The sequence below is a fragment of the Streptomyces sp. NPDC029152 genome (genome assembly GCF_055564355.1).
The window spans coordinates 1-57104 of sequence record NZ_JBVHWR010000016.1; the positions used below are offsets into that span (position 1 = coordinate 1).

General features: G+C 72.8%; 45 protein-coding genes and 1 pseudogene (1 of these 46 running past the window's edge). 15 read left to right on the plus strand and 31 right to left on the minus strand.

What is annotated here, in order from left to right:
• The 4 genes from ACZ4V6_RS28090 to ACZ4V6_RS28105 all read right to left on the minus strand — a co-directional run.
• Positions 1 to 203 (minus strand): flavodoxin-dependent (E)-4-hydroxy-3-methylbut-2-enyl-diphosphate synthase (locus ACZ4V6_RS28090; protein ID WP_467832851.1); only part of this gene is annotated, 203 nt, incomplete at its 3' end.
• 207 nt (positions 204 to 410) lie between these two features.
• A complete protein-coding gene (locus ACZ4V6_RS28095) occupies positions 411 to 1703 on the minus strand; it encodes a M50 family metallopeptidase (protein ID WP_467833135.1) in 1293 nt (430 codons plus the stop codon).
• An 8-nt stretch (positions 1704 to 1711) separates the two neighbouring features.
• Positions 1712 to 2968, minus strand: coding sequence for a 1-deoxy-D-xylulose-5-phosphate reductoisomerase (dxr, locus tag ACZ4V6_RS28100; protein ID WP_467832856.1), 1257 nt, complete (start codon positions 2966 to 2968; stop codon positions 1712 to 1714).
• A gap of 135 nt (positions 2969 to 3103) precedes the next feature.
• Positions 3104 to 5050: an acyl-CoA dehydrogenase family protein gene (locus ACZ4V6_RS28105; protein ID WP_467832859.1), complete on the minus strand. Its 1947-nt coding sequence runs from the start codon at positions 5048 to 5050 to the stop codon at positions 3104 to 3106.
• Positions 5051 to 5387: 337 nt separating this feature from the next.
• Here ACZ4V6_RS28105 and ACZ4V6_RS28110 point away from each other — a divergent pair, with 337 nt between their 5' ends.
• A complete protein-coding gene (locus ACZ4V6_RS28110) occupies positions 5388 to 6401 on the plus strand; it encodes a LacI family DNA-binding transcriptional regulator (RefSeq protein ID WP_467832861.1) in 1014 nt (337 codons plus the stop codon).
• Between the two features lie 209 nt (positions 6402 to 6610).
• Here the strand turns inward: ACZ4V6_RS28110 and ACZ4V6_RS28115 are convergent, their stop codons facing one another.
• The 7 genes from ACZ4V6_RS28115 to ACZ4V6_RS28145 all read right to left on the minus strand — a co-directional run bounded on the left by ACZ4V6_RS28115 (position 6611) and on the right by ACZ4V6_RS28145 (position 15681).
• Entirely contained in the window at positions 6611 to 7318 is a 708-nt protein-coding gene (locus ACZ4V6_RS28115) for a glycoside hydrolase family 12 protein (protein WP_467832864.1), read from the minus strand.
• A gap of 39 nt (positions 7319 to 7357) precedes the next feature.
• Positions 7358 to 9631, minus strand: a complete 2274-nt coding sequence (locus tag ACZ4V6_RS28120) for a glycosyl hydrolase family 95 catalytic domain-containing protein (RefSeq protein WP_467832867.1) — start codon at positions 9629 to 9631, stop codon at positions 7358 to 7360.
• Positions 9628 to 11604, minus strand: coding sequence for a beta-galactosidase (locus ACZ4V6_RS28125; protein WP_467832869.1), 1977 nt, complete (start codon positions 11602 to 11604; stop codon positions 9628 to 9630). The genes ACZ4V6_RS28120 and ACZ4V6_RS28125 overlap by 4 nt, the downstream gene beginning before the upstream one ends.
• Positions 11604 to 11840, minus strand: coding sequence for a hypothetical protein (locus tag ACZ4V6_RS28130; RefSeq protein WP_467833165.1), 237 nt, complete (start codon positions 11838 to 11840; stop codon positions 11604 to 11606). Before ACZ4V6_RS28130 ends, ACZ4V6_RS28125 begins: the two co-directional genes overlap by 1 nt.
• 138 nt (positions 11841 to 11978) lie before the next feature.
• Entirely contained in the window at positions 11979 to 12905 is a 927-nt protein-coding gene (locus tag ACZ4V6_RS28135; RefSeq protein WP_467833139.1) for a carbohydrate ABC transporter permease, read from the minus strand.
• A gap of 23 nt (positions 12906 to 12928) precedes the next feature.
• Positions 12929 to 13966 carry an ABC transporter permease gene (locus tag ACZ4V6_RS28140; protein WP_467832871.1) on the minus strand — a complete coding sequence of 346 codons (1038 nt, stop codon included), beginning with the start codon at positions 13964 to 13966 and terminating at the stop codon, positions 12929 to 12931.
• A gap of 26 nt (positions 13967 to 13992) precedes the next feature.
• Positions 13993 to 15681 (minus strand): extracellular solute-binding protein, encoded by a 1689-nt coding sequence (locus ACZ4V6_RS28145; protein ID WP_467832873.1) that lies wholly within the window; start codon positions 15679 to 15681, stop codon positions 13993 to 13995.
• 392 nt (positions 15682 to 16073) lie between these two features.
• Here ACZ4V6_RS28145 and ACZ4V6_RS28150 point away from each other — a divergent pair, with 392 nt between their 5' ends.
• The gene (locus ACZ4V6_RS28150) at positions 16074 to 18908 is read left to right on the plus strand and encodes a glycoside hydrolase family 3 C-terminal domain-containing protein (RefSeq protein WP_467832876.1); all 2835 of its coding nucleotides are present in this window, start codon (positions 16074 to 16076) and stop codon (positions 18906 to 18908) included.
• 280 nt (positions 18909 to 19188) lie between these two features.
• Here the strand turns inward: ACZ4V6_RS28150 and ACZ4V6_RS28155 are convergent.
• A pseudogene (locus tag ACZ4V6_RS28155) lies at positions 19189 to 20031 on the minus strand (class I SAM-dependent methyltransferase); the annotation flags it as partial.
• Between the two features lie 137 nt (positions 20032 to 20168).
• Here ACZ4V6_RS28155 and ACZ4V6_RS28160 point away from each other — a divergent pair.
• Positions 20169 to 20753, plus strand: coding sequence for a TetR/AcrR family transcriptional regulator (locus tag ACZ4V6_RS28160; protein ID WP_467832879.1), 585 nt, complete (start codon positions 20169 to 20171; stop codon positions 20751 to 20753).
• Positions 20754 to 20892: 139 nt separating this feature from the next.
• Here ACZ4V6_RS28160 and ACZ4V6_RS28165 read toward each other — a convergent pair whose 3' ends face one another.
• The 3 genes from ACZ4V6_RS28165 to ACZ4V6_RS28175 form a co-directional block, all read right to left on the minus strand.
• Positions 20893 to 22338: an aldehyde dehydrogenase family protein gene (locus ACZ4V6_RS28165; RefSeq protein ID WP_467832882.1), complete on the minus strand. Its 1446-nt coding sequence runs from the start codon at positions 22336 to 22338 to the stop codon at positions 20893 to 20895.
• A gap of 256 nt (positions 22339 to 22594) precedes the next feature.
• The gene (locus tag ACZ4V6_RS28170; RefSeq protein ID WP_467832887.1) at positions 22595 to 24274 is read right to left on the minus strand and encodes a PucR family transcriptional regulator; all 1680 of its coding nucleotides are present in this window, start codon (positions 24272 to 24274) and stop codon (positions 22595 to 22597) included.
• A gap of 157 nt (positions 24275 to 24431) precedes the next feature.
• Positions 24432 to 26825 carry a type IV secretory system conjugative DNA transfer family protein gene (locus ACZ4V6_RS28175; protein ID WP_467832889.1) on the minus strand — a complete coding sequence of 798 codons (2394 nt, stop codon included), beginning with the start codon at positions 26823 to 26825 and terminating at the stop codon, positions 24432 to 24434.
• A gap of 251 nt (positions 26826 to 27076) precedes the next feature.
• Between ACZ4V6_RS28175 and gabT the strand changes: the two genes are divergently transcribed.
• Entirely contained in the window at positions 27077 to 28411 is a 1335-nt protein-coding gene (gene gabT / locus ACZ4V6_RS28180) for a 4-aminobutyrate--2-oxoglutarate transaminase (protein ID WP_467832892.1), read from the plus strand.
• 445 nt (positions 28412 to 28856) lie between these two features.
• Here gabT and ACZ4V6_RS28185 read toward each other — a convergent pair whose 3' ends face one another.
• Positions 28857 to 29654 carry a tetratricopeptide repeat protein gene (locus ACZ4V6_RS28185; protein WP_467832894.1) on the minus strand — a complete coding sequence of 266 codons (798 nt, stop codon included), beginning with the start codon at positions 29652 to 29654 and terminating at the stop codon, positions 28857 to 28859.
• Positions 29655 to 29698: 44 nt separating this feature from the next.
• On the opposite strand from ACZ4V6_RS28185, the gene ACZ4V6_RS28190 reads away from it, so the two are divergent.
• Positions 29699 to 30373, plus strand: coding sequence for a phosphatase PAP2 family protein (locus ACZ4V6_RS28190; protein WP_467832897.1), 675 nt, complete (start codon positions 29699 to 29701; stop codon positions 30371 to 30373).
• Here the strand turns inward: ACZ4V6_RS28190 and ACZ4V6_RS28195 are convergent.
• From ACZ4V6_RS28195 to ACZ4V6_RS28230, 8 genes are all read right to left on the minus strand, one after another.
• A complete protein-coding gene (locus ACZ4V6_RS28195) occupies positions 30312 to 32138 on the minus strand; it encodes a chitinase (RefSeq protein WP_467832899.1) in 1827 nt (608 codons plus the stop codon). The two genes, ACZ4V6_RS28190 and ACZ4V6_RS28195, sit on opposite strands and share 62 nt — an antisense overlap.
• Positions 32139 to 32225: 87 nt before the next feature.
• Positions 32226 to 32684 carry a hypothetical protein gene (locus ACZ4V6_RS28200; RefSeq protein WP_467832902.1) on the minus strand — a complete coding sequence of 153 codons (459 nt, stop codon included), beginning with the start codon at positions 32682 to 32684 and terminating at the stop codon, positions 32226 to 32228.
• Between the two features lie 128 nt (positions 32685 to 32812).
• Positions 32813 to 34240 carry an NAD(P)/FAD-dependent oxidoreductase gene (locus ACZ4V6_RS28205; protein ID WP_467832904.1) on the minus strand — a complete coding sequence of 476 codons (1428 nt, stop codon included), beginning with the start codon at positions 34238 to 34240 and terminating at the stop codon, positions 32813 to 32815.
• A gap of 35 nt (positions 34241 to 34275) precedes the next feature.
• Positions 34276 to 35076: an ABC transporter permease gene (locus ACZ4V6_RS28210; protein WP_467832908.1), complete on the minus strand. Its 801-nt coding sequence runs from the start codon at positions 35074 to 35076 to the stop codon at positions 34276 to 34278.
• Positions 35077 to 36006: an ABC transporter permease gene (locus ACZ4V6_RS28215; protein ID WP_467832911.1), complete on the minus strand. Its 930-nt coding sequence runs from the start codon at positions 36004 to 36006 to the stop codon at positions 35077 to 35079. It lies immediately after the preceding gene.
• Positions 36006 to 37166, minus strand: a complete 1161-nt coding sequence (locus ACZ4V6_RS28220) for an ABC transporter ATP-binding protein (protein WP_467832913.1) — start codon at positions 37164 to 37166, stop codon at positions 36006 to 36008. Before ACZ4V6_RS28220 ends, ACZ4V6_RS28215 begins: the two co-directional genes overlap by 1 nt.
• A 5-nt stretch (positions 37167 to 37171) precedes the next feature.
• Positions 37172 to 38419: a polyamine ABC transporter substrate-binding protein gene (locus ACZ4V6_RS28225; protein ID WP_467832916.1), complete on the minus strand. Its 1248-nt coding sequence runs from the start codon at positions 38417 to 38419 to the stop codon at positions 37172 to 37174.
• Positions 38420 to 38474: 55 nt separating this feature from the next.
• Positions 38475 to 40010 carry a gamma-aminobutyraldehyde dehydrogenase gene (locus tag ACZ4V6_RS28230; RefSeq protein ID WP_467832919.1) on the minus strand — a complete coding sequence of 512 codons (1536 nt, stop codon included), beginning with the start codon at positions 40008 to 40010 and terminating at the stop codon, positions 38475 to 38477.
• Positions 40011 to 40223: 213 nt separating this feature from the next.
• Between ACZ4V6_RS28230 and ACZ4V6_RS28235 the strand changes: the two genes are divergently transcribed.
• Positions 40224 to 40829, plus strand: coding sequence for an NADAR family protein (locus tag ACZ4V6_RS28235; protein ID WP_467832922.1), 606 nt, complete (start codon positions 40224 to 40226; stop codon positions 40827 to 40829).
• Between the two features lie 139 nt (positions 40830 to 40968).
• Here ACZ4V6_RS28235 and ACZ4V6_RS28240 read toward each other — a convergent pair whose 3' ends face one another.
• Complete coding sequence (locus ACZ4V6_RS28240; RefSeq protein WP_467832925.1) at positions 40969 to 41949, minus strand: DUF4190 domain-containing protein; 981 nt, start codon at positions 41947 to 41949, stop codon at positions 40969 to 40971.
• Positions 41950 to 42113: 164 nt separating this feature from the next.
• Between ACZ4V6_RS28240 and ACZ4V6_RS28245 the strand changes: the two genes are divergently transcribed.
• Both ACZ4V6_RS28245 and ACZ4V6_RS28250 read left to right on the plus strand, forming a co-directional pair.
• Positions 42114 to 43175 (plus strand): adenosine deaminase, encoded by a 1062-nt coding sequence (locus ACZ4V6_RS28245; protein ID WP_467832927.1) that lies wholly within the window; start codon positions 42114 to 42116, stop codon positions 43173 to 43175.
• Entirely contained in the window at positions 43175 to 43891 is a 717-nt protein-coding gene (locus tag ACZ4V6_RS28250; protein WP_467833142.1) for a glycerophosphodiester phosphodiesterase, read from the plus strand. The genes ACZ4V6_RS28245 and ACZ4V6_RS28250 overlap by 1 nt, the downstream gene beginning before the upstream one ends.
• Before the next feature lie 129 nt (positions 43892 to 44020).
• On the opposite strand, the gene ACZ4V6_RS28255 is transcribed toward ACZ4V6_RS28250, so the two are convergent.
• The 3 genes from ACZ4V6_RS28255 to ACZ4V6_RS28265 all read right to left on the minus strand — a co-directional run bounded on the left by ACZ4V6_RS28255 (position 44021) and on the right by ACZ4V6_RS28265 (position 47370).
• Positions 44021 to 44563: an HXXEE domain-containing protein gene (locus ACZ4V6_RS28255; RefSeq protein WP_467832930.1), complete on the minus strand. Its 543-nt coding sequence runs from the start codon at positions 44561 to 44563 to the stop codon at positions 44021 to 44023.
• Positions 44564 to 44576: 13 nt separating this feature from the next.
• Positions 44577 to 45767 carry a polyamine ABC transporter substrate-binding protein gene (locus ACZ4V6_RS28260; protein WP_467832934.1) on the minus strand — a complete coding sequence of 397 codons (1191 nt, stop codon included), beginning with the start codon at positions 45765 to 45767 and terminating at the stop codon, positions 44577 to 44579.
• Between the two features lie 163 nt (positions 45768 to 45930).
• Positions 45931 to 47370 (minus strand): gamma-aminobutyraldehyde dehydrogenase, encoded by a 1440-nt coding sequence (locus ACZ4V6_RS28265; RefSeq protein ID WP_467832937.1) that lies wholly within the window; start codon positions 47368 to 47370, stop codon positions 45931 to 45933.
• A 185-nt stretch (positions 47371 to 47555) separates the two neighbouring features.
• Between ACZ4V6_RS28265 and ACZ4V6_RS28270 the strand changes: the two genes are divergently transcribed.
• The 7 genes from ACZ4V6_RS28270 to ACZ4V6_RS28300 all read left to right on the plus strand — a co-directional run bounded on the left by ACZ4V6_RS28270 (position 47556) and on the right by ACZ4V6_RS28300 (position 54485).
• Positions 47556 to 48071 carry an Lrp/AsnC family transcriptional regulator gene (locus ACZ4V6_RS28270; RefSeq protein ID WP_107481940.1) on the plus strand — a complete coding sequence of 172 codons (516 nt, stop codon included), beginning with the start codon at positions 47556 to 47558 and terminating at the stop codon, positions 48069 to 48071.
• 2 nt (positions 48072 to 48073) lie between these two features.
• Complete coding sequence (locus ACZ4V6_RS28275; RefSeq protein ID WP_467832941.1) at positions 48074 to 49447, plus strand: aspartate aminotransferase family protein; 1374 nt, start codon at positions 48074 to 48076, stop codon at positions 49445 to 49447.
• 236 nt (positions 49448 to 49683) lie between these two features.
• A complete protein-coding gene (locus ACZ4V6_RS28280; RefSeq protein WP_467832944.1) occupies positions 49684 to 50451 on the plus strand; it encodes an ABC transporter ATP-binding protein in 768 nt (255 codons plus the stop codon).
• Positions 50433 to 51908 carry a hypothetical protein gene (locus ACZ4V6_RS28285; RefSeq protein ID WP_467832947.1) on the plus strand — a complete coding sequence of 492 codons (1476 nt, stop codon included), beginning with the start codon at positions 50433 to 50435 and terminating at the stop codon, positions 51906 to 51908. Before ACZ4V6_RS28280 ends, ACZ4V6_RS28285 begins: the two co-directional genes overlap by 19 nt.
• 108 nt (positions 51909 to 52016) lie before the next feature.
• Positions 52017 to 52424, plus strand: coding sequence for a VOC family protein (locus tag ACZ4V6_RS28290; RefSeq protein WP_467832949.1), 408 nt, complete (start codon positions 52017 to 52019; stop codon positions 52422 to 52424).
• Positions 52425 to 52450: 26 nt separating this feature from the next.
• Positions 52451 to 53605, plus strand: coding sequence for an LOG family protein (locus tag ACZ4V6_RS28295; RefSeq protein WP_467832952.1), 1155 nt, complete (start codon positions 52451 to 52453; stop codon positions 53603 to 53605).
• Positions 53606 to 53774: 169 nt separating this feature from the next.
• Entirely contained in the window at positions 53775 to 54485 is a 711-nt protein-coding gene (locus ACZ4V6_RS28300; RefSeq protein WP_467832954.1) for an LAETG motif-containing sortase-dependent surface protein, read from the plus strand.
• A gap of 61 nt (positions 54486 to 54546) precedes the next feature.
• Here ACZ4V6_RS28300 and ACZ4V6_RS28305 read toward each other — a convergent pair whose 3' ends face one another.
• The 3 genes in view from ACZ4V6_RS28305 to ACZ4V6_RS28315 are tightly spaced (at most 25 nt apart) and all read right to left on the minus strand, a layout consistent with a single transcriptional unit that may run on beyond the window.
• Positions 54547 to 55344 carry a maleylpyruvate isomerase family mycothiol-dependent enzyme gene (locus tag ACZ4V6_RS28305; protein ID WP_467832956.1) on the minus strand — a complete coding sequence of 266 codons (798 nt, stop codon included), beginning with the start codon at positions 55342 to 55344 and terminating at the stop codon, positions 54547 to 54549.
• Between the two features lie 25 nt (positions 55345 to 55369).
• Positions 55370 to 56389, minus strand: a complete 1020-nt coding sequence (locus ACZ4V6_RS28310; RefSeq protein WP_467832959.1) for an ABC transporter ATP-binding protein — start codon at positions 56387 to 56389, stop codon at positions 55370 to 55372.
• A 2-nt stretch (positions 56390 to 56391) separates the two neighbouring features.
• Positions 56392 to 57104, minus strand: partial view of an ABC transporter permease gene (locus tag ACZ4V6_RS28315; RefSeq protein WP_467833147.1) — the 3' end only. 889 nt of this gene lie beyond the right edge of the window; only the last 713 of its 1602 coding nucleotides appear in the window; its start codon lies off the right edge, out of view — the gene reads right to left on this strand; the stop codon is at positions 56392 to 56394.

Genomic DNA, 57104 nt, shown 5'->3' on the forward strand with positions numbered 1-57104 from the left:
ACGATCTGGCAGCCCGAGGCCGTCAGCTCGGCGATCTGCTGGAGGGTCGCGCCGATGTCGGACGTACGGGTCGTCGTCATCGACTGCACCGACACGGGAGCGTCACCGCCGACCGCCACGGAGCCGACCTGGATCTGCCGGCTCTTCCGGCGCACGGCGAGCGTGGTCGGAACGGACGGCATGCCGAGAGAAATCGCAGTCATCTGCTGTGCAACCCCAAGTCTTGGATCAAGATCCGGCCCCGGTCAGCGACGGGCTCCGACCCTCGAGATTACGACACGGTCCCGAGCCCCGGCACACGGCGTGGGGCGAAACCACCCGATGGCTCCGATCCTGCCCGTCACGTGCGTGAAGCCCGGTCCGGAAGGACATGCTCTCCGGATCGGGCTTCACGCCGGGCCGTGGGGACGTCAGCTGATCCGTACCGGATTGACGACGTCCGCCACCAGGACGAGCAGGGTGAAGCAGACGAACACGCCCGCCACCACGTACGCCACCGGCATCAGCTTCGCCACGTCGAACGGGCCGGGGTCGGGCCGGCGCAGCACCTTGGCCGTGCTCCGGCGCAGCGACTCCCACAGCGCGCCCGCGATGTGTCCGCCGTCGAGCGGCAGCAGCGGGAGCATGTTGAACAGGAACAGGGAGAGGTTGAAGCCGGCGACCAGCATGACGAACATGGCCAGCTGCTGGGTGGGCGGTATGTCCAGCGTGGCGATCTCGCCGCCGACCCGGGCGGCGCCGACGACGCCCATCGGGGAGTCGGCCTCGCGGGGCCCGTCGCCGAAGGCGGCGTCCCAGAGGGCGGGGATCTTGCCGGGCAGGGCGGCGAGGGAGTCGACGGCGTCGCCGATGCGGTCGCCCATCCAGGTCACCGACTGTCCGAAGTCCTGTTTCACCACGCCGGTGGCGGCGCTGAAGCCGAGGAAGCCGGCGGTGACGTACTCGCCCTGGACGATCTGTCCGTGGGAGTCCTTCTTGGCGACCTTGTTGGTGGCGATGTGGGCGTGGAGCGTGACCTCCCGGCCGCCGCGCTCGACGACGACCGGCACGTCCTCGCCGGGGTTGGCGCGGATCAGGTCGGACAGCTCGTCCCAGTCGTCGGTGCGCACGCCGTCGAAGGAGACGATCTTGTCGCCCGGCTTCAGGCCCGCCGCCGCGGCCGGTGAGGCCGGGTCGGACCTGGTGCAGTCGTCGCGGTTCTCGCTCTGGGAGATCACGCACTGGGAGACGGAGCCGACGGTGGTGGTCTGCTGCGAGATGCCGAATCCCATCAGGACCGTGAGGAACAGCACCACCGCGAGGATCAGGTTCATGAACGGGCCGGCGAACATGACGATGACCCGTTTCCACGGCTTGCGCGTGTAGAACAGGCGCTTCTCGTCGCCGGGCTGGAGTTCCTCGAAGGCCGCCGAGCGGGCGTCCTCGATCATGCCGCGCCAGGGCGAGGTGGAGCGGGCCTCCATCCGGCCGTCGGGACCGGGCGGGAACATGCCGATCATGCGGATGTAGCCGCCGAACGGGATGGCCTTGACGCCGTACTCGGTGTCGCCCTTCTTCTTCGAGAAGAGCGTCGGTCCGAAGCCCACCATGTACTGCGGCACGCGGATGCCGAACATCTTGGCCGTGGAGAGGTGGCCCAGCTCGTGCCAGGCGATGGAGAACAGCAGGCCGACCGCGAAGAGGACTATGCCGAGGATGAACATCAGGGTCGTCATGCACGGGCCTCCGCCGTCTGTGCCGCCAGTTCCCGGGCCCGGGCGCGGGCCCAGGTCTCCGCTTCGAGGACGTCCGCGACGGTGAGCGAGGTTCCCGTACGGGGGGTGCCGTGCTCCTCGACCACCCGCGTGACGGTCTCCATGATCCCGAGATACGGCAGCCCGCCGCGGCGGAACGCCTCGACGCACTCCTCGTTGGCGGCATTGAACACCGCCGGGGCCGTGCCCGCGAGCTGTCCGACGTGCCGGGCCAGGTCCACCGAGGGGAAGGCCTCGTTGTCGAGGGGGAAGAACTCCCAGGTCGAGGCCTTGCTCCAGTCGAAGGCGGGGGCGGCGTCGGGGACGCGTTCGGGCCAGCCGAGGCCGATGGCGATGGGCCCGCGCATGTCGGGGGGCGTCGCCTGCGCCAGGGTCGATCCGTCCGTGAATTCCACCATCGAGTGAACGTACGACTGGGGATGTACGACGACCTCGATGCGGTCGAAGGGAATGTCGTAGAGCAGGTGCGCCTCGATGACCTCCAGGCCCTTGTTGACGAGGGTCGCGGAGTTGATCGTGATCACCGGGCCCATGGCCCAGGTGGGGTGGGCGAGGGCGTCCTCGACGGTGACGCCCGCCAGCTGCTCCTTGGTGCGGCCGCGGAAGGGGCCGCCGGAGGCGGTGACGACCAGTTTGCGCACGTCGGCGCGGGTGCCGGCGGCGAGCGCCTGGAAGAGGGCGGCGTGCTCGGAGTCGACCGGGACGATCTGCCCGGGCTTGGCGAGGGCCTTGACCAGCGGGCCGCCGACGATGAGCGACTCCTTGTTGGCGAGCGCGAGGGTGCGGCCCGCCTCCAGGGCGGCCAAGGTCGGGGCGAGGCCGATGGAGCCGGTGATGCCGTTGAGGACGGTGTGGCAGTCGGAGGCGGCGAGCCGCGTGGCCGCGTCCGGTCCGGCGAGGATCTCGGGAAGCGGCTCCTCGGTGCCGTACTGCGCGCGGAGCGCCTCGCGCAGCGCCGGTACGACGTCCTCGCGGGCCACGGCGACGGTCCGTGCCTTCAGGCGGTACGCCTGCTCGGCGAGGAGGGCGACCCGGCCGCCGTTGGCGGACAGGGCGGTGACCCGGAAGCGGTCCGGATTGCGCAGCACGAGGTCGATGGCCTGGGTCCCGATCGACCCGGTGGACCCGAGGATCACCACGTCCTTCGGGCCGTCGCCCGCCACCGGGTCGTGGACGAGGTGCGGGTCGGCGAGGGGGGCTGGACTGTCGCTCATTCCCCCATTGTGGCCGCAACCGCCCTCCGGGAGGACAGCGCGTCCCCCGGGCGGATGTCGTGCGGGGCCGCCGCGGCCGGGCCCCGCCGTCGCCGCGCGGGAGGCGGCGGCGGGGCCCGGGTGCCGGCGGATGTGTCAGGGGATGGGGCGGTGGACGTTCTGCCGGGTGCTCGGCCCCGGCGTCGCATCCGCGATCCAGGGGCCCTGGCCCGACGGGTCGACGACGCCCTCCTCCAGCCATGCGTAGGCGCCGCCCAGGACGCCCTTGACGACCTTGCGGTCGAGGTCGTCGGTGTTGGTCCACAGGCGGCCGAAGAGTTCCTCGACGCGGATGCGGGCCTGGCGGCAGAAGGCGTCGGCGAGCTGGTAGGCCTCGCGGCCGTGGTCGCCCCGCGCGCGCAGGTGCTCGGCGCGGACGCAGGCGGCGCTCATGGCGAACAGCTCGGCGCCGATGTCGACGACGCGGCCCAGGAAGCCCTGCTTGGTCTCCATCCGGCCCTGCCAGCGGGACATGGCGTAGAAGGTGGAGCGGGCGAGCTTGCGGGCGGTGCGTTCGACGTACCGCAGGTGTCCGGAGAGGTCGACGTGGCCGGTGGGGTGGAAGTCGGCGTAGGAGCGCGGGAGCTGCCCCGGTCCGGCGACCAGTTTCGGCAGCCACTTGGCGTAGAAGACGCCCGCCTGGGCGCCCGCCCTCGCCTTGTCGGACAGGGACTTGTCCGGGTCGATCAGGTCGCCGGCGACCGAGAGGTGGGCGTCGACGGCCTCGCGGGCGATCAGCAGGTGCATGATCTCGGTGGAGCCCTCGAAGATGCGGTTGATCCGCAGGTCGCGCAGGAGCTGCTCGGCGGGTACCGCGCGCTCGCCGCGGGCTTCGAGGGAGGCCGCGGTCTCGAAGCCCCGTCCGCCGCGGATCTGGACCAGCTCGTCGGCCATCAACCAGGCCATCTCGGAGCCGTAGAGCTTGGCGAGGGCGGCCTCGATGCGGATGTCGTTGCGGTCCTCGTCGGCCATCTGGGAGGAGAGGTCGAGGACGGCCTCCAGGGCGAAGGTGGTGGCCGCGATGAAGGAGATCTTGGCGCCGACCGCCTCGTGCAGCGCGACCGGCTTGCCCCACTGCTCGCGCGCCGCCGACCACTCGCGGGCGATCTTCAGGCACCACTTGCCGGCGCCGACGCACATGGCGGGCAGCGAGAGGCGGCCGGTGTTGAGGGTGGTCAGGGCGATCTTGAGGCCGGAGCCCTCGGGGCCGATGCGGTTCGCGGCGGGGACGCGGACCCGGTGGAAGCGGGTGACGCCGTTCTCCAGGCCGCGCAGGCCCATGAAGGCGTTGCGGTTCTCGACGGTGACGCCCTCGGAGGCGGCCTCCACGACGAAGGCGGTGATGCCGCCCTTGTGGCCCTCGGACTTCGGCACGCGGGCCATGACGACGAGCAGGTCGGCGACGACGCCGTTGGTCGTCCAGAGCTTCACGCCGTCGAGCACGTAGTCGTCGCCGTCCGGTACCGCCGCGGTCGCGAGGCGGGCCGGGTCGGAGCCCACGTCCGGCTCGGTCAGCAGGAACGCCGAGATGTCCGTGCGGGCGCAGCGCGGCAGGAACGTGTCCTTCTGCTCCTGGGTGCCGAACATCTTCAGCGGCTGCGGCACGCCGATCGACTGGTGGGCGGAGAGCAGCGCGCCGATCGCCGGACTCGCGGATCCGACCAGCGCGAGGGCCTTGTTGTAGTAGACCTGGGTGAGGCCGAGGCCGCCGTACTTGGTGTCGATCTTCATGCCGAAGGCGCCCAGCTCCTTCAGCCCCGTGATCACCTCGTCGGGGATCCGCGCGTCGCGTTCGATGACGGACCCGTCGATCTTCGTCTCGCAGAAGTCGCGGAGCTTGGCGAGGAACTCCTCGCCGCGCTGGACCTCCTCGTCGGCCGGGACCGGGTGGGGATGGAGGAGGTCGAGGCGGAAGCGGCCGAGGAACAGCTCCTTGGCGAAGCTGGGCTTGCGCCAGTCCTGTTCCCGGGCAGCCTCCGCCACCTGGCGGGCCTCACGTTCGGAGACGGTGGGTCGGGAGGGAGGGGTGGGTGGAGCGGACATGAGGCTCACCTCGCCGCGAATCGGCATCGAAGGGAGGTACGACCGTGAAGTCCCCGATCGGCGAACTCGCGGGCGTACGGTACTAGTCGGTGCTACCCGATCGTGTCTACCCGTTCCGGGGCGGGCCCACCACCCTTCGTGCGGCCGTTCGGCCGATGACCGCGGACGCGAGAGGATGGGCGGGAGGCCGGGGAGACACTGGGGAGGAAAGACACTGTCGAAGCGCTTCGACAGCCTATGGACACCCACTCCTGCTGGAGCTACTGTCGAACCACCCTCACCCACCTATGCCCACCCTGTGCGCTGTCGAAGCGCTTCACAAAACTTGGAGAGCTGGATGGTCACCCTCGCCGAGGTCGCCCAGCACGCCGGAGTCTCGGCGAGCACGGTGAGCTATGTCCTCAGCGGCAAGCGGTCCATCTCCACCACCACCCGGCAGCGGGTCGAGGAGAGCATCCGGACGCTCGGCTACCACCCGAACGCCGGCGCCCGCGCCCTGGCCAGCAGCAGGTCGAACATCATCGCGCTGATGATCCCGCTGCGCACCGACATGTACGTGCCGGTGATGATGGAGATCGCCGTCGCGGTCGCGACCAGCGCACGCGCCCACGGGTACGACATCCTGCTGCTCACGGGCGAGGAGGGACCCGACGCGGTGCGCCGCGTCACCGGCAGCGGCCTCGCCGACGCGATGATCCTCATGGACGTCGAACTGGACGACGAGCGGCTGCCGTTGCTGCGCGGCACCGACCAGCCCTCCGTGCTGATCGGCCTGCCCGCCGACACCACCGGTCTGACCTGCGTCGACCTCGACTTCCGGGCGACCGGTGCGCTGTGCGTGGAGCACCTGGCGTCACTGGGGCACCGTGACATCGCCGTCATCGGCGAGGCGCCCGCCGTCTACGAGCGGCACACCGGCTTCGCCGAGCGCACCCTCGACGGGCTGCGCACCCGCGCGCGCGAGCTGGGGCTGCGGCTGCTGCACCGCCCGTGCGAGGGCGGCTACGACGCGATGTCCGCGACCCTCGCCCGCGTCTTCGACGAGCGCCCGGGGACCACCGGGTTCGTCGTCCAGAACGAGTCGGCGGTCGAGCCGCTGCTCGCGCTGCTGCGTCAGCAGGGCCGGGCCGTGCCCGAGGACGTGTCGGTGGTCGCGGTCTGCCCCGAGCAGGTCGCCGTCCAGGCCTCGGTGCGGCTGACCTCGGTCGCCGTGCCGGCGCAGGAGATGGGCCGGCACGCCGTGGAGCAGCTCGTCGCCAAGCTCGAGGGGCGCGGCAGCGAGGAGGTCGTGCTGCTCGCGCCGGAACTGACGGTGCGGGCGAGCTCGGGGCCGGCGCCGGTCCGGCCGTAGGGGCGACTGCCGGACGTGGTGCGCGAGGCCACCGGCGGGGACTGCCGGTGCCGCGGCCGCTGTTCCTGGAGGTCCCGGCGCCCCGGCCGCGTGGGGCGTGGACGACGCCTGCCTCTCCGGCCGGGACCCGCCGGTCGCGCGGGGAACGCGGGGAACGCGGGGAGGGGCCGGTCCCCGGCGGGACCGGCCCCCGGCCGTGGCGCGGTGGGTCAGCCACCGCTGACCGTGAGGGTGTCGGTGCGGAAGTCGAGGCCGCCGGCGGACGAGGTGATCTCGTAGCCGAACTGCACGTCACCGATGGTCTCGTTGCCCATCCAGCCCTTGGTGTCCTTGATCCACCTCAGGATGGGCAGGATGTCGACCGTGCCGGCGCTGGAGTCCGAGGTGCGCAGGAACGAGAACACCTCGTTGGCGCCGTTGTTCCCCTTGTAGACGTTCCAGGAGTGGCCGCCGAGGGTCACCGAGCCCTGCGAGGTGCCGAGCGGGCCCACGGCGCCGTTGTGGTTGACCCAGAGCATGATCTCGTAGTCGTGGTCCGTGTCCCAGATGTCGTACGACGTGTTGTACGCGCCGGTCGACGGGACCGTGACCCTGTAGCTGCTGGTGAGCGAGGAGAGGGAGGCGATCGGTTTGCCGATCGTCTTCTTGGCGTTCGGGTACGACTTGATGCCGCCGGTGTTCGGGTGGTCGGCCCAGACGCCCCAGTCGGTGCCGGAGTTGGCCCAGACGCACTGGCTGCCGGCGCCGGAGCCCCAGATGTTGTTGTAGAGGGTGTAGCCGTTCAGGCTCGTGTTGCCCCACCGGTCGCAGGAGTTCCAGACGGCGGCCTGGGCGGGGGCGGAGGCGAGGCCGACGGTGGCGCCGAGCGCGAGGGCCGGGGCCAGGAGAGCGGTCAGGGTGCGCGTGCGTGGTGCCATGGCTTTTCCTTCCGTGGGTGGGGGGGAGGTGCGCCGGTGCTACCGCGCCTTGACGCTGAGGACGCGGTCCTCCCCGGCGACGAGGTCGAGCGGCTCGGCGCCGGTGGGGGTCCTGAGGTCGACGCGCCGGGTGCGGCCCGGGCGCACCACGGCCGTCGCGGTGCCGTCGGCCGACCAGGTGAGGTCGAGTGCCGCCCCGAACCGGGTGCGTACACCCTCGAGCCGGCCCTCGGGGCAGATCGCCGGGAGTGCCGGGAACAGGACGAGCCGGCCGGGGGTGGACTGCACGAGCATCTCGATGAGCACGGCCGGGAGGGCGTGCGCGGCGTCGGCGTTGTAGACGTCGCGGCGGGGGTAGTGCGCGCTCATCAGGGACGCGTGGAAGTAGTCGCCGTCGAGCACCCGGCCCAGCGCGTGGGCGACCCGGGCGCCGTCCCCGAGCCGGGCGGCGACCAGGGCGTGGTGGAGGTGGCCGTGGGCCGAGTCGTTCTCGGCGCCCCGCAGGGCGAGGGCGCGGTGGGCGGCCTCGGCGAGGCCGGGGGTGTCGTGAGGGGTGATCTCTTCCAGCGGCCAGACGCCGTAGAGGTGGCTGAGGTGGCGGTGGTCGTAGGTGTCCTCCAGACCGGGCCGGGCCCACTCGGCGAGGGCTCCGTCGGCGTTGATCCGGTGCGGCGGGAGCCGGTCGGCTAGGGCGCGCCAGCGGTCGGCGTGCTCGGGGTGGTGGTCGGCGGCGGTGCGCAGGGCGTGCCGGGCGGCGGAGAGGTCCATGGCCGCGTTCACCGTCCCCCAGCTCGCGTTCGCGGGGCGGTTCTCGGGCGAGTAGGAGGGGACGACGGCGAGCCGGCCGTCGCCGTCGGTGCGGGTGAGGAAGTCCTCGTAGAACAGGGCGGCTTCGGCGAGCGCGGCGACGGTGCGCGGGTCGCGGGTGCCGTGGGTCTCGTCGTGGTCGACGAGGGGCTTGAGCAGCCAGTCGGCGCCGGCCGTCCACAGGTGCAGGGGGTACTCGCGGCTGAAGTGGTACGTGTGCCCGGACTCGCCGTCGGTGTGGGAGGGCGCGACGATGCCGCGGGTGCCGAAGACCTCGCGGGCGTTGTCCCGCCAGTCGGGCAGCTGGCGGTGGACCAGGGCCGCGTGCGCCTCGGTGACCTCGGGCAGGGCGGCCGCGGCGGCGGAGGCGGTCTGGAGGTTGAGGTTGGCGTTGGTGGTGAACGCCCCGGACCAGGCGGTGTTCCAGTCGCCGGTCCACAGGCCGGTCAGGCGGGGCGGGAGCAGGCCGCTGGCCGACAGGAGGTGGTAGCGGCCGGCGGCGAAGAGGCGCTCCAGGAGGGCCGCGCTGCGGGGCCGCTCCAGCAGGGCCGAGCCCGGCAGGGCGCGTTCGGCGGGGTCGGCGGCGAGGTCGAGGGTGACGCGGTCGTAGGCGGTGCGGTGCGCGGCGAGGTGGCGGAGCAGGAGGGCGTCGTACGGCGTGCCGGCCGGTGCGTCGTGGGACGTGCGCTCCGGTGCGCCGTCCGAGGGCCCGTCCGGTCCCCCGGGGAAGCCCCCGTCCGCCAGGTCGCGCAGGGCGCGGCCCTCGGCGGTCACGTCCAGTTCCCCGGTGTGCCGGCGTACCCGGGTGAGGAGCAGCACCTCCGTGGCGTCCTCGACGAGCACGCCCGGCGGGACCAGTTTCGTGGTGCCGCCGGTGACGGTGACCAGGGTGACGCCGGTGTACGCCAGGTCGCTGCCGGGGTAGCGGGCACGCAGGCTGAGCAGGGCGCCCTCGAAGGTGAGGACGACGCCGTGGCCGACGCCCAGACCGGCGGGGGCGCCGGGGAGGCGGGGGTCGAGGGAGATGTCGAGGGTGAGGTGCGGGGCGGTGACGCGCTGGACGATCACGTCGTCGGCGCGGGAGACGAAGAGCCTGCTGGTCCAGGCGGAGCGGGTGGCGGTCGTCTCGCCGGTGGTGAAGTCGACGGAGCGGCGGTAGGGGTGGCCGGTGGCGTCGGAGGGCCTTTTCAGCCGGATCTGGAACGCCGGGTGGAAGGGGCGCACCCATTGCAGCGGACGGCCGTCCGTGAACTCCTCGGCGGCGGTCGTGTCGCCCGCCAGCAGGCGGTCCTGGAGCGCGGGGAGCTCGGCGGCGAGCCGGGGCGGCCGGCGGTGTTCGTCGTCGCCGTCCGGACGGACGAGGGTGTGGTGGGTGACGACGACGCGGTCGGCCCGCGGATCGCCGAACACCAGGGCGCCGTGGTGCCCGTTGCCGCTGAGGAAGGCGTCCTCCCAGCGGGCGGCGGGCTCGGGCTCCCAGGTGCCGTGCACGGGCCCGCCGGTCATGAGGCCTGCCCGGCCAGGACCGCCACGCCGTGGCGGCCGAGGGTGACGCGGTCGGTGACGGCCGCCTCGGTCAGCAGGTCGCGGTGGGTGCCGGGGACGCCGACGGTGACCGGCTCGCGGCCGTGGTTGAGGAGGAACAGCAGGCCGCCGCGGCGTACCGCCTCGACCCCGGCCGGGAGGCCGTCGAGCACCGGGCGGGCGCCCGCGTCGGCGGCGGCGCGGGCGAGCAGGCCGCGCAGCGCCTCCGGTTCCGGGAGGGTCGAGACGTACCAGGCGCGGCCCTTGCGCAGGACGGCCGGCAGCCCGTCCAGCTCGCCGCCCTTGTACGCGAGCGTCTCGTCGGCGGTGCCGTCGGGCTCGATCTCCTCCGACCACAGTGAGCCCCGAAAGCCGTCGCAGGCCGCCGTCCCGTCCGTCTCCAGGGGCCACCACTCGTGCAGGGTGCGGATGCCGAACAGGTCGCGCAGCCGGGCGTCCATGCCGCCGTCCCTGATCCGGTCGTCCTGGTCGGCGACGCCGGTGAGGAAGCCGCAGACGAGGGTGCCGCCGCGGTGGACGTGGGCGAGGAGGTTGTCGACCGCCGCGTCGGTGAGGGCGTAGAGCTGGGGCACGACGACCACCCGGTAGGGGGTGAGGTCGTGCTCGGGGTGGGCGAAGTCGGTGGTGAGGTGGGCCTCCCACAGGGCCCGGTGCCAGGCCTGCAGGACGTCCGGGTAGCCGAAGCGGGTGGAGGGGCGCCCTTCCTGGTCGCCGGCCCACCAGGAGTGCCAGTCGTGCAGGACGGCGACGTCGGCGGTGATCCGGGTGCCCGCCACGTGCGGGCCGAGCTTCGCGAGGTCGGCGCCGAGCCGTCTGACCTCCTGGTACGTACGGCCCTGCTCCCCCGCGTGGCCGATCATGCCGGAGTGGAACTTCTCCGCGCCCTGCCTCGACTGGCGCCACTGGAAGTAGCAGACGGCGTCCGCGCCGCGCGCCACGGCCTGGAGGGACCACAGGCGGTTCAGGCCACGCGGTTTGGGGTGGTTCGCGCCGCGCCAGTTGACCGGTCCGGCCGCCTGCTCCATGAGCATCCACGGGCCGCGCGCCTGCGAGCGGGTCATGTCCTGGACCAGGGCGCCGTGCTGGGCGCCTTGGGGGTCGCGCGGATCGGGGTAGAGGTCGACGGAGACGACGTCCTCCTCCTCGGCCCAGCGCCAGGCGTCCTGACCGTGCCACAGCGGCATGAAGTTGGTGGTGACCGGGATGTGCGGGGTGTGGCGGCGGACGATGTCCCGTTCGGCGGTGAAGCACTCCAGGAGCATGTCGGAGGTGAAGCGGCGGAAGTCCAGGACCTGGGCGGGGTTCTTCAGGTAGTGGGTGCGGCGGGCCGGGAGGATCTCCTCCCAGTCGCCGTAGCCCTGGCTCCAGAAGGCGGTGCCCCAGGCGGTGTTGAGGGCGTCGAGGGTTTTGTACCTGTGCCGGAGCCAGCGGCGGAAGCGGGCGGCGGCCTCCTCGCCGTGGTCGAAGGTGCAGTACTCGTTGTTGATGTGCCACATCGTGAGGGCCGGGTGGCCGGCGTAGCGGGCGGCCAGGGCCTCGGTGACGGCGGCGGCGTGGCGGCGGTAGGTGGCGCTGGAGTGCGAGAAGTGCTGCCGGCCGCCCCACCACTCGGTGCGGCCGTCCTCGTCGCGGGGCAGGGTGTCCGGGTGGAGGCGTCCGAGCCAGGGCGGGGGCGAGGAGGTGGGGGTGGCGAGGACGACGCCGATGCCGTGCGCGTGCATCAGGTCCATGAGGCGGTCCAGCCAGGCGAAGTCGCGCGCGCCGGGCCGGGGTTCGAGCCTCGACCAGGAGAAGACGCCGAGGGTGACGGTGTTGACGCCGGCGTCCTTCATCAGGCGGACGTCCTCGTGCCAGGTCTCCTCGGGCCACTGCTCGGGGTTGTAGTCGCCCCCGAAGAGGATGCGGTGACGGGTGGTGTCCGCGAGGCTCGGCATCACGCGGGCTCCCCGTACCGGATGCCGCGCCCGTCGGTGGCGAGGTGGACGCGGCCGTGGACGCGCGGGTCGCCGGTGACGGTCTCGCCGGTCCCTCCCCCCTGGTGCCGGTCGTCGTCGATCCGCGGCCGGGTCCGCGCCTCGTCGTCGGGGCGGTGGACGGCGGTGACGGCCGGCGCGGCGCCGGCCGCGGCGCCGCCCAGGACCGCACGTCCGCCCAAGTGGGATGCGCACATGACATACCTCGTTCTGCAAGGGACGGGAAGTGGGGGACGCAAGGGGCGCGGGGCCGTTCCGGTGCGCGGCTCCGCCGCGGGGGCGCGGTCAGCCACGTCGGCGCGCCGGCCGGGGGACCGCACAGGCCTTGTGGGACCTCACCCCTTCACCGCCCCCGTCAGCATTCCCTTCTTGAAGTGGCGCTGGACGAACGGCGACAGCACCGCGACGGGCAGCAGGGCCATGACCATGACGGCCATCTGGACGGCCAGGCCGGACAGTTCGCCGGTCTTGATCGCCTGGCCGAGACCGACCGGCGCCTCCTGCTTCTGCACGAGCTGGATCATGACGTTCTGCAGGGGCAGCATGTCCTGGTCGTTGAGGTACAGGGAGGCGTTGAACCAGGCGCTCCAGTAGCCGACGGCGTAGAAGAGGGTGATCACCGCGACGACCGCGCGGGACAGGGGCAGGACGATCTGCCACAGGATGCGCAGGTCTCCGGCGCCGTCGATGCGGGCGCTGTCGACCAGTTCCTGCGAGATGCCCATGAAGAAGCCGCGCAGCACCAGGATGTTGAAGACGCTGATCGCGCTGGGAAGGATCAGCGCGAGGTAGCTGTCCGTCAGGCCGAGGGACTGCACCAGCAGGTAGGTGGGGATGAGTCCCGCGCTGAAGAACATCGTGGCCAGCAGCAGCATGAGGATCCAGCGGTGGCCCAGCGAGCCGCTGCGGGACAGCCCGTAGGCGCACAGCACCGACACCGCCATCGAGAACAGGGTGCCGACCAGGGTGATGCCGATGCTCACGAGTGCGGCCCGGGTGACCTGGCCGCCGCTGAGGAGTTCCTGGTAGGCGACGAAGGTGATGTCCTTCGGGATCATCACCAGCCCGCCGGCCTCGTCGATGGCCCTGCGCGAGGAGAGGCTGGTGACGACGACGATCCACAGCGGGAACAGGATGCCCAGGCAGGCCAGGAGCAGGACGAGGCCCTTGCCGGCGAGCCCGGCCCGGCTGGGCTCCTCCTCCCACACCGGCCGGGGCGGGGCCGCCCACCGGCCCGGTGTGCGCGCGGGTTCGTCGATCACCGTGGTCGTTCCGTGAACGGTGGTCACTTCTTGTACACCCCCTGCTCGCCCATGAGGTGGGCCACCTTGTTCGCCATGAGGACCAGACCGAGGCTGATGACGCCCTTGACGAGTCCGGCGGCGGCCGCGTAGCCGAAGTCCTGGTTGCGGACGCCGTTCCACCACACGAAGGTGTCGAGGACCTCCGAGGCCCCCGGTCCGACGGCGTCGCGTTGCAGCAGGATCTGTTCGAAGCCGACCGTCAGGGCGTCGCCGACGCGCAGCACCAGCAGCAGGGCGATCACCGGACGCAGCGCGGGCAGCGTGACGTGCCACATGCGGCGCCAGCGGTTCGCGCCGTCCATCGCGGCGGCCTCGTACAGGTCGGGGCTGACCGAGGCGAGTGCGGCGAGGAAGACGATGATCCCCCAGCCGGCGTCCTTCCAGACGCTCTGCGCGGTGACCAGGAACTTGAAGGTGTCCGGGTCGGTCATGAGGCTGAGCCCGTCGTACCCGTGGTCGCGCAGCAGCTGGGAGAGGAGCCCGGCACCGCCGAGCAGCTGCTGGAAGACGGCGATGACCAGCACCCAGGAGAAGAAGTGCGGCAGGTAGAGGACGGCCTGCGCGACCGCCCGCACCCGGGGCCGGACCACGCTGTTGATGAGCAGCGCGAGCAGGACGGGGACCGGGAAGTACAGCACGAGCTGGAGCAGGAACAGCACCAGCGTGTTCCGCACCGCGTTCCAGAAGGCGGAGTCCTCGAGGATCCGCTGGAAGTTCTCCAGGCCCACCCAGGGGCTGTGCAGGATGGAGACGATGCCGTTGTCGCTGATGTAGGGGTCGTACTCCTGGAAGGCGACGATGTTGCCGAGGATCGGTACGTAGTTGAAGAGCAGTACCAGCAGGACGGCCGGCAGTGTCATCAGCAGCAGTACGCGGTCGCGCCGGAATCTCAGCCGCAGGCTGGGACTCCCCGTGTTCGGCTTCCCCTTCCGGGAGCCGGCGGCGTCGCCGGACGCCACCGGGGTCTTCTTCGTCGCATCGGCCTCGGCCCTGGTCCGGGGCACCGTGCTGTGGGACACGGCCGTTCTCCTCGCCTCGGTACCGGTCAGCTCGCCGCCGCGCCGTTCTCGTCGAGCAGCTTCTTGTACCAGTCGCGCAGTTCGTCGCCGCCCTTGCTCCGCCAGTCGGAGACGGCCCGCTGCATGTCGCCGATCTTCTTGCGGCCGCGGACGACGTCGTCCTCGAGCTGCTCGAAGTCGTTGGCGAGGTTGGTCCAGCGGGCGGGCTCGACGATCTGCATGCCGTAGAACGTGGACTTCTTGGTGAAGGCGCCCATCCGCTGCTGCCACTCCACCTGCCCCCTGGCGACGTCGGGGAAGTCGGGGTGGGCGATGGTCGCGGCGGGGCTCGCCACCATCACGTAGGCGTTCATCACGTCGATGTTGCCCTGGTCGGTCTTGGTGGGCACGCCGTCCTCGACGGTGTAGTGGGTGCCCTCCACGCCGTAGTTGGTGGCCATGTACTCCTTGGTGCCGTACGGCGCGGCGGTGACGTTGGCGACGGCCAGCACGTCGCGGATCACGGACTTGGACGCCTTCTTGTTGACGAAGGCGAAGATGCCCGCCGGGTTCTGCGCCCACAGCGTGGGGGCGCCGCCGTCGTGGCCGAAGACGTCCATGCCCCAGATCTTGAACTCGGGGTTCTGGGTGGCCTGTTCAGCGGTACGGCTCCACCACTGGGACATGTCCTGGTTGTAGATGAGGAACTCGCCGGCGGCGAACTTGGGGCCGGGGTCGGTGGCGTTGCTCTTGCCGAGCTCGGCGTCGGGGTGCACGACTCCGGCGGCGAACAGCTTGCGCGTCCACTCCAGGGCCTCGAGGTACTCGTCGGTCTCGGCGCGGTGGATCATCTTGCCGTCGACCTGGTTCCAGCCGAGCGACTTCTCGTTGCCGGAGAGCACGCCGAAGGCGTTGAAGGCGGTCCACTTCATGTCCAGGCAGGCCCAGCGCTTGGCCCTCGCGTTGGTGGCGTCCTTGGCCAGCGCCATGAACTCGTCGCAGGAACGGGGGACTTCGTACCCCTCCTTCTCGAAGACGTCCTGCCGGTACAGCGGCACGATGCCGGTCACGTACGAGGAGGGCATCGGCAGGCCGCGCAGCTTGCCGCCGAAGATGGACCGCTGCCAGGCGTCGGTGGGGATCGCCGCGAGGTTGGGGTACTCCTTGACGGCGTCGCCGGAGAGGTACGGGCCGAGGTCGGCGAACTTGCCGATGATGGCGCTGGGGATCTTGCCGGTCATGTTCCAGCCGGGCACGACCACCACGTCGGGCACCTCGCTGGAGGCGAGGACCGCGCCGAGCTTCTGGTCGTAGGTGTTGCCGTCCTGGTTCTGCCAGACCACGTCGACGCCGATGAGGTCGTTCATCGCCCTGTAGTAGGCGTTGTCCGCCTTCGGCGGGGATCCCCAGAACGGCGACATGACGGTGACCCGGCCGCCCTTGCCGAGCTTCTCGGGCACCGAGGTCTTCAGACCCGCGAGGTCCAGCTTGCCGGTGAAGCCGACCGCGGAGCCGTTCTTGCTGGGGATGTCGGGGGTGACCACGTTGCCGGCCACGTACGCCGGCAGCAGCTCCTTGGCGTCCTTGCCCGACGTGGTGCCGTCCCGCGAGCCCCCGTCCGACCCTCCGCCGCAGGCGGAGAGCAGCGGCATCCCTCCCGCCACCGCTGCGGTGACGGCCGCGGTGGAGGCGAGGAACTTTCTCCGGCTGGGACCGGAGGCGGCGTTCGGCGTCATTGCGTCAACCCTTCATGGCGCACCGGGACAACCGGCGGTGGCCGTCGGCTGCGGTGTCTTCAGTGGAACCGGCTGAGCTGAAGCGGCCGTCGAAGGGATGCGCGGTTCCGGATGCACTCACGGGTGCGTCCGCGATTCACCGCCTCACCAGTCGAAGCGCTTCGATGTTGCAGTGAGGTTAAGTGAACCCCCGGGGGCGCACAAGGGTCGCTCCCAAGATTCCTCCGCGAGCCCCCGGGTGGGGGAACGATGAGCCGCATCCATACCGCACTTGGACCGTGGCGAGAAGGAGAAGCCGTTATGCGGATACGGCTTGACACCCACCCCGGAGCCGACTGAGCATCGAAGCGCTTCGAAAGCGTCTCGCCGCTCCATCGCAAGGGGAACTCCACGTGACCGCACCCACGCCGCCTTTCCGCGATCCGCATCTGCCGTTCGGGAAGCGCGTCGACGACCTGTTGTCGCGGCTGACGCTCGACGAGAAGACCGCGTTCCTGCACCAGTTCGCCCCGGCCGTCGAGCGGCTCGGCATCGCCGCGTTCCGCACCGGCCAGGAGGCGCTGCACGGGGTGGCCTGGATGGGTCCGGCGACCGTGTTCCCGCAGGCGGTGGGCCTCGGCGCCACCTGGAACGAGGATCTGGTGCGCCGGGTCGGCGAGGCGGTGTCCGAGGAGGCCAGGGCGATGCGCGCCCGCGACGAGCGCGTCGGCCTCAACGTGTGGTCCCCGACCGTCAACCTGCTGCGCCACCCCCTGTGGGGCCGCAACGAGGAGGGCTACTCCGAGGACCCGAGGCTCACCTCGGCCATCGCCACCGCCTACACCCGCGGACTGCGCGGCGGCCATCCGGTGTACTGGCGCACCGCGCCCGTGCTCAAGCACTGGCTCGCCCACAACAACGAGACCGACCGGGACACCTCCTCGTCGTCCGTCCGCCCGCGCGTCCTGCACGAGTACGACCTGCGCGCCTTCCGCGAGACGGTCGAGGCGGGCGCGGTGGCCGGGGTGATGCCGGCGTACAACCTGGTCAACGGCCGCCCGAACCACGTCTCCCCGTACCTCGCCGAGCACCTGCGCACCTGGACGGAGGAGGAACTGCTGGTCTGCTCGGACGCGGGCGCCCCCTCCAACCTGGTCGACTCCGAGCACTACTTCGCCACCCACGAGGAGGCGACCGCGGCCGCGCTGCGCGCCGGGGTGGACAGCTTCACCGACCACGGGACGGACTCCTCGAAGATCATCGCGCGCGTCCGGGGCGCCCTCGACCGGGGGCTGCTCACCGAGGCCGACATCGACACAGCCGTGCGCCGCCAGCTCTCGGTCCGCTTCCGCCTCGGCGAGTTCGACCCGGAGCGGGACCCGTACGCCGCCACCGCCGGCTTCGACACCCCGGAGCACCGCGCCCTGGCCCTGGAGGCCGCCGAGCAGGCGGTCGTCCTGCTCAGGAACGACGGCGTGCTGCCGCTGGCCCCGGACACCCGCGTGGCCGTCGTCGGACTGCTCGCCGACGAGTGCAAGCTCGACTGGTACAGCGGCGCGCTCCTCCACCGCTCCACCCCGCTGGAGGGCCTGTACGAGCGGTTCGGCACCGACCGCGTGGACTTCGCGGAGGGCGTGGACCGGGTCCGGCTGAGGACCGCCGCCGGCACGTTCCTGCACGTGCTCCCGGCAGAAGGCTCCCCCGACGAGGCGCCCGGCTCCGGGGGCGCCCTCGACCCGGCGCTGATCGCCGGCCGCACCGACCTGCCGCCGCTCACCACCGACGCCGCGGGCAGCGAACTCGCGCTCGTCGACTGGGGCGGGGGCGTGCTCACCCTGCGCGCGCCCGACGGCCACTACCTGTCCGTCGCCGAGGACGGCTACGTGCGCGCCTCCGCCGACCGGCCCGGCGGCTGGGTCGTGCAGGAGACCTTCCGGCTGGAACCCCACGGCAACGGTCACCTCCTGCGGCACACGGGGACGGGTCGTCCCGTCCGTGTCGCCGCCGACGGCGTGAAGGTTGCCGCGGACGACACGGAGGCCGAGGTCTTCGAGCTGGTCGTCACCGAGCGCGGCGAGGAGGCGGTGACGCGGGCCGCGGCCGGGGCGGACGTGGTCGTGGTGGTGGCGGGCAACGACCCGCACATCAACGGCCGGGAGACCGAGGACCGTACGACCCTGCGGCTGCCGGACCACCAGGACCGGCTGCTGCGCGCGGCCCGCGCCGCCAACCCGCGCACGGTGCTGGCTCTGGTCTGCGCCTACCCGTACGCGGTCGACGCGGAGAGTCTCCCTGCGGTGCTGTGGACCGCGCACGGCGGCCAGGCGGCCGGCACCGCGCTGGCCCGCGTCCTGGCCGGCGACGTCTCCCCCGCCGGGCGGCTCCCGCAGACCTGGTACGCCGACGACGCCGACCTGCCCGGCCTGCTCGACTACGACGTGATCGGCGGCCGCCAGACCTACCTGTACTTCGAGGGCACCCCGCTGTTCCCGTTCGGGCACGGCCTGTCGTACGCGTCCTTCGCGTACGCGGACCTCTCGGCCCGGGTCGCGGACGGCTCGGTGTCCGTGTCCTTCACCGTCACCAACACGGGGGACGTCGCCGCCGACGAGGTGGCCCAGCTCTACGCCCGCGCCGAGACCCCCTCGGTCCCGCGTCCGCGCCGGGAGCTGCTGGCCCACCGGCGGCTCACCCTGGCCCCGGGCGAGCGGGCCGAGGTGTCCTTCCGGGTGCCCCTGTCCGCCTTCGCGTTCTGGGACGTCGCGCACGGCCGGTGGCGGCTGGAGCCGGGCCCGTACGCCCTGCTGGCCGGCGCCTCGAGCGAGGACGTGCGCCTGGAGGCGACGGTCGTGCTCGACGGGGAGCCCGCCGCACCGCGCCCGGTGCGCGAACGGGGCCTGGAGGCGGCCGACTTCGACGAGCAGAGCGGCACGGAGATCGTGGACCGCACGAGGACGGCGGGCGACGCGGTGACGCCGGCCGCGGGCGGGTCCGGTGAACTCCTCTACCGCTCCTGCGACTTCGGGGACGGTGTCACGCGGGTGACCGTCGCGGTGGCGGGCTCCGGCACCGTGGAGCTCGCCCTCGACGGCGGTCCGACGGCGGCGGTGCTGTCCCCCGGGGCGCCGGTGCCGGACCCGTACGACTACGTGGAGCTCGGCGCCGCACTGGCCGCCGGGGGCGTGCACGATCTGACCGTCAGGCTGCGCGGCTCACTGCGGCTCGCGCACGTCGGCTTCTCCGGCTGAGGGTCCGGAGGCGGCCGGCGGGAGGAAGGGGCCCGGCACCGGTGCGGCCGGTGCCGGGCCCCGGCCGTGGGCGACGGTCACCGCGCGGGCCCGGCCCCTCGGCTCCGGTTCGGTGGTCCCGGGCGGGAGCAGCGCGTCACCGTCCGGCCCGTGCCCCGTGCGGCGGTTCGGAGAAGGGGGTGTCCTCGGGCGGGAAGCCGCCCGCCCCGGCGGCGGACGTGCCGTGCCCCGGCCCGCCCGCTCCCCGCGCGGACCGATCGTCCCCCTGAGCGCCCACCGCCGGGCGGTCCGCCGTGACCAGCCAGAACGTGCTGCGCAGCCGGACGGTGCCGTCCGCCGCCTCGTGCTCGCGCAGGTGGTCCGTCAGCAGGCGGCGGGCGCGGACCCGTGCGGCCGCGTCGGCCTGCTCCAGCACGTGCCGGCCCGGCCCCGTGTCCAGCAGGAACTCCGCCGCGTCCTCGGCCCCGTGCCCCCACGCCCCGTGCGCCTCAGCCCGGTCGACGGCCACACCGGAGAAGCCCGCCGCGGTGAGGACCGAGCGGATCCGGTCCGGGGACGCCAGGGAGAACATGCCCGGCCGCCCCGGCGCGCCGAAGTCGCCGAGCGGCAGGACGTCGCGCAGTGACGCCATGGCCGTCACCCAGCCGTTGAGGGACGGCTCGGCGGGACAGACGAACGCCAGGCGCCCGCCGGGCCGCAGCGCGCGGCCGATGTTGCGGAAGGCCGCTCGCGGGTCGGAGAAGAACATCACCCCGTAACGGCTGATCGCCGCGTCGAACGCGCCCGCCGCGAAGGGGTGCGTCTGCGCGTCGCCCTGCGCGAACGTGACGTTGGCGATCCCCTCGCGCGCCGCCCGGGAGCGCGCCTCGGCGAGCATGGGGCCGGACAGGTCGAGGCCGTGGGCACCGCCTCGTGGTGCCCGGAGGGCGGCGAGGCGCGTGGTCTGCCCGGTACCGCAGCCGAGGTCGAGGATCCGGTGGTGCTCGGTGAGTCCGGCGGCGTCGAGCAGCGGCTCGTCGAAGCCTTCGTTCACGGCGTTCCACCGGTCCTGGTTGCGCGCCCAGTGGGCACCCTCGGGACCGTTCCACGCCTGCGCCTGCTCGGTGTTGACGATCTCCGGCACGGGTGCCTCCTGATGCGGGTACGGGGAATGGGCGTGTGCCCAAACAGTATGGGCGTGCGCCCATACTGGCAATCCCCTTACGATCCGAGGAGGTCGCGCCGCCCCGGGCGCCGGAGGCAGGTAAGGAAGGGAGGCCCATGTCACCGCGCGGAGTGGCGACGCCGGACGTGCGCGAGCGGCTGTTCGCGGCCGCCGAACGGATCGTGGAGAGGGACGGGCCGGGTGCGCTCACGAGCCGTTCCGTCACCACCGAGGCGGGCTGCGCCAAGGGTCTGCTGCACACGCACTTCGCGGGGCTCGACGCGTTCGTGGCCGAACTCTGTCTCGACCGCTTCGCCCGGACGGCGGCGAAGGCACGGGCCCTGACGGGACGGGCCGGGCGGGGCACGGTGGCCGGGAACGTCGAGGCCGTCGCCCTCTCGCTCCTCGACCGCGGCGGCCCGGCCCTGTCGGGTCTGGCCATGACGCGTCCGGCCGCGGCGGCCCGCGTCCGCGAGGCCATGGAGGAAGGAGGCCCCGGCTTCGCCTCGATCCAGGAGGCGATAGCCGGCTACCTGGAGGCCGAACGGGACCTCGGACGGCTGCCGGACACCGTCGACCCGCACACCGCGGCCCTCGCCGTCGTCGGCACCGCCCACCACCTGCTGATGACCGCCTGGCCCGGCGCCCCCGACCCGCGGCCGGCCATGAACCGGCTGGTGGCGGCGCTGGTGGGCGGCTAGGGCCTGCCCGGCGATCCCCGCCGGGCAGGCATCGCCGGGCAGACGTCGCCGGGCAGGCGGAAATCGCCGGACGGGCCCGGGACACCGACGGCCCGAGCCCCCGCACAGTGGGCTCGGACCGTCGGCCTTCTCGGGTGGGTCAGAGGGCGAGGCCCGTCAGGACCAGCACGCGCTCGTAGGTGTAGTCGTCCATCGCGAACCTGACGCCCTCGCGGCCCACGCCGGACTGCTTGGCGCCGCCGTACGGCATCTGGTCGGCGCGGTAGGAGGGCACGTCGCCGATGACGACGCCGCCGACCTCCAGGGCGCGGTGGGCGCGGAAGGCGGCCTGCAGGTCGTGCGTGAACACGCCTGCCTGGAGGCCGTACTTGGAGTCGTTGACGGCGGCGAACGCCTCGTCCTCGCCGTTCACCTTCTGCACGCTGAGGACGGGTCCGAAGACCTCCTCACAGGCGAGGGTGACATCGGCCGGCAGGTCGGTCAGGACGGTCGGCGCGTACGTGGCGCCGTCGCGCTTGCCGCCGGTGAGGAGCTTCGCGCCCGCGGCGACGGCCTCGTCGACCCAGGACTCCACGCGCTCGGCGGCGGCCTCGCTGACCAGCGGGCCGACGTCGGTGGCGTCGTCGTTCGGGTCACCGGTGACCTGGGCCTCGACGGCGGCGACGATGCGCGGCAGCAGGCGGTCGTACACGGCGGCGTCGGCGATCACGCGCTGCACCGAGATGCAGGACTGGCCGCCCTGGTAGTTGGAGAAGGTCGCGATGCGGGTCGCGGCCCAGTCGAGGTCCTGGTCGCTCGCCCAGTCGCCGAGGACGACGGCCGCGCCGTTGCCGCCCAGCTCCAGGGTGCAGTGCTTGCGCGGCACCGAGTCCATGATCGCGTAGCCGACCGTCTCGGAGCCGGTGAAGGAGATGACCGGCAGCCGCTCGTCCTGGACGAGGGCGGGCATGCGGTCGTTGGAGACCGGCAGGATGCTCCAGGAGCCGGCGGGCAGCTCGGTCTCGGCGAGCAGGTCACCGAGGATCAGGCCGGACAGCGGGGTGGCGGGGGCCGGCTTGAGGATGATCGGCGCACCGGCCGCGATGGCCGGGGCGACCTTGTGGGCGCACAGGTTCAGCGGGAAGTTGAACGGCGCGATGCCGAGGACGACGCCCTTGGGGAAGCGGCGGGTGAGGGCGAGCCGGCCCTGGCCGCCGGCGTCGGTGTCCAGGCGCTGCGCCTCGCCGCCGTTGAAGCGGCGGGCCTCCTCGGCCGCGAAGCGGAAGACGGACACCGCGCGGCCGACCTCGCCGCGGGCCCACTTGATCGGCTTGCCGTTCTCGGCGGAGATGAGCTGCGCGAGTTCCTCGGTGCGCTCGGCCAGGCGGCGGCTGACGTGGTCCAGGGCGGCGGCGCGGACGTGGGCGGGGGTGGCGGCGAACTCGTCCCGTACGGCGTACGCGGCGGCCACGGCCTCCTCGACCTGGGCGTCGGTCGGCAGGCTCACCGTGGCGACGGTGCGGCCGTCCCAGGGGGACGTGACGTCGAAGGTGTCCTCACCGGTGGCCTGGCGGCCGGCGAGCCAGAAGGCGTGGGTGGAAGTCATAGTGGAGTCCCGGCCCTTCCGCGTTGGGGGTGTGTGTACGGGGTTGCGGAGTCCACGGTAGGGCGGGGGGCGGCGGGTGGGGTTTGTCCGAGTCGTAGTGGTGGGGGGTGGGGGTTCGACGGATTGGCGGGGTCCGGGGCCCGGCGCGGTGCGTTCCCCGCACCCGCCGCCTCTTCCCGTTCCCGCCCCTGAAGGCTCCGCCCCCGGCCCCCTTCGGCCTGGACGGCCTCGTCCTCGAACGCCGGACGGGCTCGCGTCACTCCGGTGACGTCGCCTTCAGGGCCAGCCACAGCTCCATCCGTACGTCCGGGTCGTCCAGGGAGCGGCCGAGGATCTCCTCCACGCGGCGCATCCGGTAGCGCAGGGTGTGGCGGTGCACGCCGAGGTCGGCCGCCGCCGCGTCCCACTGGCCGTGCCGGGAGAGCCAGGCGCGCAGGGAGGCCACCAGGTCGCCCCGGCCGGTGGCGTCGTGGTCGCGCAGCGCCCGCAGCAGTCCGTCGGCGAAGGCGCGCACCGCGTCGTCGGCGAGCAGCGGCAGCACCGAGCCGGCCGCCAGGTGTTCGTGCTCCACGCAGACGCGGCCACGCCGGCGGGCCACCGACAGCGCCTGCTCGGCCTGCTTGTAGGCGGCGGACGCGGCGATGGGCCCGGACGGCGCGGACAGGCCGACGACCAGCCCTTCCTCGTCGCCGCCCGCGAGCGGCTCCGGCGTCGGCCGGGACGTCTCCCGTGCCGCCGCGTACGTGGTGCAGGCGGCGACGGCCGCGCCTCCGTCGGTGGCCAGGACGACCAGCCGCTCCCCCTCGGGCACCACCAGCACCGCCTCGCCGGCCCGGGCCGCCGCCGACTCGACGACCTCGGCGAGGGCGCCGAGCGGGTCGCCGCCGGTGTCCGCCGCCGCCTGCGCGGCGGCGGAGGGTGTGGCGACGGGCACGCGTGGCTGCGGTCCGGCGTGCGCCCGGGCGGCCGAGGCCGACGCCTGCTCGGCGACGATCATCCGGAAGGGCGCGTCGAGCAGGTCGCCGTACAGGTCCCCGGCGACCGCGCGGGCGTGGTCCGGTTCACCGGCGAGCAGCATGCGCAGCACGGCCGCGCCGAGGCGCTGTTCGGCCGCGTGCAGGGAGCGGGAGCGTTCCGTGGTGAGCGTCAGCAGGGCGATGGCGGAGTGGACGGCGTACCGCTCGGCGGTGCCGAGGGGCGCGGCCGTGCCGACCGCGAGCGCCGCGCGGGCCCTGCGGGAGGTGCCCAGGGAGTGCAGCTCGACCCGGTCCGCGTTCTCGGAGTGTCCGCAGTCACCGGCCGCGCCGACCACCGAGGAGGCCGGCGCGGGCCGCTCGCGCAGCCGCTGCACGTCCGCCGTGAGCCGCGCCGCCCTGCGGCCCGCCCACTCGGGCGCCGCGGCGACGACGGCGCCCGCGGTGTCGTACAGCGCCGCCCAGCCGTCGATCTGCGCGGCCAGCGCGGCCAGCAGCCCTTCCGGCCCGTCGGTCAGCGCCCGCTTGGTCAGCTCGCGCTGCGCCGCGAAGCCCGCCGTGACCGCCCGGTACTGGTCGGCGGCGATGGCGGCGGACACGGCCTTGCTGATGGCGAGGAAGGGCGTGCGGCGCGGCACCTCCAGCAGCGGCAGGCCCTCCCTGCGCGCGGCCTCGACCAGCGCCTCGGGGATGTCCTCGTAGTGGACCCCGACGGCGAACCCGAGCCCGACCACCCCGGCCCCGGCCAGCCGCTTCACGTACTGGCGCATCGCCTCCGGGTCCTCCGCGTCCAGCTTGAGCGCGGTGATCAGCAGGAGTTCCCCGCCCTCCATGTAGGGCACGGGGTCGGCGAGTTCGCTGGAGTGGGCCCAGCGGACGGGCACGTCGAGGCGGTCCTCGCCCGCGCGCACGGTCAGCTTGAGCGCGGAGTGGTGGACGAGCGAGGCGAGGGTCGGGGGCATGGGGCCTTCAGATCGGCGTCAGGTGTGCGGGGACGGTGCGGAATCTCTGTGATCTTTTGGCCGTCGCGTATGAACGGCCTGTGTCGATTCTGCCTCACCGTACGGTCTCCGCGAGGGCGTCCCCGGCCGGAGTCCCGGGCTCGGCCCGTCCCCGGTTTCAGCCGCGCAGGTCCACCAGCAGCGGCGGCGCGTGCTCCCCGCCCACGGTGGTCAGCGACAGCACCGCGTGCCCCGCCGGCACCGCGTGCGCCAGCTCGGACGCCGACCAGCGCTCGCGCTCGACCTGCCGCACGGTGACCGCGTCCGTCGTCACGGCCTTGCCGGTCACCAGCTTGCGCAGGGCATGGATGGCCCGCGTCATCGGCTGGTCGGCGAAGACCGTGTGCTTGGCGACCTCCGTCGTCTCGACCCACTCGGTGCCCCACGCCTCCGCGAGCGCACGCCCGTCCCACGTGGTGACACCGGAGCAGGCCGCCCGGCAGCCCACGGCGCTCAGCAACGGCCCGTGCAACGCCTCCGGTACGTCGCCCAGTGTGCGCAGCCCGAGCACGACACCGGCGTTGTGCGAACGCAGCCGCTGAACGGCCCGGACGGTGCCCCGGGTCAGGGCGCCGGAGGCGTCGTCCAGGACGAGGCAGACGAAGTGCGTCCGGTCCCCGTCGGCGCGGGCCACGGCAAGGAACTGGGCCAGCACGAGCCGGGCCAGGAGCCGCGCCGCCTCTTCGTGTCCCTGCTCGGGCAGGTCGATACGGACCCGCAACGGATGGTGGCCGACGGCGCTCAAGGAGAACGGACGTGCCGCGTGGGTCTGCTCCGTCCCGTCTCCTCCGGTCTGGGGACCCGCGCCGAAGAACCCCTTGAACACCGGGCGGTCCAGCAGCGCGAGCCGGTCGGCGAGGGGCGGACCGCACTCGGCCGCTGTACCGGTCTGCCGCAGCCACGGCTCCAGCTCCCGGCGCATGGTGGCGGCCTCCGGCGGAAGCGCTTCCAGCAGCTCGGCCAGGGTCTGCGGGCGTCCTTCGAGGAGTTCACGAAGGACCGGAACGGCGGGGAAGCGGCCGTACGCGGCCCGGTAGGGGCCGATCAGCTGAGCCAATGCCGTGGCCGCCCGTCCGGCGCCGAACGCCTCGAGGTCACCGGCCAGGCCCTCGGCCAGGACCGCGGCGGCTTCGTCCGGGTCGGTGGCCTCGGCGTACAGGTGCAGGTCGTACGCGGAAGCCGGGTCACCGGGCCGGATCACCACGTCGAACGCCTCATCGGGGCCCAGCGGTGACCCCACCGTGCCCACGGCGACCACGGCACAGGCGCCGGTGAGCGCACCGAGGGCGAGGGATTCCACCACGGGAACGGACAGCCGTTCCGTCCTGCCCGAGCCCGGTGGCCCGACGGCGAGCAGGGAGGTGCCGAGCGTCGCCGGGTCGAGCGCCACTCCGGCGTCCCGGTAGGCGGGAGGCGTCCGCTCGTCGTCGCCGCAACGGCCGACACGGACCTGGCCGACGAGCAGGTCGTGCGTCGTCGTACGCCGCGGAAGGTCGCGGGCGCCCGAAGGGTGCGTCCATGCGGCGGCACCGTGTCGCAGCACGGTCTCGGTGAACGAGGCGAGGCGTCCCTGTGCGTGGAGGAGGTCCCAGGCGCGGCCGACCCGGGCGCAGTCCACGTCGTTCATCCGCCCGGTCAGCACTTCGGCCGACAGCAGGTCGGCCGCCTGCGTCTGCCCGGCCACCCGCAGGAGCGGCCACTTCGACCGGGGCGCGACGGCCACGGGGTCACCGTGGGGCCGGGGCCCCGCCCGACGGACGGCGCTCCAGCGCCGGAGCAACGGCCACCAGTCGCCCCAACGGGCGGACACCCACAGGACCGCGAGCGTGATGGATGTGTCGACCAGGAAGACGGTCACGGGTGCGCCCGCGGTGTCCCAGCCGCCCGTGAGCAGGGCGATGAGGTAGACGATCGTGGTGTAGACGGGCACCGGGTCGCTGTCCAGGACGGGGAACACCAGCACCAGGGCGACCGCCGCCCCCACGACCGTGATGGCCGCCCGGAGCGGCTGCGGCCGGTTGCCGAGCCAGAAGCGGATCAGGGTGGGCCAGCTTCCCAGGTAGCCCGCGGCACACAGGAGGAGGACGAAGAAAATGTCGTCGTAGACCGCCAGGGCGACCTGCCCCTGCCACATGTCCTCATGCGGCCAGACGGTCCCGGGGTACCACCAGTCGTTCGGGGTGAAGAGGCGCAGCAGGCTGCCCTTGTAGGGGAAGGTGTCGTTGAGCCACAGGGACCACAGCAGGATCCCGATACCCAGGGGCACCAGGGCGCCGAGGAGGGAGGCCGGGGCCAGTTTCCGCTTCCCGGTCTCCTTCGGCGGGACGTGTCCGAACCGCCAGATGCCGGCCTTGGCGTCCGCCCGCGGCACGTCGAGCCACGTCGCCACCTGGGAGGACTGCGGGACCTGCGGCTGGCCGGGCGGCGCGGGCGGCATCGGAGGTGGACCGCTTGCCGGACGCGGTACCGCTCGCCGTGTACCCCGCGTGTCCCGCAGGCCGTCGCCGTCCATCGCCCTTGCCCCCTGACCAGCCGCTCCGTCCACCGTCAGCGAGCCAATCTAACGCCCTGGCAGGACGAGTTCACCGCTTACGCGGCCGGGCCCGCGTCGACGTGTCCACATGTCGCCGTATCGGCCACCTGTCCACCGCGGACAACCGGCGGCGCGGACAACGCCCACATGGAGCATGCCCACCCCCCGCTCCCGGTCCTAGCCTGCGAGAAAAGAAGGCAAGCGTCCGAAAAGATCCACAGGAGCCCCCCATGACCGCACTTCCGCAGGAGCGCCGCGTCGTCACCGCCATTCCCGGCCCGAAGTCGCAGGAGCTGCAGGCCCGCCGGACCGCCGCGGTCGCGCAGGGCGTGGGCTCCACGCTGCCCGTCTTCGTCACGCGCGCCGGCGGCGGCGTCATCGAGGACGTCGACGGCAACAGCCTCATCGACTTCGGCTCCGGCATCGCCGTGACCTCCGTAGGCGCCTCCGCCGAGGCCGTCGTGCGCAAGGCGTCCGCGCAGCTCGCCGACTTCACCCACACCTGTTTCATGGTCACGCCGTACGAGGGCTACGTCGCCGTCGCCGAGGCGCTGGCCGAGCTGACCCCGGGCGACCACGCCAAGAAGTCGGCCCTGTTCAACAGTGGCGCCGAGGCCGTCGAGAACGCCGTCAAGATCGCGCGTGCGTACACCAAGCGCCCGGCGGTCGTCGTCTTCGACCACGGCTACCACGGCCGCACCAACCTGACGATGGCGCTGACGGCGAAGAACATGCCGTACAAGCACGGCTTCGGCCCGTTCGCGCCCGAGGTGTACCGCGTGCCGGTCGCCTACGGCTACCGCTGGCCGACCGGCCCGGAGAACGCCGGCCCCGAGGCCGCCGCCCAGGCCATCGACCAGATCACCAAGCAGGTCGGCGCCGAGAACGTGGCCGCGATCATCATCGAGCCGGTCCTCGGCGAGGGCGGCTTCATCGAGCCGGCCAAGGGCTTCCTGCCGGCGATCGTGAAGTTCGCCAACGACAACGGCATCGTCTTCGTCGCCGACGAGATCCAGTCCGGCTTCTGCCGCACCGGCCAGTGGTTCGCCTGCGAGGACGAGGGCATCGTCCCGGACCTGATCACGACGGCGAAGGGCATCGCGGGCGGTCTGCCGCTGGCCGCCGTCACCGGCCGCGCCGAGATCATGGACTCCGCCCACGCCGGCGGCCTCGGCGGCACCTACGGCGGCAACCCGGTCGCCTGCGCGGGTGCGCTCGGCGCGATCGAGACGATGAAGGAGCTCGACCTCAACGCGAAGGCGAAGCGGATCGAGGAGGTCATGAAGGGCCGCCTGACCGCCATGGCCGAGAAGTTCGACATCATCGGCGACGTCCGGGGCCGCGGCGCGATGATCGCCGTGGAGCTGGTCAAGGACCGCGCCACCAAGGAGCCGAACCCCGAGGCGACCGCCGCGCTCGCCAAGGCCTGCCACGCCGAGGGCCTGCTGGTCCTGACCTGTGGCACCTACGGCAACGTGCTGCGCTTCCTGCCGCCGCTGGTCATCGGCGAGGACCTGCTGAACGAGGGCCTCGACATCATCGAGCAGGGCTTCGCCCGCATCTGAGCGGAGCACCCGCGCGGCCCCGGACGCTCGCGCACGTGCGCGAGCGTCCGAGCTGTGGTTCGCACGCCTGGAGCGGCGACCCGCAGAGCGTGTGAAGAACGTGTGCGGGGTGGATGTCAGGACGTCGGTGCCCCTGTCCTGGACCCACCCCCTGTCGTAGGTTCTACGCAGATGAGAGATACACCCCGTCCACGGGGAACCGTGGGCGGAAGCCCGGGCCGGGGCCTCCCCAGCTTCGACCTGGTCGTGCCTCGCGCACAACACCGGAATCCGAGGGTTCCGGGTCTCCTCACCGATCGGACGGTCGCTCGCCCCAAACCCCCCGGGGCGCGCGACGTTCCGGTCAGGACGCCGCCTCGGCACCCGGGACGGCGGTTCACCGAAGGGCCGGCACACTCCCCCCCTTGTGCCGGCCCTTCGGTGCGTCCACGCGCGCGTGCCCCCCTCACCCCTCCCCGGTGATGCGGCCGAGCAGGGCGCGGGCCTCCCGGATGCGGGGGTGGGCCGGATGCAGGTTCCGCTCGCAGTCGGCCAGCGCCTGCCGGGCGGTGGCCTCCGCCTCGTCGCGGCGGCCGAGTCCGTGCAGCGCCTCGGCCGTGGCCAGGGCCGACCGTCCGCTGTCCCCGCGTGAGGGGGGCGGGGTGAACCGCCGCGCCTCGGCGAGCGCCTCCTCGTGGCGGCCCTGGCCGGTGAGGCTGCGCACCAGGACGGCGTGCAGGGCGGAGAGGACGGACCCTCGGGCGTGGGGCAGGTTCCCGCGGGCGACGGCCTCCGCCTCCTCGTGGCGGCCCTGGCCGCACAGGGCGGTGGCCAGGTGGGACAGTGCGACCGGTTCGACGGTGCCGACCGGGGCGAGCCGGGTCGTCCCGCGCAGCACGTCGAGGGCCTCGGCCTCCGCCTCCCGATGGCGCTCCTCCCCGATCAGGACCAGGGTGCGGTGGTTGCGGACGATCAGCCGCAGCAGCTCGGTCTCGACGTCGACCGGTTCCAGTTCCGCGATCAGCGCCTCCAGCTCGGGCAGCACCTCCGTGCCCCGGCCGTGCGCGACGGCCACGCCGGTGGCCAGGGAGAGCGCCTGCCACCGGAGCAGGGACCGCCTTCCGCGCCGGCGGCCCGGCGGGGTCGCGGCGAGCGCGCGGGCCGCGGCCTCGGCCTCCTCGTAGGCGCCGGCCCGGAACTCGTCGAGCAGACGGGCGAAGGTCTTCTCGCGCGCACGCTCGCGTGGCGTTCGTATGCTCTTCACGGGCGGGGAGCGTACGCGAGCGGGGGGCCTGTCAGGCTGGGGGCATGCCGGTCTCCTCGCCCCGCCCGTCCCGCGGCCCGCTCGGGCTGCTCGCCGTCCCCACGCTGCTCTTCGCCCTGATCACCTGGCAGGTCGTCGCCGACGGACCGCTGGTGGGACTGGACGAGCGGGTGAGCCGGGCGCTCGTCCACCCGGACCGGTTCTCCGAGCTGCTGGCCGACCTCGGCAACGTGCAGGTGGCGGTGCCCGTCCTCGCCCTCGCGCTGGCCGGTACCGGGTGGCTCGGGCGCGTCAGGGGCGCGGACCGCTGGTGGCTGCCGCCCCTCGCCGGGGCCGCGGCGATGGTCCTGGTGCCCGCGCTGGTCGCCCCGCTGAAGGAGTGGACCGACCGCCCCGGCACGCCGGCGGTGCCGCCGGCCGTCGGCTACTACCCCTCCGGTCACACCGCCACCGCGCTCGTCGCGTACGGCGCGGCGACGCTGCTGCTCCTTCGGCTGCTGCGCGCGCCGGCCGTCCGCCGCCTGCTCGTCGTGCTCTGCGCCGTCCTCGTCCTCGGCGTCTCCTACGGGCTGGTCCGCCGGGGCTACCACTGGCCGCTGGACGTGGTGGCCAGTTGGTGCCTGGGGGCGGTCCTGCTGACGGGTGTGTCGCTGCTGCTCAGCCGAAGTACGCGTCGAAGTTCTTCTGGAACTCCCAGTTCGCGTACCGGTCCCAGTTGATCGACCAGGTCATCAGCCCGCGCAGTCCGGGCCAGGTGCCGTGGGTGGTGTACGAGCCGCAGTCGGTCCTCCGGGTGAGGCAGTTCAGGGCCTTGGTGACCTCGGCCGGGGAGACGTGGCCGTTGCCCGCGTTGGTGGAGGCGGGCATGCCGATGGCCACCTGGTCGGGGCGCAGCGGCGGGAAGACGTTGTCCGGGTCGCCCGCGACCGGGAAGCCGGTGAGCAGCATGTCGGTCATGGCGATGTGGAAGTCGGCACCGCCCATGGAGTGGTACTGGTTGTCGAGGCCCATGATCGGTCCCGAGTTGTAGTCCTGGACGTGCAGCAGGGTCAGGTCGTCGCGCAGGGCGTGGATGACCGGGAGGTAGGCGCCGCAGCGCGGGTCCTGGCCGCCCCACTTGCCGGTGCCGTAGAACTGGTAGCCGTTCTGCACGAAGAAGGTCTCCGGGGCCATGGTCAGCACGAAGCCGGCGCCGTACCTGGCCTTCAGGGTCTTCAGGGCCGAGATCAGGTTGACGATCACCGGGGTCTTCGGGTTCCTGAAGTCCGTGTCGCCGGCGTTCAGCGACAGGGAGTGGCCCTCGAAGTCGATGTCGAGACCGTCGAGGCCGTACTCGTCGATGATCTTCGAGACGGAGGAGACGAACATGTCCCGGGCGGCGGTCGTCGCGAGCTGCACCTGGCCGTTCTGGCCGCCGATGGAGATCAGCACCTTCTTGCCGGCCGCCTGCTTGGCCTTGATCGCCGCCTTGAACTCGGCGTCGCTCTCCACGTTCGGGCATTCGGTGACCGGGCAGCGCGTGAAGCGGATGTCTCCGGAGGTGACCGAGGTGGGCTCGCCGAAGGCCAGGTCGATGACGTCCCAGCTGTCGGGCACGTCGGCCATGCGGGTGTAGCCGGAGCCGTTGGCGAAGCTCGCGTGGAGGTAGCCGACCAGGGCGTGGGCCGGAAGGCCGGACCCGCCGCCGTCCGGGTCCCGGGCGGTGGTGGCGGTGACCGTCGCGGACCGCGCGGACTCACCGGCGTCGTTGACCGCCGCGACCTGGAAGGCGTACGCCGTCGACGGGGCCAGGCCGGTCACGGTGGTGGAGGTGCCGGTGACCGTGCGGACCTTGGCGCCGTCGCGGTAGACGGCGTAGCCCGTCGCGCCCGGGACGGGCGACCAGGACAGGGCGACGCTGGAGGAGGTGACGGAACCCGCCGTCAGACCCGCGGGGACCGCCGGAGGCTGACCCGCCTCGCCGCCGGGCCCGGTCAGGGAGATGTCGTCGGCGTGGTAGGCGCCGGTGCCGTACCAGCCGTGGGTGTAGATCGTGACCTTCGTGGTGGACGGGCCGGTGCGGAAGGTCGTCGTCAGGCGCTGCCAGTCGGGGGCGGACTGGGCCCAGGCGGAGACGTCGGTGGTGCCGGTGCCGCTCGCGCCGAGGTACACGTACGTGCCGCGGACGTGGCCCGACAGCGTGTACGCGGAGTCGGGCTTCACCGTCACCGTCTGCGCGCAGCGGGCGTTGTCGGCGCCGGCCGGGGTGGCCTTCAGGGCGGCGGTGCCGCCGTGCACGGGTGAGGTCACGGTCGTGCCCGCCGTGCAGGTCCAGCCGTCGAGACCGGACTCGAAGCCGCCGTTGCGCGCGAGGTCCGCGTCGGCCGCACGGGCGGCCGACGAGAGCGCGGTCATGCCGGACACGGCGAGAGCCGTGGCGGTGAGCAGCGCGACGAGGGGCCGCCGGGCGAGCGGTCCGGGGTGTTCCACGCGTACGCGTTCCACAAGTGCCTCCGGGCATGGGGGAGATGGGGAGGGTGGAGCGCGCCCAACTTGGTCCAGACCAATTCGCTTGTCAACCCCTCGCGCGGCTCACCGCCCCTCCTCCCCCGCCGCGAGACCCGCCGCCGCCTCGTGCATCGCCAGTTCGAGGAGGGCGGGATCGGTGAGGGTGCCGGATCCGTCGGGCGGGACCAGCCAGCGGACGCCGCAGGCCGGCGGCCGCCCCGGGTGCGGCACCACGATCCAGGTGCCGCACCCGGCCGTCCGGATGCCGGTGCCCAGCCAGCGGGCGGCGGTGCCGGGCGGCACGAGGAAGCCCGTGCGCGTGTCGGCGGAGTCGACGAGCACCGGGCCGGGCCGGTCCAGGACGCGGGACAGCACGTCGAGGGTCGGACGCCCGAGCCGGCTCGGCAGGAAGAGCACGTCCCAGGCCTTGCCGGCGGGCAGCAGCACGATCCCCCGGGGGTCGCGCTCCCACTCCCGCCGGCAGGACCCGGGATCCGGCGCGACGGATACCAGCCACGCGACCGCCGTCTTCGCACCAGGCATGGGAAGGCCTCCCTCTCTCTCGTGGACGCGGGGTGCGTCACGAGGGAGAGGGAGGCTTCGGGGCGGGCATTACGCGGGTTGCCGCGACTCCTTGGGGTGAACCGGGTCACACCCCGCGTCCGGCCGGATCAGCTGTCGAAACCCAGGCCCAGCCTGTCCATCGTCCGCAGCCACAGGTTGCGCCGGCCGTCGTGCGCGTCCGCGCGGGCCAGCGACCACTTGGTGAGCGCGATGCCGGTCCAGGCGAAGGGCTCGGGCGGGAACGGCAGCGGCTTGGTGCGGACCATCTCCAGTTCGGTGCGCTCGGTGCGCTCCCCCGCCAGCAGGTCGAGCATCACCTCGGCACCGAACCGGGTCGCGCCCACGCCGAGACCGGTGTACCCGGCCGCGTAGGCGACCCTGCCCCGGTGCGCGGTGCCGAAGAACGCCGAGAAGCGCGAACAGGTGTCGATGGCGCCGCCCCAGGCGTGCGTGAAGCGGACGCCCTCCAGCTGCGGGAAGCAGGTGAAGAAGTGCCCGGCGAGCTTGGCGTACGTCTCCGGGCGGTCGTCGTACTCGGCGCGGACCCGGCCGCCGTACGGATAGACCGCGTCGTAACCGCCCCACAGGATCCGGTTGTCGGAGGACAGCCGGAAGTAGTGGAACTGGTTGGCGCTGTCCCCGAGGCCCTGCCGGTTCTTCCAGCCGATCGAGGCGAGCCGGGCGTCGGTGAGCGGCTCCGTCATCAGGGCGTAGTCGTAGACCGGGACGGTGTAGGAGCGCACCCGCCTGACCAGGCTGGGGAAGACGTTGGTGCCGAGCGCGACCGCGCGGGCGCGGACACCGCCGTACGGGGTGCGTACGGCCATGCCGGCGCCGTACGGCCGCAGGGTGAGCGCCGGGGTGTGCTCGTGGACGCGGACGCCGAGGTCGAGGCAGGCCCGCTTGAGGCCTCGGGCGAGCTTGGCGGGGTCGACCATGGCCACGCCCCGGCGGTCGTACAGGCCCGCCCGGAAGGTGGGCGAGTCGACCTGCTCCCGTACGGCCTCGGCGTCCAGGTACTCGATGCCGTCGGCGAGGCCCTTCGACCGGATCTCCTCGTACCACTCCGACAGTTCGCGGGCCTGGTACTCCTCGGTCGCGACGTCGATCTCGCCGGTGCGTTCGAAGTCGCAGTCGAGGGAGTACCGGGCCACCGCGGCCTCGATCGCGTCGAGGTTGCGGGCGCCCAGCTCCTCCAGCCTGTGGATCTCGCCGGGCCAGCGGGTGAGGCCGTTGGACAGCCCGTGCGTGAGGGAGGCCGCGCAGAAGCCGCCGTTGCGGCCGGAGGCGGCCCAGCCCACCTCGCGGCCCTCCAGCAGCACCACGTCCCGCTGCGGGTCGCGCTCCTTGGCGAGCAGCGCGGTCCACAGCCCGCTGTAGCCGCCGCCGACGACCAGCAGGTCGCAGGTGGTGGGGCCGGTGAGGGCGGGCTCGGGGCGGGGGCGGCCGGGGTCGTCCAGCCAGTACGAAACCGGCCGGGCGTCGGAAAGGGATTTCGTCCACTCGTTACTGCGGCTCATGGCGCTCGGGGCCATGATTTCAACTCCCTACGGGTGCATTGCGCGGCGCGTTACGCCTTGCGGCGGTTCCGGCGGTTGCCGATGACCATGGAGGCCAGGACGAACAGTACGGCGACGACGAACATGGCCGTACCGATGACGTTGATCTGCACGGGCGTTCCGCGCTGGGCCGATCCCCAGACGAACATGGGGAAGGTGACGGTGGAACCCGCGTTGAAATTGGTGATGATGAAGTCGTCGAAGGAGAGCGCGAAGGCGAGCAGCGCGCCGGCGGCGATTCCGGGGGCCGCGATGGGCAGCGTGACCCGGACGAAGGTCTGGAGGGGCCCGGCGTACAGGTCCTGCGCGGCCTGCTCCAGTCGCGGGTCCATCGACATCACGCGCGCCTTGACGGCCGTGACGACGAAGCTGAGGCAGAACATGACGTGGGCGATGAGGATCGTCCAGAAACCCAGCCGAGCCCCCATGTTGAGGAACAGGGTGAGCAGGGACGCGGCCATCACGACCTCGGGCATCGCCATCGGCAGGAAGATCAGCGAGTTGATCGCGCCGCGCGCCCGGAAGCGGTAGCGGACCAGCGCGAAGGCGATCGCCGTGCCGAGGGCGGTGGCGCCGAGCGTCGCCCAGAAGGCGATCTGGAGACTGAGCGACAGCGAGCCGCACAGTCCCGCGACCCCGCACGGGTCCTTCCAGGCGTCCGCGGAGAACTGCTGCCATTCGTAGTTGAAGCGCCCGTTCGGTTTGTTGAACGAGAACACCGTGACGACGACGTTGGGCAGCAGGAGGTAAGCGAGCGTCAGCAATCCGGCGATCACGACCAGATTGCGCTTGAACCAGTTGACGAAGGTCATTTAAACCAGATCCTCCGTGCCGGACTTGCGAATGTAGACGGTGACCATGGCGAGAATCGCGGCCATGAGGATGAAGGACAGCGCCGCGGCCGTCGGATAGTCCAGCACCCGCAGGAACTGCGACTGGATCACGTTGCCGATCATTCCGGTGTCGGCCGAGCCCAGCAGGGAGGCGTTGACGTAGTCGCCGGTCGCCGGGATGAAGGTCAGCAGCGTGCCGGAGACCACGCCCGGCATCGACAGCGGGAAGGTGACCCTGCGGAAGACCGTGGAGGGCTTCGCGTACAGGTCGCCCGCCGCCTCGTGCAGCCGGCCGTCGATCCGTTCGAGGGACGTGTACAGCGGAAGGATCATGAACGGCAGGAAGTTGTACGTCAGACCGCACACCACCGCGAGCGGGGTGGCCAGCACGCGGTCGCCGGCGGTCCAGCCGAGCCAGCCGGTGACGTCCAGGACGTGCAGGGTGTTCAGGGCACCGACGACGGGTCCGCCGTCCGCGAGGATCGTCTTCCAGGCCAGGGTGCGGATCAGGAAGCTGGTGAAGAACGGGGCGATCACCAGGATCATGATCAGGTTGCGCCAGCGGCCCGCCCGGAACGCGATCAGGTAGGCGAGCGGGTAGCCGAGCAGCAGGCACAGCACGGTCGCTGAGGCGGCGTAGGCGACCGAACGCAGGAACTGCGGCCAGTACTCGGACAGCGCGTCCCAGTAGGCGGCGAAGTGCCAGGTGACCCTGTAGCCCTCCTCCAGGGAGCCCGTCTGCACGGACGTGGAGGCCTGGTAGACCATCGGTGCGGCAAAGAAGACGACCAGCCACAGGATGCCGGGGAGCAGCAGCCAGTACGGCGTGAGGCGGCCCCGCCTGCGCGGGGGCTTCTTCTCCGGCGCGGCCGGGGCGAGCGGTGGCGGTGCCTCGGTGAGGGTGGTCATCAGGCGGCCTCCCCCTCGGCGACTCCCGCGTCGATGTCCTGGTCGGCGTCCAGCCCGAAGGTGTGTGCCGGGTTCCAGTGCAGGACGACGTCGGCGCCGGGGGCGAGCCGGGCGTCGCGGTCGATGTTCTGGACGTAGACCTCGAACTCGGGGCAGGCGGCGCAGTCGACCACGTACTGCGTGGAGACGCCGATGAAGCTGGTGCTGCTGATCTTGCCGGTTATGCGGTTGCGGCCCTCGGGGAGGGAGCCGGAGTCGTCCGCGTGCGTGAGGCTGATCTTCTCCGGGCGCACGCCGACCAGGACCTTGCCGCCCGCCTGGGCCGGCGCGGAACATCGGGCGCCGGGCAGGACCAGCTTGTCGCCGGCCGCCTTCACCGTGATGTCGTCGCCGTCGGCGGAGACGACATCGGCCTCGATGAGGTTGGAGGTGCCGAGGAAGTTGGCGACGAAGGTGGTCCGCGGGTTCTCGTACAGCTCGGCGGGGGCGCCCAGCTGCTCCACGCGGCCCCCGTTCATCACGGCGACCTGGTCGGCCATCGTCATGGCCTCCTCCTGGTCGTGGGTGACGTGCACGAAGGTGATGCCGACCTCGGTCTGGATGCGCTTGAGCTCCAGCTGCATCTGACGGCGCAGCTTGAGGTCGAGGGCGCCGAGGGGTTCGTCGAGCAGCAGCACCTTGGGGTGGTTGATCAGCGCGCGGGCGACCGCGACGCGCTGCTGCTGGCCGCCGGAGAGCTGGTGGGGCTTCTTGCGGGCCTGCTCGCCCAGCTGGACGAGGTCGAGCATCTCCTCGACCTGCTTCCTCACGCTCTTGATGCCGCGCCGGCGCAGGCCGAAGGCGACGTTTTCGAAGATGTCGAGGTGCGGGAAGAGGGCGTAGGACTGGAAGACCGTGTTGACCGGCCGTTTGTACGGCGGGAGCGCGGTCACGTCCTGGTCGCCGAGGTGGACGGTGCCGGTGCTGGGCTCCTCCAGTCCGGCGATCATGCGCAGGGTCGTGGTCTTGCCGCAGCCGGAGGCGCCGAGCAGGGCGAAGAAGGAGCCCTGCGGCACGGTCAGGTCGAGCGGGTGCACGGCGGTGAAGGAGCCGTAGGTCTTGCTGATGCCGGTCAGGCGGACGTCGCCGCCGCGGTCCGTCGCGTCTGTCGTCGTCTTCATCGTCGTCACGCCCCAGTGAGCTTCGCGAACTTCTCTTCGTAGACCGTCTCTTCCTTCGGGCTCAGGGAGCGGAAGGAGTGGGACCGGTCCTGCATGGCCTTGTCGGGAATGATCAGCGGATTGTTCGCCGCCTCCTCGTCGATCTTCGCGAGGTCGTCCTTCACGCCGTCGACGGGGCAGACGAAGTTGATGTAGGCGGCGAGTCGCGCGGCCGGGCCCGGCTCGTAGTAGTAGTCGATGAGCCGCTCGGCGTTCGTCTTGTGCCGGGCCTTGTTGGGCACCAGCATGTTGTCGCTCCCCGTCATGTATCCGCTGTCCGGGATGACGAAGCCGACGTCCGGGTTGTCCGCCTTGAGCTGGACGACGTCCCCGGCCCAGGCCAGGCAGGCGGCGAAGTCGCCCTTGGTGAGGTCGGATGTGTAGTCGTTGCCGGTGAAGCGGCGTATCTGGCCGCGGTCGACGCCCTTCTGCAGCCGGGCGATCGCCGCGTCGTAGTCGTCGTCGGAGAAACGCGCCGGGTCCTTGCCCATGTCGAGCAGCACCGTGCCGACGGTGTCGCGCATCTCGGTGAGGAAACCGACGCGGCCCTTGAGCCTGGGGTTGTCGAGCAGGTCGGACACCGACTTCACCTCGATGCCGTCCAGCGCCTTCTTGTTGTAGGCGATGACGGTCGAGATGGCCTGCCAGGGGTAGGAGTAGGCGCGGCCCGGGTCCCAGTCGGGGTCGCGGAACTGCTGCGACAGGTTGGCGTAGGCGTGCGGCAGGTTGGACGGGTCCAGCTTCTGGACCCAGCCGAGGCGGATCAGGCGGGCGGCCAGCCAGTCGGTGAGCACGATGATGTCGCGGCCGGTGTCCTGGCCCGCGGCGAGCTGCGGCTGGATCTTGCCGAAGAACTCGTTGTTGTCGTTGACGTCCTCGGTGTACGTGACCTTGATGCCGGTCCGTTCGGTGAACGCGTCCAGCGTCGGGTGCCGGCGGCCGCTCTCGTCGACGTCCATGTACTCGGTCCAGTTGGAGAAGGAGACCTTCTTCTCCTCCTCGGACCGGTCCTCGGCGGACACACCGCCCTGGGTCCTGCCGGCCGCGGGGATGCCGCAGGCGCTCAGTGTCCCGAGGCCGCCGACCGCGAGCGCGCCGCCCGCCGAGGCGCGCAGCAGTGAGCGGCGGGCGAGGGCGGCCCTGCCGTTGGTGAAACTGCGCCGCACGGCGGCCGCTCGGGCCGGGGACAGGCGGTCGGGCTCGTACTGCTCCATGCGCGTGGTTGCCCTTTCGGGTGGGTCGGCCGTGGTCGGCGGCCTGGCGTGATGGCTATCGGTCCCCGAAGACGGTGCGGTGCCAGTCCTTGCGGACCACCGCGGTGTTGTCGAACATGACGTGCTTGACCTGCGTGTACTCCTCGAAGGAGTAGGCGGACATGTCCTTGCCGAAGCCGGACGCCTTGTATCCGCCGTGGGGCATCTCGCTGATGATCGGGATGTGGTCGTTGACCCACACGCAGCCCGCCTTGATCTCGCGGGTGGCGCGGTTCGCGCGGTACACGTCCCGGCTCCAGGCGGAGGCGGCCAGCCCGTACGGCGTGTCGTTGGCCAGCCGGATGCCCTCGTCGTCGCCGTCGAAGGGCAGGACGACGAGGACCGGTCCGAAGATCTCGGACTGGACGGCCTCGCTGTCCTGCGCGGCGTCGGCGATGAGCGTGGGCCGGTAGTAGGCGCCCTTTCCGAGGTCGCCCTGCGGGGCCTCGCCGCCGCACACCACGCGCGCGTAGGAGCGTGCCCGGTCGACGAAGCCGGCGACGCGGTCCCGCTGGACGTGGCTGACCAGCGGGCCGAGGTCGGTGTCCGGGGCGAAGGGGTCGCCGACGCGGACGGTGTCCATGAGGGCGGCGGTCCTCTCCACGAACGCCTCGTACAGGGGCCGCTGCACGTACGCGCGCGTGGCGGCCGTGCAGTCCTGGCCGGTGTTGATCAGCGCGCCCGCGACGGCGCCGTGGACGGCGGCGTCGAGGTCGGCGTCGTCGAAGACGAGGAAGGGCGCCTTGCCGCCGAGCTCCAGGTGGAGGCGTTTGACGGTGGAGGTGGCGACCTCGGCGACGCGCTTGCCGACGGCGGTGGACCCGGTGAAGGAGGTCATGGCCACGTCGGGGTGGCCGACGAGGTGCTCACCGGCCTCCCGCCCGGTGCCGGTGACGACGTTGACCACGCCGTCGGGGATGCCGGCGTCGGTCGCCGCCCGGGCGAACATCAGGGAGGTGAGCGGGGTGATCTCGGCGGGCTTCAGCACGATGGTGTTGCCCGCGGCGATCGCCGGGAGGATCTTCCAGGCGGCCATCTGGAGGGGGTAGTTCCAGGGCGCGATGGAGCCGACGACACCGATCGGCTCGCGGCGGACGTACGAGGTGTGGTCGCCGGAGTACTCGCCGGCCGACTGCCCCTGCAGGTGCCGGGCGGCACCGGCGAAGAAGGCCGCGTTGTCGATCGTGCCCGGCACGTCGAACTCGCGGGTCAGCTTCAGCGGCTTGCCGCACTGCAGGGACTCGGCGCGCGCGAAGTCCTCGGCACGCTCGGCGAGGACGGCGGCGAACCGGTGCAGGGCGTCGGAGCGCTCGCCCGGTGTGGCGCCGGACCAGCCGGGGAACGCCTCCCGCGCGGCGGCGACGGCCGCGTCGACGTCGTCGGTGCCGGCGAGCTCGTAGGTCAGGACGTCCTCGCCGGTCGCCGGGTCGACGACCGTGTGCGTGCGGCCGGAGGTGCCCTTCGTCAGGCGGCCCGCGACGTACTGCGCGCCCTCCGCGAAACGCTGCCGGGCCGGGAACCGGTCCGGGGTGGCGTGGTCCGGGTTGTGCATGTCGGCTCTCCTCGATGTCCCCGCGGCGGACCCCGCGGCGGGAAGGCCCGCGACGGGAGTCCCCAGGACGGGACTGGCGTGGCTCAGGCTCGATGTGAGTGCCGATCCTGACAGAGCACCAAGACCCCAACAAGTGATTCCGTTGTTGCCATTTGGTTACGCGACGGAATCTGTCGACCAGGTGTCGAGCCGCCGACGAAAAGGGCGGACGGAATGTCAGTGGCGCGTGCCAGACTCGCGTGCATGGAGAGGATCACCGGGGCGGCGGGGACGATCGACAGCGCGGAAGCACTGCTCAGAGGGGTCCGGGCGGGCGCACGGGTCAAGTACCTCTGTTTCTGGGGCCACCGGCCGCTCCCGGACGGCCGGATCGGGGCGAGCTGTCTGAGCCAGTGGTGGCCGTCGCCCTTCACCGTGGACGGGGTGGGGTACGCGACCGCCGAGCACTGGATGATGGCGGGCAAGGCGCGGCTCTTCGAGGACGCGGAGGCGGAGCGGCGGGTGCTGGCCGCGGGGCATCCGGCGGAGGCCAAGAAGGCGGGCCGGCTGGTGCGCGGCTTCGACGAGGCGGTGTGGGAGCGGGAGCGGTTCCGGATCGTCGTCGAGGGCAGCGTCCACAAGTTCGCCTCGGACCCGGCCCTGCGGGCGTTCCTGCTGGGCACCGGTGAGCGCGTACTGGTGGAGGCGAGCCCGGTGGACCGGGTGTGGGGCATCGGCCTGGCGGCGGACGACGAGGCGGCGACGGACCCGGAGCGGTGGCGGGGCGCGAACCTGCTGGGCTTCGCGCTGATGGTGGCGCGGGAGCGGCTGCGGAGGTGAGGCGGGCGCGGTGGGTCCGGGGGCGCTGCGGCGCCCGGGGCGCGGGACCGCCGGACAGGCGCCCCGCCGGTCGCCACCGCCCGGGTCCGACGACACCGCCGGCCGCTGAGCCGCCCCGGCGGCCGGGGCGGCTCAGCGGCTACGTGAAGAGCACCAGGGCACCGAAGCCGACGCCGAGCACGATGCCGACGGTTCCGCAGATGATGCCGGCCAGGGCCTGGCCCGGGTTGGTGGCTTCGCCCCGACGGGCCTTGCCGCGGCCGAGCGCGCCGAAGACGACGCCCAGGACGCCCAGGACGATCGCGAGCGGCCACAGGCAGAAGACGACGGCCGCGACGATGCCCAGCACGAGACCGGCGGTGCCCATCCCGTTGCTCGGCATCGGTGTCACGCCGGGCCAGCCGTAGTAACCGGGCGGCTGCGGGGCGGCGTAACCACCCGGACCGGGGTGCCCGGGGCCGCCGGGGTAGCCGTAGGGGACCTGTCCGGGGCCGTCGGGGGCGATGGGCGGCGGGGGGACGGCCTGGCCCTGACCGGCGTACGACGGTGCCGGGGCCGAAGACGCGAAGGGGTTCGCCGCACCACTCGCCGGCGCGGCCGCTCCGGGCGGCGCGAAGGGATCGGCGGCGCCCGCGGGGGTCGTCGTGCCCGGTGGCGCGAAGGGGCCCGCCGTGCCGTCCGCCGGTGCCGGGGCCCCGGGGGTCGTCCACGGCGGGGGCTGCGTGCCCATGGCCGGCATGGACGTGACCGTCTGCTGGTCGTGGACGGACGGGGCCGGCCACGGCGCCGGTCCGTTCGACGCGAGGGTGGCGCCGGGGCCGCCGGGCGCGGACGCGGCGTGGTCCGCGGGCGGCGCCCACGGATCGGCCCCGGGACGAACGGCCCCGGCACGCGCGTCGGCGTCCTGGCCCGCGGGCGTCGTCCGGACCGGGGTCCCCGCCGAGGGGTCCGGCCCGCCGGGGCCCGCACCGGGTACGGCGTCCGCGGTCCCGCCGGCCGGCGCGGGCCAGGTGCCGCCCGGCCCCCCGGCGCCCGGCGGATGCGGCCGGGACGCGGAACCGTTCCCCGCGGCTTCCGGCGCCTGCTCGTCGGCTCGCGGCGGCTGCGCCTCGTCGGACATGCGCGGGATCCCCTCTGCTCGAACGTCCCGCCATGCTACGGGCCGCCCCCGCCGGGCACGGCCCCGGCCTACGATGATCCCGGATCACCGATCAGCCGATCACCCGCGTCCCGCGGGAGCGCCCGCCCAGGGCGGCCCAGGACGCCGTTTCGGGGAGGAACCCCTTGACCGAGCACCTCGTCGACCCCGACGTCCCGCGCGACCTGCACGCCTTCATCGCCGGACTGCCCAAGGCCGAACTGCACGTCCACCACGTCGGCTCCGCCTCCCCGCGCATCGTCTCGGAGCTGGCCGCGCGCCATCCCGACTCCAAGGTCCCCACCGACCCCGAGGCCCTGGCCGACTACTTCACGTTCACGGACTTCGCGCACTTCATCGACGTGTACCTGTCCGTCGTCGACCTGATCCGCACCCCGGAGGACGTGCGGCTGCTGACGTACGAGGTGGCCCGGGACATGGCCCGCCAGCGGGTGCGCTACGCCGAGCTGACCATCACCCCCTTCTCCTCCACCCGGCGCGGCATCGACGAGGGCGCGTTCATGGACGCGATCGAGGACGCCCGCAAGGCGGCCGAGGCGGAGTTCGGGACCGTGCTGCGCTGGTGCTTCGACATCCCCGGCGAGGCCGGCCTGGAGTCGGCCGAGGAGACGACGCGGCTCGCCACCGACGACCGGGTGCGCCCCGAGGGGCTGATCTCCTTCGGGCTCGGCGGACCCGAGATCGGCGTGGCCCGGCCGCAGTTCAAGCCCTACTTCGACCGGGCCATCGCCGCCGGTCTGCACTCGGTGCCGCACGCGGGCGAGACGACCGGCCCGCAGACGGTGTGGGACGCGCTCACCGAGCTGCGCGCCGAGCGCATCGGGCACGGCACCAGCTCCGCGCGGGACCCGAAGCTGCTGGCGCACCTCGCCGAGCACCGGATCCCGCTCGAGGTGTGCCCGACCTCGAACATCGCCACCCGCGCGGTGCGCACCCTGGACGAGCACCCGATCAAGGAGTTCACGCGCGCCGGTGTCCTGGTGACGATCAACTCCGACGACCCCCCGATGTTCGGCACCGACCTCAACAACGAGTACGCCGTCGCCGCCCGGCTCCTCGGCCTGGACGAGCGGGGGCTCGCCGACCTGGCGAAGAACGGCGTCGAGGCGTCCTTCCTGGACGGGCCCGGCAAGGCCCGGCTGCGGGACGAGATCGACACCTACACCTCCGCGTGGCTCGCCTCCTGATGCCCGCCGCCGTGCACGAGGTGACCGCCGTGGCCCACCGCGGCGACCCCTACCGCTTCCGCGAGAACACGATCGGCTCCCTGCGCTCCGCCCTGGCCCGTGGCGCGGACGCGGTGGAGGTCGACGTCCGCCTCACCCGGGACGGCGTGCCCGTGCTCCTGCACGACGAGACGCTGAAGCGGCTGTGGGAACGGGACCGGCCGCTGCGCTCCCTGTCGGCGCGGGAGGTGAGCGACCTGACGGAGGGCCGGGTGCCGACGCTCGCGGAGGCGCTGACCGCGACCGACGGCAGCCGCGTGATGCTGGACCTGCCGGGCGGCCCCGGTGAGCGGGCCGTGCGCCGGGTGGTGGAGACGGTGCGCGAGTGCGGCGCGGAGGACCGCGTGTACTACTGCGCGGGCGCCGCCGCCATGCTCGCCGTGCGCGCCGCCGATCCGGCCGCCGAGATCGCGCTGACCTGGACGACGACCGCGCCGCCCCGGCCCGCGCTGCTGGCGGCGGTCCGGCCGCGGTGGCTCAACTACCGGTTCGGGCTGGTGGACCGGGCGCTGGCCGAGCGCGTCCACCGCGACGGCCTGCTGCTGTCCGTGTGGACGCCCGACACCCGCCGCTCCATGCGCCGCCTGCTCGCCCTGGGCGTCGACTCGATCACGACCAACCGCGTCGACGCGCTCTGCGCCCTGCGCGACGGCCGCCGCCGCACTCCCCCGGAGTGATCCCCAGGGGGCGGACGACTCCCTCCGCCCGCAGGGTGGTTGCCTGACCCGTCCCCCGGCCCTCGGGCGGCGATCCGGCGCGGGGCGTGCGCGGAGGAGGACGGCCGCCGTCCTTCCCGCGCACCTCGCTCAGGCGGTCCCGACGAGCCGCCGCGCCGCCGCGTGCGAGGCGGCCGTCGCCGCGCCCGCCAGGCCGAGTCCCAGGGCGAGGTCCCGCGGGCGCGTGGGACGCAGGACGCCGGCGCGGCGCAGGCGGTGGCGGGCCCAGAGGGTGAACGGGACGACGAGCAGGGGCGAGGTGGCGGAGCCGGGGGTGTAGCCGCGGACGAGCCCCGCCTGCGCGAGGTGGACCAGGCCGTGCAGCCCGAAGGCATGGAGCGCGGTCTGGTACGCGGCCGACCGGCCACCGGTCACCCGGCCCGCGGCGGACGCGGAGGCCACGATCACGGCCATCGCCCCGACCGCGGCGGCGAACTCCCGCGCCCCGGCCGACCCGGCCCGCCGCCACACCGCCTCCGGCACGGCCGGGTACCGCTCGCGCAGCGCGGGCAGGTTGCGCCGCCACCAGCCGGGCACGGCCACCAGTTCCTCGGCGTCGTGCAGCGCCCAGGCCGCCAGCAGTCCGAGGGTCACCGCACCGGCGACCTCTTCATCACGTGATGAATTGTCCACGGCGATCAGTCTGCTACACGCCCACGATCCCGTTCCACCGCTTCGCGAACTCCGTCCGCTCCCCCGCCGGGATGTCCCGCGCGATCGCGAGCCGTTCGCGCATCGCCGCGTCCGGGAAGATCAGCGGGTCCTCGGCCAGGGCGGCGGTCTCCTCGTCGTCGCTGGAGGCGAGCACGTCCCGTGCGGCGGGGACCGGGCAGACGTAGTTGACCCAGGCGGCCAGTTCGGCGGCGACCTCGGGCTGGTAGTAGTGGTCGATCAGCCGCTCGGCGTTGGCCTTGTGGCCGGCCAGGTCGGGGATCATGAGGGACTCCGCCCACAGTTCGGCGCCCTCCTCGGGGACGACGAACTCGATGTCCGGGTCGTCCGCCTGGAGCTGGATCACGTCACCGGAGTAGGCCTGGCAGGCCAGGACGTCGCCGCTGGAGAGGTCCTTGATGTAGTCGTTGCCGGTGAAGCGGCGGATCTGGCCCCTGGCCACCTGCTTCTCCACCTGGTCGCAGACCGCGTGGAAGTCGTCCGCCCTCCAGTCGGTGATGTCCACGCCGTTGCCCTGCATCAGCAGCGCGAAGGCCTCGTCCATGCCGGAGAGCAGCGTCACCCGGCCCTTGAGGTCGTCCGCCCACAGGTCGGACACGTGCCGGATCTCCCGGCCGAGCCGACGGCGGTTGTAGGCGATGCCGGTGATGCCCGACTGCCACGGCACGGTGAACTTCCGGCCCGGGTCGAAGGCGGGCGAACGCAGCAGCGGGTCCAGGTGCTCGGTGACGTTCGGCTGCCGGGAGCGGTCCATCTCCTGCACCCAGCCGAGCCGGACGAAGCGGCCGCACATCCAGTCGCTGATGACGATCAGGTCGCGGTCGGTGGGCTGGTGGTTCATCAGGGACGGGCTGATCTTGCCGAAGAACTCGTCGTTGTCGTTGATCTCCTCGATGTAGTCGACGGAGATGCCGGTCCGCTCCGCGAACGCCTCGAGGGTGGGCCGCCGGCCCGGGTGCTCGTCGTCGGTGTCGATGTAGAGCGGCCAGTTCGCCCAGGTGAGCCGTCTGTCGGTGGCGGACAGATCGGCGGCGGCGCGCTCGTCGGCGGGCACGTACGCGGCGGGCACCCCGCAGCCGGCGAGGCCGCCGAGCGCGGCACCGGCACCGAGGGCGCGCAGCAGGGTCCGACGGGAGAGCGGGGACGACTTCGGTGTCAGGGGCATTCGGGCAGCATGCCGCCCGTGCGCGCCGCCGGACAATTGACGTCGCGTCGAGCGGACCGGCCCGGACCCGACACCTTGTCGATCACGCGCCGCCCGCGGGCGGGGACGCGAACGGCGCGGCCCCGGACGGCAGTTCCCGTCCGGGGCCGCGCCGTCGAGCGCGTCAGGCGTCCAGCGACGTCATCACGTGCTTGATCCGCGTGTAGTCCTCGAAGCCGTACCCCGACAGGTCCTTGCCGTAGCCGGACTTCTTGAAGCCGCCGTGCGGCATCTCGGCGACCAGCGGGATGTGGGTGTTGATCCACACACAGCCGAAGTCGAGCTTCTTGGACATCCGCATGGCGCGGCCGTGGTCCTTGGTCCACACCGAGGACGCCAGCGCGTAGTCGACGCCGTTGGCCCACTCCACGGCCTGGTCCTCGTCGCGGAAGGACTGGACGGTGATGACCGGGCCGAAGACCTCGTTCTGGATGATCTCGTCGTCCTGCTCGAGGCCCGAGACGACGGTCGGGGCGTAGAAGTAGCCCTTGTCGCCGACCCGGTGACCGCCGGCCTCGACCTTGGCGTGGGCGGGCAGCCGCTCGATGAACCCGGCGACCTGCTTGAGCTGGTTGGGGTTGTTCAGCGGGCCGTACGCCACGTCCTCGTCGTCCGGCTGCCCGGTCTTGATCTCGGACGCGGCCTTCGCGAGCGCGCTCACGAACTCGTCGTGGATCGACTCGTGGACCAGTACGCGCGTGGCGGCGGTGCAGTCCTGGCCGGCGTTGAAGTAGCCCGCCTCCGAGATGCCCTCGACGGCCTTGGGGATGTCGGTGTCCTCGAAGACCACGACCGGCGCCTTGCCGCCCAGCTCCAGGTGGACCCGCTTGAGGTCCTTGGAGGCGGACTCGGCGACGGACATGCCGGCCCGCACGGAGCCGGTGATGGAGGCCATCGCCGGGGTCGGGTGCTCGACCATCAGGCGGCCGGTGTCGCGGTCGCCGCAGACGACGTTGAAGACGCCCTTGGGCACGATCGAACCGATGATCTCGGCCATCAGGGCCGTGGAGGCGGGGGTCGTGTCCGAGGGCTTCAGGACGACCGTGTTGCCCGCGGCGAGCGCCGGGGCGAACTTCCACACGGCCATCATCATCGGGTAGTTCCACGGGGCGACCTGCGCGCAGACGCCGATCGGCTCGCGGCGGACCATGGAGGTCAGGCCCTCCATGTACTCGCCGGCGCTGCGGCCCTCCAGCATCCGGGCAGCGCCCGCGAAGAAGCGGATCTGGTCGACCATCGGCGGGATCTCCTCGGAGCGGGTCAGCCCGATGGGCTTGCCCGTGTTCTCCACCTCCGCCGCGATCAGTTCCTCGGCCCGCTCCTCGAACGCGTCCGCGATCTTGAGGAGGGCCTTCTGCCGCTCGGCCGGGGTGGTGTCGCGCCAGCCCGGGAAGGCCGCGGCGGCGGCCGCCATGGCGGCGTCGACGTCCGCCTGCCCGGACAGGGGAGCGGTCGCGTAGGCCTCGCCCGTCGCGGGGTTGACCACCTCGGTGGTCCGTCCGTCGGCGGCGTCCCGGAACTCACCGTCGATGTAGTTGCGCAGACGACGCAGCTCGGTGCTCACTGCCGGCCCTCCAAGTTCGGATGTCGATCGGATCTCTCAGGCGTCCAAGCACTGAGACACCCACCCTAGACGGAGACCTGACGTTTTCAACACCCCCGGTCGCCTCCGGGTTGCGAAATCCGCAGACTTAAACCTCCTGAACAACGAATTTCATCGATCCCGCCTTGCAAAACTGTCGATACGTCGTGCACAGTGAAGTCGTGGCCAGTCGAAGCGCAGACCCGAAGGACTCCCGCGAGTCCAGGAACGGCGGTCCCCAGTTGGACGCCGTCTCCCTCGCCATCATCGAACAGCTCCAGGAGGACGGCCGCCGGCCGTACGCCGCGATCGGCAAGGCCGTCGGCCTGTCGGAGGCGGCCGTGCGCCAGCGCGTCCAGAAGCTGCTCGACCAGGGCGTGATGCAGATCGTCGCCGTCACGGACCCGCTCACCGTGGGCTTCCGCCGGCAGGCGATGGTCGGCGTCAACGTCGAGGGCGACGTGGAGTCCGTCGCCGACGCGCTGGCGGCCATGTCCGAGTGCGAGTACGTGGTGATGACCGCGGGCTCCTTCGACCTGATGGTGGAGGTCGTCTGCGAGGACGACGACCACCTCCTCGAGGTCATCAACCGACGCATCCGGGCCGTCCCCGGAGTGCGCTCCACCGAGAGCTTCGTCTACCTCAAGCTCAAGAAGCAGACCTATATGTGGGGAACCCGATAATCGTGAGCACCGACAGCCCCAAGGACCTCAGCAGGACCGCCTACGACCACCTGTGGATGCACTTCACCCGCATGTCGTCGTACGAGAACGCCCCCGTCCCCACCATCGTCCGCGGTGAGGGCACCCACATCTACGACGACAAGGGCAGGCGCTACCTCGACGGCCTCGCCGGCCTGTTCGTGGTGCAGGCCGGACACGGCCGCCAGGAGCTTGCCGAGACCGCCATGAAGCAGGCGCAGGAGCTCGCCTTCTTCCCGGTGTGGTCCTACGCCCACCCGAAGGCCGTCGAGCTGGCCGAGCGCCTGGCGAACGAGGCCCCCGGCGACCTCAACAAGGTCTTCTTCACCACGGGCGGCGGTGAGGCGGTCGAGACCGCGTGGAAGCTCGCCAAGCAGTACTTCAAGCTGATCGGCAAGCCCACCAAGTACAAGGTCATCTCCCGCGCGGTCGCCTACCACGGCACCCCGCAGGGCGCCCTGTCCATCACCGGCCTGCCCGGCCTGAAGGCCCCCTTCGAGCCGCTCGTGCCCGGCGCGCACAAGGTGCCGAACACCAACATCTACCGCGCCCCGCTCTTCGGCGACGACCCCGAGGCCTTCGGCCGCTGGGCCGCCGACCAGATCGAGCAGCAGATCCTGTTCGAGGGCCCGGAGACGGTCGCGGCCGTCTTCCTGGAGCCCGTGCAGAACGCCGGCGGCTGCTTCCCGCCCCCGCCCGGCTACTTCCAGCGCGTGCGCGAGATCTGCGACCAGTACGACGTGCTGCTCGTCTCGGACGAGGTCATCTGCGCCTTCGGCCGCCTCGGCACGACGTTCGCCTGCGACAAGTTCGGCTACGTCCCGGACATGATCACCTGCGCCAAGGGCATGACCTCGGGCTACTCCCCGATCGGCGCCTGCATCATCTCCGACCGCCTGGCCGAGCCGTTCTACAAGGGCGACAACACCTTCCTGCACGGCTACACCTTCGGCGGCCACCCGGTCTCCGCGGCGGTCGGCCTCGCCAACCTCGACCTGTTCGAGCGCGAGGGCCTCAACCAGCACGTCCTCGACAACGAGGGCAACTTCCGCGCCACCCTGGAGAAGCTGCTCGACCTGCCGATCGTCGGCGACGTCCGCGGCAACGGCTTCTTCTACGGCATCGAGCTGGTCAAGGACAAGAACACCAAGGAGTCGTTCAACGAGGAGGAGACCGAGCGGATCCTCTACGGCTTCCTCTCCAAGGCGCTCTTCGACAACGGCCTGTACTGCCGTGCCGACGACCGCGGCGACCCGGTCATCCAGCTCGCCCCGCCGCTGATCTCCAACCAGGAGACCTTCGACGAGATCGAGCAGATCCTGCGCGCCACGCTGACGGAGGCGTGGACGAAGCTCTGATCCCGCGGCGCCGGTCCCCGGCGCCGGCAGCGAGGAGCCCCGGTCATCCTTCCGGATGATCATCACCGGCCCCGGCACCGTCCGTTCGAGTGAGAAACGGCGGCCCGGGGCCGTGTGCTGTCCGGCCGCGCCCCGGCGACTGCCTACGGTGCCTCGTGACCGATCGGCCCCGCCTTCGTTCCCCCGGACGGGGGAAACGGCCGGGGAAAAACGGATCAGAACCGAGGTGTACGCCCATGGAGGCTCCGCCGGACAACGACGTGCTCTGGGCCCGCGCCCTGCACTTCCAGCACCACGACGGCTCGCCCGCGCTGCAGGGCGTCTCGCTCGGCGTCCGGGAGGGCGAGATCCTCGCCGTCAGCGGCCCGCGCGGCAGCGGCAAGACGACGCTGCTGCGGTGTCTGTCCGGACTGCTGCGGGTACGGGAGGGCGAGGTCTGGTTCAACAGCGTGCCGGTCCACACCATGGGACCGATCGGCCGCGAACGACTGCGCCGCGACCGCTTCGCCTGGATCGACCCCGCCCCCGTGCTCGTCCCGGAGCTCAACGTCTGGGAGAACACCGCCCTCCCCCTCATGCTGCGCGGCGTCGCCCGGCGCCGGGCGAAGACGACCGCCCTGGAGTGGCTGGAGCGCCTCGACGTCGGCGGCGCGTCCCGCCGGCGCCCGCACGAACTCCAGCAGGCCGAGCGGCAGCGCGTCTGCATCGCCCGCGCGCTCGCCGTCACCCCCTCGGTCCTGTTCGCCGACGAGCCGACGGCGCCCCTGCACCGTGCCGACCGCTCCCATGTGCTGCGGACGCTGACCACGGCGGCCCGCTCGCACGGCATCACCGTCGTCCTCGCCACGCACGACGCGCAGACCGCCGCGCTCGCGGACCGCACGGTCTCGCTGCTGGACGGCCGGCGGGTCAGGACCGTGCACCTGCCGCCGGTGACCGAGACCACCGTGGCCTCCGGGGGCACCGCGACGGAAGGCCGGGCAGCGTGCTCGCTCTCCGTCTGACCCGCCGCGCCCGGCTCGCCGTCCAGCTGCGCCGTCTGATGGTCGCGGCGTTCTCGGCGGGCACGGGTTTCCTGCTGCTGTGCGCCCTCGGCCACGCGATCGGCCACCCGGGCTCGTCCGGCGCCTCCGCCCTCCGCCTCGCCTGGTGCGCGGCCCCCCTCTGCGCCACCGTGTACTTCGCCGTCGCCGCGGCCCGCGCCGACCCGGGCACCCGGCCCCGCTCAGGCCTGTCGGCGATCGGCCTCGGCCCCGGCCGGCTGATGGCCGTCTCCGCGGCGACCACGGCCCTGTCCGGAGCGCTCGGCTCGCTGGCGGCCCTGCTCCTCTTCCTCCACCTGCGCGGTGACCTGACGGCCACGCCCTTCGACGGCGCCGCGGCCGACTCCCTCGCCGTCGGCCTGCCCCTCCCCTTCCCCGCGGCCGTGACCCTCCTGACGCTGCTCCCGGCGACCGCGTCCGCCGCGGTGGCCCTGTCCCTCCGCCCCCGCGACGCGCCGCCCGCCCGCGCCGCCGGCGCCCGCGGCTACGGCCGTTTCGGCGCGTACGGCCGGGGCGCGGCCCGCGAGACCTTCGGCGCCTACGGCCGCTTCGGCGCCCGCCGGGCCACCAGGAGGACCACGCCCGACACCACCGCCGCGGCCTCTCCCGCCCCGGCCACGGCCACCGCCTCCGCCGACGTCCGCACCGCCGAACTCGCCGGCGCCCTCGCCACGGACCCCGCGGGCGGCCGCTCCGCCGAGCCCGCTCAGCCTGCGGACGGCCGGGCCGCCGGGGGCACCCCCTCCGGGAGGGGCACCCGCTGCGCGCCCACAAGCGCTCCCCACCTCCCGGCCCCGGCGGACGCCCGGGCGCACACCCCGGACACCGCCCGCCGTCAGAACACCACCACCCTCCCCTGGGGCATCGCCGTCCTCACCGCCGGCCTCGCCGTGGAGGCCTACGCCGGCAACACGGCCACCCCCGACACCGCCCCCTCCGCCGGCGTCCTCCTCGGCTGGACCCTGACCGCCCTGGGCCTCGCCCTCGCCGGCCCCGGCCTCACCCACCTGTGCGGCCGTCTCCTCCAGGCCGTCCGCCCCGGCGCCCTGCGCCTGCTCGCCGGCCGCGTCCTCATGGAGGAGTCGAGCCGCATCGGCCGCCCCCTGGGCGTCGTCTGCGCCGTGGCCTCCGCGCTCTACGCGGCGGCGGTCCTGTACGGCGGGGACGGACCGGCCTCCCACCCCCTGGGCGCCCTCGGCGCCCTCGTCGTGGCGGGCGCCACGGTGGCCACCCTGCTCACCTCGGCCGCCGAGGCCAAGCACACCCGCGCCGACACCACCACCGCCCTGCTGCGGCTGGGCGCGCCCCGGACGACGCTGCGCGCCGCCGCCGCCGTGCGGGCCGTCGCGCTGCTGGCCCTCTTCGGTCCGCCGACCTTCCTCGTCGCGGCCCTGGCCGCGCTGCCCCTGGCCCGCTGACGAAGATCCCCGAGTTTTCCCCCCGACCGCCGATGATTTCCGCGCCGTCCTCCCGTCTGACCCTGCGAACGGCACGACAACGGCACGGCACCGACGGGAGAGACCCCCATGTACCAGCAGATGATCTTCGTGAACCTGGCGACGAACGACCTCGACGCCTCGAAGAAGTTCTTCACGGAGCTCGGCTTCGCGCTCGACGCCCGGTTCAGCGACGAGACCGCCGCCTCGGTCGTGATCAGCGACACGATCGTCGCCATGCTGCTGACCAAGGAGAAGTACGCGCAGTTCACGAAGAAGGAGATCGTGGACTCGACGAAGGCCAGCGAGGTGCTGATCGCGCTGAGCGCGGAGAGCCGCGAGAAGGTCGACGAGCTGGTGGAGAGGGCGGTCGCCGCGGGCGGTTCGGTCTCCGGCGAGACCCAGGACCACGGCTTCATGTACGGCCGGGCCTTCGACGACCTCGACGGTCACACCTGGGAGGTCGCGTGGATGGACCCGGCGGTCCTCGAGGACTGACCGGGACGCGCACCTAGCATGGGCGGGTGGATCCGACACCCGCCCAGCCCCAGCCGCCGTCCCCGTCCCAGGCGCAGTCCCACCACGCCTCGCACGACCGGGAGATAGAGACCCTCGCCGAGTTCGACGAGGTCGTCTCCGCGCACGGCACCCTCGCCCACCACCGCGTCCAGGCCGTCGACCTGACGGCCCGTACGGACGCCCTCCTCTCCGCGGACCTCACGGGCGCCGTCTTCCTCGGCTGCCCGATGGCGCCCGAGGCGGCGGCCCGTGTGCGCGCCGCGGGGGCCCTGGTCTTCCCGCCCGTGCCCGGTCTGCCCTTCGACCCGTACCGCGGACACGTCTACTCCCCCGACGAGTTGTACGCCTGCCTCGACGACGGCTACGAGGCGACGCCGGACGCGCTGGCCCACACCTGGTTCCAGCACACCAAGGCGGACGGCGACGTGTTCGCCTCCATGCTGCGCGCGATCCACGACGACGCGGTCTCGGACGCGGTCGACGAACTCCTGGCCAAAGCGCGGGTGGTGGGCGTCATGGGCGGCCACGCCATGGCCCGCGGCACCCTCGCCTACGCGGGCGCCGCGCGTCTGGGGCGCGAGCTGACCCGCGCCGGGTTCACCGTCGCCACCGGTGGCGGACCGGGCGCCATGGAGGCCGCGAACCTCGGCGCGTACTCCGCCCCGTTCCGCGACGGCATGCTGGACGACGCCCTGACGCTCCTCGCGAAGGTCACGTCGTTCGCGCCGTCGGTCACCGACTGGGCGCGCTCCGCCTTCGAGGTGCGGGAGCGCTGGCCCGGGGGCGGTGCCTCGGTCGGCATCCCGACCTGGTTCTACGGCCACGAGCCGCCGAACGCCTTCGCGGCGCACATCGCCAAGTACTTCGCCAACGCCACCCGCGAGGACGGCCTGCTGGCGCGCTCGACCGCGGGCGTGGTGTTCCTGCCGGGCGCCGCCGGCACCGTCCAGGAGATCTTCGACAACGCGACGCCCAACTACTACGAGTCACGGGGCGGTCCCACCCCCATGGTGCTCGTGGACCGGGCGCACTGGACGCGGACGCTGCCGGCCTGGCCGCTGCTGACGTCGCTGGCCGAGGGGCGGTCCATGGAGGCCCGGATCGCGCTGGTGGACCGGATCGAGGAGGCCCCCGAGGCGCTGAAACGTCTCGGCGGTTAATGAGAGGGCAAAGCCAACGCGCTTGGCGGGTACAGGCGTTGACACTGCTTATGCACCGCTTATAGACCAGTGAGGCTCCTGGGAGTGTCGATGGCATCGGAGCAGACACCGGCGATGGCATCGGCACCCTCTCCACCCCCCGCATCCGCGCTTCCCGTGAAGGAACAACGTGGCAGTCCTGTCCATACTCAGCCGCACGGCGTCCCGCCGTAGCGTCCGTGCCCTCGGCGTCGCCTCGGCCACGGCGGCCCTCGCGATCGGCGCCGCCGGCAACGCCTTCGCCTGCGACATCGGCGAGTTCTCCGCCGCCGCCACGTGCGACGGCGGCAAGGGGATCATCACCGTCACCGACGTGGACCCCGCCGGCGTCCCCGCCACCGTCACCGTGTACCTGGAGAACAAGGGCTCCGACGCCCAGAAGATCGGCGAGCAGGTGGTCAGGGGCTCCCGCGAGGGCAGCACCATCACCTTCGCCGCGGACTGGAAGCCGAACGCCGAGTACCGCATCCACGTCAAGGCCGGCGGCTACGTCGACGAGGACATCGAGCCGAACCTCGTGACCCCGGCGACCGCCTGCGAGACCGAGGACACGCCGTCCCCGACCCCCTCCCAGAGCTCGTCCGCCCCGGCCGAGGAGACCGGGACGCCGGCTCCGGCCCCGTCGCCGTCGGCCCCCTCCGCCTCGCAGAGCGAGAGCACCGCCCCGGCGGCCGTGCCGAGCAGCGCCCCGTCCCCGGCGGCCGGTGAGTCCCACCTCGCCGAGACCGGTGCGAACTCCAACACCGGCATGATCGTCGGCATCGCGGCGGCCCTCGTCGTCGTCGGTGGCGGCGCGGTCTTCTTCGGCCTGCGCCGTCGCGGGGCGAACGGCAGCCGCTGACGCCCTGTGACATCCGTACGAACGGTGGCCCGTCCCCGGCCGGGGACGGGCCACCGTCGTGTCAGCCGAACGAGGCCCGCTCCAGCCAGAACTCCAGCAACTCCCGCTCGCCGAGCACCTCCAGACCGGGGGCGTCCAGCGGCAGCCGGCGGTAGAAGGCGAGCAGGACGTCCGTGAGGGGCCCCCGCAGAACGGCGTCCGCCTTCTCGTGGCCGCGGCGCCAGGTGAGGCCGTCCTCGCCGAGCTCGATCAGCCACTCGGCGTTCAGTTCCAAAGCGGCGTCGGTGGCGTGCAGGTGGATGCTCCGGCCGGGCCCGCGCAGCTCGTTCGCCTCGGGGTCCGTGCCGGTCCGCTGCACGAACTGGACGATCTCCAGCCATTCGTCGATCGCGTCGGCGGCCACGTCCGGCGCCACGCGGTAGGGCTGTCCGGCGGTGAGCACGGCGTCCGCGCGGTGGACGGTGACCTCGTGCGTCATCCGGCGCGCCCAGAAGCCCGCGTCGTGCCGCCCGCTCCACGACCACACCTTCGCCTCCGGCCCGGCCTCGCGCAGCGCGCCGACGAGCGCCTCGCCCGACTCCGCCAGCCAGGCGTCCAGCGCGGCGGCGTCGCCCCTGGCGTCCGGACCGGCGGCGCCCGGCACCTGCTCGTCGGGGACGTTCTCCCGGGCCCGGGTGCGCACCAGCAGCTCCACCCAGCGCAGCGCGCCTCCCGTGTGCCGGACCAGGTCCTCCAGGGACCAGTCCGGGCAGGTCGGGACGGTGGCGGAGAGATCGGTGCCGGAGGTCACCAGATCCCTCAACTGTCCGACCTGGTGGGCCGTCTCGTCGCAGTAACGCTCGTGTGCCAGTGACGTCATGACCCGCATCCTAGGAGCGGGACGATCACCCGAGCACCACGGTTTCCGCCCCGTCGAACTCCACCCCGACCGTGTCCCCGACCTCCGGAGCCGCCCGCAGCGCGCACGCCGCCTCCAGGCGGGGCGCGTCCTTGGGCTGCAGGCGGACGGCGACGTGGGTGCCGCGGAAGGTGCGGGCGGCGACCGTGCAGCGCAGGCCGGCGTCGGCGGGCACGATCCTGACCCCGGCGGGCCGCACGAGCACGGTCCGCGTGCCCTGGGGAGCGTCCTCGGGGACCGGCACCTTGCCCCAGGGGGTGGCCGCGACCTGCCCGGCGACGGTCGCCTCCACCACGTTGTCGAAGCCGAGGAAGCGGGCCACGAAGGCGTCCGCCGGCCGCTGCCACACCTGAAGCGGCGTCCCCTCCTGGGCGATCCGCCCGTCCCGCATCACCACCACCCGGTCGGCGAGCGCGAAGGCCTCCGACTGGTCGTGCGTCACGGCGAGCACGGTGGTGCCCAACAGGCCGAACAGCTCGCGCAGTTCCACCACCAACCGCTCCCGCAGCGAGCGGTCGAGCTGGCCGAGCGGCTCGTCCAGCATCAGCAGCCGGGGCCGGGGCGCGAGGGCGCGGGCCAGCGCCACCCGCTGCTGCTCACCGCCGGAGAGCGCGGCGACGGACCGGCGGGCGGCGCCCGGCAGGCCCACCAGTTCCAGCAGCTCCCGTACGTCCTCCTGCTGCCGGGCCCGCGACGCACCCCGCATCCGCGGCCCGAAGGCGATGTTCCCGGCCACGTCCCGCTGCGGGAACAGCTGGTGGTCCTGGAACATCAGCCCGACCTCGCGCTTGTGCGCGGGCACCCCGGACTGGTCCCGCCCGTCCAGCACCACCCGTCCGGCGTCCAGCGGCTGGAGGCCGGCGACCGCGCGCAGCAGCGTCGACTTGCCGCTGCCGCTGGGCCCCAGCACGCACACGACCTCGTGCTCGGCGACCTCCAGGTCGACGGCGTCGAGCACGGCCCGCCCGCCGAAGCGGACGGTCGCTCCCCGCAGACTCAGCAGCATCCCTAGAACTCCCCGCTCCGGTCGGTCCGCAGCCGCTCCAGCACCACCAGGGCCACGGCGCACACCACCATCAGAATCGTCGACAGGGCCATCGCCTGCCCGTAGTTCAGGTCCCCGGGCCGCCCCAGCAGCCGCGCCACGGCGACCGGCAGCGTCGGGTTGTCGGGCCGGGCGATGAACACGGTCGCCCCGAACTCCCCCAGCGACACCGCGAAGGCGAACCCGGCGGCGATCAGCAGCGCCCGCCGCACCATCGGCAGGTCGACCTCCCGCCACACCCGCCACGGCGACGCCCCGAGCACCGCCGCCGCCTCCCGCAGCCGCACGTCCACCGCCCGCAGCACCGGCAGCATGGTGCGTACGACGAAGGGGACGCCGACCAGCGCCTGGGCGAGCGGCACCAGGATCCAGGAGGACCTGAGGTCCAGCGGGGGTTCGTCCAGGGCGATCAGGAAACCGAAGCCGACCGTCACGGCGGACACCCCGAGCGGCAGCATCAGCAGCGCGTCGAAGCCGCGCACCAGGCGGCCCGCGTCCCGCCGGGTGAGCGCGGCCGCCGCCAGACCGCCGATGACCACGGCGATCGCGGTGGCGGCGACGGCGTACTGCAGGGAGTTGCCGACCGCCTCGATCGGCGGGACCAGGAAGGTGCCGCCGTCCTCGTGGGTCAGGGCCCGGTAGTAGCCGAGACCGCCGGCGCCGAACGACCGCTGGA

What these genes read in the sequence shown, in the direction of transcription:
- ACZ4V6_RS28220 (WP_467832913.1), bottom strand. Translation starts at nt 37,166, where the DNA reads ATGAAGACGACGACAGACGCGACGGACCGCGGCGGCGACGTCCGCCTG.
- ACZ4V6_RS28095 (WP_467833135.1), bottom strand. Translation starts at nt 1,703, where the DNA reads ATGTTCATCCTCGGCATAGTCCTCTTCGCGGTCGGCCTGCTGTTCTCC.
- ACZ4V6_RS28310 (WP_467832959.1), bottom strand. Translation starts at nt 56,389, where the DNA reads ATGCTGCTGAGTCTGCGGGGAGCGACCGTCCGCTTCGGCGGGCGGGCC.
- ACZ4V6_RS28115 (WP_467832864.1), bottom strand. Translation starts at nt 7,318, where the DNA reads ATGGCACCACGCACGCGCACCCTGACCGCTCTCCTGGCCCCGGCCCTC.
- ACZ4V6_RS28305 (WP_467832956.1), bottom strand. Translation starts at nt 55,344, where the DNA reads ATGACGTCACTGGCACACGAGCGTTACTGCGACGAGACGGCCCACCAG.
- gabT (WP_467832892.1), top strand. Translation starts at nt 27,077, where the DNA reads ATGACCGCACTTCCGCAGGAGCGCCGCGTCGTCACCGCCATTCCCGGC.
- dxr (WP_467832856.1), bottom strand. Translation starts at nt 2,968, where the DNA reads ATGAGCGACAGTCCAGCCCCCCTCGCCGACCCGCACCTCGTCCACGAC.
- ACZ4V6_RS28260 (WP_467832934.1), bottom strand. Translation starts at nt 45,767, where the DNA reads ATGCCCCTGACACCGAAGTCGTCCCCGCTCTCCCGTCGGACCCTGCTG.
- ACZ4V6_RS28200 (WP_467832902.1), bottom strand. Translation starts at nt 32,684, where the DNA reads ATGCCTGGTGCGAAGACGGCGGTCGCGTGGCTGGTATCCGTCGCGCCG.
- ACZ4V6_RS28120 (WP_467832867.1), bottom strand. Translation starts at nt 9,631, where the DNA reads ATGACCGGCGGGCCCGTGCACGGCACCTGGGAGCCCGAGCCCGCCGCC.
- ACZ4V6_RS28215 (WP_467832911.1), bottom strand. Translation starts at nt 36,006, where the DNA reads ATGACCACCCTCACCGAGGCACCGCCACCGCTCGCCCCGGCCGCGCCG.
- ACZ4V6_RS28145 (WP_467832873.1), bottom strand. Translation starts at nt 15,681, where the DNA reads ATGACGCCGAACGCCGCCTCCGGTCCCAGCCGGAGAAAGTTCCTCGCC.
- ACZ4V6_RS28110 (WP_467832861.1), top strand. Translation starts at nt 5,388, where the DNA reads ATGGTCACCCTCGCCGAGGTCGCCCAGCACGCCGGAGTCTCGGCGAGC.
- ACZ4V6_RS28130 (WP_467833165.1), bottom strand. Translation starts at nt 11,840, where the DNA reads ATGTGCGCATCCCACTTGGGCGGACGTGCGGTCCTGGGCGGCGCCGCG.
- ACZ4V6_RS28250 (WP_467833142.1), top strand. Translation starts at nt 43,175, where the DNA reads ATGCCCGCCGCCGTGCACGAGGTGACCGCCGTGGCCCACCGCGGCGAC.
- ACZ4V6_RS28280 (WP_467832944.1), top strand. Translation starts at nt 49,684, where the DNA reads ATGGAGGCTCCGCCGGACAACGACGTGCTCTGGGCCCGCGCCCTGCAC.
- ACZ4V6_RS28175 (WP_467832889.1), bottom strand. Translation starts at nt 26,825, where the DNA reads ATGGACGGCGACGGCCTGCGGGACACGCGGGGTACACGGCGAGCGGTA.
- ACZ4V6_RS28165 (WP_467832882.1), bottom strand. Translation starts at nt 22,338, where the DNA reads ATGACTTCCACCCACGCCTTCTGGCTCGCCGGCCGCCAGGCCACCGGT.
- ACZ4V6_RS28160 (WP_467832879.1), top strand. Translation starts at nt 20,169, where the DNA reads ATGTCACCGCGCGGAGTGGCGACGCCGGACGTGCGCGAGCGGCTGTTC.
- ACZ4V6_RS28125 (WP_467832869.1), bottom strand. Translation starts at nt 11,604, where the DNA reads ATGCCGAGCCTCGCGGACACCACCCGTCACCGCATCCTCTTCGGGGGC.
- ACZ4V6_RS28205 (WP_467832904.1), bottom strand. Translation starts at nt 34,240, where the DNA reads ATGGCCCCGAGCGCCATGAGCCGCAGTAACGAGTGGACGAAATCCCTT.
- ACZ4V6_RS28240 (WP_467832925.1), bottom strand. Translation starts at nt 41,949, where the DNA reads ATGTCCGACGAGGCGCAGCCGCCGCGAGCCGACGAGCAGGCGCCGGAA.
- ACZ4V6_RS28230 (WP_467832919.1), bottom strand. Translation starts at nt 40,010, where the DNA reads ATGCACAACCCGGACCACGCCACCCCGGACCGGTTCCCGGCCCGGCAG.
- ACZ4V6_RS28235 (WP_467832922.1), top strand. Translation starts at nt 40,224, where the DNA reads ATGTCAGTGGCGCGTGCCAGACTCGCGTGCATGGAGAGGATCACCGGG.
- ACZ4V6_RS28190 (WP_467832897.1), top strand. Translation starts at nt 29,699, where the DNA reads ATGCCGGTCTCCTCGCCCCGCCCGTCCCGCGGCCCGCTCGGGCTGCTC.
- ACZ4V6_RS28290 (WP_467832949.1), top strand. Translation starts at nt 52,017, where the DNA reads ATGTACCAGCAGATGATCTTCGTGAACCTGGCGACGAACGACCTCGAC.
- ACZ4V6_RS28170 (WP_467832887.1), bottom strand. Translation starts at nt 24,274, where the DNA reads ATGCCCCCGACCCTCGCCTCGCTCGTCCACCACTCCGCGCTCAAGCTG.
- ACZ4V6_RS28105 (WP_467832859.1), bottom strand. Translation starts at nt 5,050, where the DNA reads ATGTCCGCTCCACCCACCCCTCCCTCCCGACCCACCGTCTCCGAACGT.
- ACZ4V6_RS28225 (WP_467832916.1), bottom strand. Translation starts at nt 38,419, where the DNA reads ATGGAGCAGTACGAGCCCGACCGCCTGTCCCCGGCCCGAGCGGCCGCC.
- ACZ4V6_RS28210 (WP_467832908.1), bottom strand. Translation starts at nt 35,076, where the DNA reads ATGACCTTCGTCAACTGGTTCAAGCGCAATCTGGTCGTGATCGCCGGA.